At 56.3% G+C, this 55979-nt stretch carries 58 protein-coding genes, 1 other RNA gene and 1 pseudogene (2 of these 60 running past the window's edge); 37 read left to right on the forward strand and 23 right to left on the reverse strand.

The annotated features are described in order from the left end of the window. Positions 1-1970 carry the final stretch of an NAD-glutamate dehydrogenase gene (locus tag K3169_RS10005; protein WP_263271280.1) on the forward strand. It extends 2887 nt beyond the left edge of the window, so 1970 of the gene's 4857 nt are visible here — the last part of the coding sequence; its start codon lies beyond the left edge, outside the window; its stop codon occupies positions 1968-1970. A 493-nt stretch (positions 1971-2463) separates the two neighbouring features. Here the strand turns inward: K3169_RS10005 and acnB are convergent, their stop codons facing one another. Further along, positions 2464-5073: a bifunctional aconitate hydratase 2/2-methylisocitrate dehydratase gene (gene acnB, locus K3169_RS10010; RefSeq protein WP_099269685.1), complete on the reverse strand. Its 2610-nt coding sequence runs from the start codon at positions 5071-5073 to the stop codon at positions 2464-2466. Positions 5074-5468: 395 nt separating this feature from the next. Between acnB and K3169_RS10015 the strand changes: the two genes are divergently transcribed. From K3169_RS10015 to pdxB, 3 genes are all read left to right on the forward strand, one after another. Beyond that, on the forward strand, positions 5469-5939 hold the full coding sequence (locus K3169_RS10015) for a DUF1289 domain-containing protein (protein ID WP_027898616.1): 471 nt from the start codon (positions 5469-5471) through the stop codon (positions 5937-5939). A gap of 49 nt (positions 5940-5988) precedes the next feature. Next, a complete protein-coding gene (tusA, locus tag K3169_RS10020) occupies positions 5989-6243 on the forward strand; it encodes a sulfurtransferase TusA (RefSeq protein WP_263271282.1) in 255 nt (84 codons plus the stop codon). A 178-nt stretch (positions 6244-6421) separates the two neighbouring features. Beyond that, entirely contained in the window at positions 6422-7570 is a 1149-nt protein-coding gene (gene pdxB / locus K3169_RS10025; protein ID WP_263271284.1) for a 4-phosphoerythronate dehydrogenase PdxB, read from the forward strand. Between the two features lies 1 nt (position 7571). Here the strand turns inward: pdxB and K3169_RS10030 are convergent, their stop codons facing one another. Both K3169_RS10030 and K3169_RS10035 read right to left on the reverse strand, forming a co-directional pair. Then, positions 7572-8552 (reverse strand): zeta toxin family protein, encoded by a 981-nt coding sequence (locus K3169_RS10030; protein ID WP_263271286.1) that lies wholly within the window; start codon positions 8550-8552, stop codon positions 7572-7574. 164 nt (positions 8553-8716) lie between these two features. Continuing rightward, on the reverse strand, positions 8717-8893 hold the full coding sequence (locus tag K3169_RS10035; RefSeq protein WP_049826756.1) for a PA1571 family protein: 177 nt from the start codon (positions 8891-8893) through the stop codon (positions 8717-8719). Between the two features lie 286 nt (positions 8894-9179). Between K3169_RS10035 and K3169_RS10040 the strand changes: the two genes are divergently transcribed. Beyond that, positions 9180-10958: an ABC transporter transmembrane domain-containing protein gene (locus tag K3169_RS10040; RefSeq protein ID WP_263271287.1), complete on the forward strand. Its 1779-nt coding sequence runs from the start codon at positions 9180-9182 to the stop codon at positions 10956-10958. 122 nt (positions 10959-11080) lie between these two features. Here K3169_RS10040 and K3169_RS10045 read toward each other — a convergent pair whose 3' ends face one another. Beyond that, the gene (locus K3169_RS10045) at positions 11081-11362 is read right to left on the reverse strand and encodes a pyrimidine/purine nucleoside phosphorylase (protein ID WP_027900167.1); all 282 of its coding nucleotides are present in this window, start codon (positions 11360-11362) and stop codon (positions 11081-11083) included. Positions 11363-11451: 89 nt separating this feature from the next. Then, positions 11452-11994 carry an exonuclease domain-containing protein gene (locus tag K3169_RS10050; RefSeq protein ID WP_095093612.1) on the reverse strand — a complete coding sequence of 181 codons (543 nt, stop codon included), beginning with the start codon at positions 11992-11994 and terminating at the stop codon, positions 11452-11454. A 442-nt stretch (positions 11995-12436) separates the two neighbouring features. Here K3169_RS10050 and K3169_RS10055 point away from each other — a divergent pair, with 442 nt between their 5' ends. Continuing rightward, on the forward strand, positions 12437-13228 hold the full coding sequence (locus K3169_RS10055) for a substrate-binding periplasmic protein (RefSeq protein ID WP_263271290.1): 792 nt from the start codon (positions 12437-12439) through the stop codon (positions 13226-13228). 36 nt (positions 13229-13264) lie between these two features. Here the strand turns inward: K3169_RS10055 and K3169_RS10060 are convergent, their stop codons facing one another. Both K3169_RS10060 and eat read right to left on the reverse strand, forming a co-directional pair. Beyond that, positions 13265-13432 (reverse strand): DUF2897 family protein, encoded by a 168-nt coding sequence (locus K3169_RS10060; protein WP_049826916.1) that lies wholly within the window; start codon positions 13430-13432, stop codon positions 13265-13267. A gap of 86 nt (positions 13433-13518) precedes the next feature. Then, positions 13519-14883, reverse strand: coding sequence for an ethanolamine permease (gene eat / locus K3169_RS10065; RefSeq protein ID WP_263271292.1), 1365 nt, complete (start codon positions 14881-14883; stop codon positions 13519-13521). A 281-nt stretch (positions 14884-15164) separates the two neighbouring features. Here eat and pyrF point away from each other — a divergent pair, with 281 nt between their 5' ends. Then, positions 15165-15866: an orotidine-5'-phosphate decarboxylase gene (pyrF, locus tag K3169_RS10070; protein WP_164705987.1), complete on the forward strand. Its 702-nt coding sequence runs from the start codon at positions 15165-15167 to the stop codon at positions 15864-15866. 137 nt (positions 15867-16003) lie between these two features. Here pyrF and K3169_RS10075 read toward each other — a convergent pair whose 3' ends face one another. Together K3169_RS10075 and K3169_RS10080 are read right to left on the reverse strand one after the other, a co-directional pair. After that, positions 16004-16489 carry a GNAT family N-acetyltransferase gene (locus tag K3169_RS10075; RefSeq protein ID WP_263271294.1) on the reverse strand — a complete coding sequence of 162 codons (486 nt, stop codon included), beginning with the start codon at positions 16487-16489 and terminating at the stop codon, positions 16004-16006. A 52-nt stretch (positions 16490-16541) separates the two neighbouring features. Continuing rightward, positions 16542-16817 carry a hypothetical protein gene (locus K3169_RS10080; RefSeq protein ID WP_231677666.1) on the reverse strand — a complete coding sequence of 92 codons (276 nt, stop codon included), beginning with the start codon at positions 16815-16817 and terminating at the stop codon, positions 16542-16544. Positions 16818-17271: 454 nt separating this feature from the next. Here K3169_RS10080 and ffs point away from each other — a divergent pair. Further along, positions 17272-17368: signal recognition particle sRNA small type (gene ffs, locus K3169_RS10085), an RNA gene on the forward strand. A gap of 593 nt (positions 17369-17961) precedes the next feature. Continuing rightward, positions 17962-18357: a hypothetical protein gene (locus K3169_RS10090; protein ID WP_122707175.1), complete on the forward strand. Its 396-nt coding sequence runs from the start codon at positions 17962-17964 to the stop codon at positions 18355-18357. Between the two features lie 300 nt (positions 18358-18657). Here the strand turns inward: K3169_RS10090 and K3169_RS10095 are convergent, their stop codons facing one another. Continuing rightward, positions 18658-19449 (reverse strand): N-acetylmuramoyl-L-alanine amidase, encoded by a 792-nt coding sequence (locus K3169_RS10095; protein WP_263271297.1) that lies wholly within the window; start codon positions 19447-19449, stop codon positions 18658-18660. 366 nt (positions 19450-19815) lie between these two features. On the opposite strand from K3169_RS10095, the gene K3169_RS10100 reads away from it, so the two are divergent. Beyond that, positions 19816-20352 carry a GNAT family N-acetyltransferase gene (locus tag K3169_RS10100; RefSeq protein ID WP_263271299.1) on the forward strand — a complete coding sequence of 179 codons (537 nt, stop codon included), beginning with the start codon at positions 19816-19818 and terminating at the stop codon, positions 20350-20352. A gap of 341 nt (positions 20353-20693) precedes the next feature. Here the strand turns inward: K3169_RS10100 and K3169_RS10105 are convergent, their stop codons facing one another. Continuing rightward, a complete protein-coding gene (locus K3169_RS10105) occupies positions 20694-21596 on the reverse strand; it encodes a LysR substrate-binding domain-containing protein (RefSeq protein WP_263271301.1) in 903 nt (300 codons plus the stop codon). Positions 21597-21901: 305 nt separating this feature from the next. Here K3169_RS10105 and K3169_RS10110 point away from each other — a divergent pair, with 305 nt between their 5' ends. The 11 genes from K3169_RS10110 (at position 21902) to K3169_RS10165 (ending at position 32748) form a co-directional block, all read left to right on the forward strand. After that, on the forward strand, positions 21902-22786 hold the full coding sequence (locus tag K3169_RS10110) for an alpha/beta fold hydrolase (RefSeq protein WP_263272253.1): 885 nt from the start codon (positions 21902-21904) through the stop codon (positions 22784-22786). Between the two features lie 418 nt (positions 22787-23204). Beyond that, positions 23205-23678 (forward strand): response regulator, encoded by a 474-nt coding sequence (locus tag K3169_RS10115; RefSeq protein ID WP_122707169.1) that lies wholly within the window; start codon positions 23205-23207, stop codon positions 23676-23678. 53 nt (positions 23679-23731) lie between these two features. Next, positions 23732-24649, forward strand: coding sequence for a LysR family transcriptional regulator (locus tag K3169_RS10120; RefSeq protein WP_099269699.1), 918 nt, complete (start codon positions 23732-23734; stop codon positions 24647-24649). 529 nt (positions 24650-25178) lie between these two features. Continuing rightward, on the forward strand, positions 25179-26153 hold the full coding sequence (locus K3169_RS10125) for a hydroxyacid dehydrogenase (protein ID WP_027898036.1): 975 nt from the start codon (positions 25179-25181) through the stop codon (positions 26151-26153). Positions 26154-26166: 13 nt separating this feature from the next. Then, the gene (locus K3169_RS10130; protein ID WP_122395411.1) at positions 26167-26865 is read left to right on the forward strand and encodes an RraA family protein; all 699 of its coding nucleotides are present in this window, start codon (positions 26167-26169) and stop codon (positions 26863-26865) included. A gap of 112 nt (positions 26866-26977) precedes the next feature. Then, a complete protein-coding gene (locus K3169_RS10135) occupies positions 26978-28264 on the forward strand; it encodes a CitMHS family transporter (protein WP_231677662.1) in 1287 nt (428 codons plus the stop codon). Between the two features lie 50 nt (positions 28265-28314). Next, positions 28315-29256 carry a hydroxymethylglutaryl-CoA lyase gene (locus tag K3169_RS10140; RefSeq protein WP_263271304.1) on the forward strand — a complete coding sequence of 314 codons (942 nt, stop codon included), beginning with the start codon at positions 28315-28317 and terminating at the stop codon, positions 29254-29256. A gap of 2 nt (positions 29257-29258) precedes the next feature. Further along, positions 29259-30455 (forward strand): CaiB/BaiF CoA transferase family protein, encoded by a 1197-nt coding sequence (locus K3169_RS10145; RefSeq protein ID WP_263272254.1) that lies wholly within the window; start codon positions 29259-29261, stop codon positions 30453-30455. 201 nt (positions 30456-30656) lie between these two features. Next, positions 30657-31301: a hypothetical protein gene (locus K3169_RS10150; RefSeq protein ID WP_263271306.1), complete on the forward strand. Its 645-nt coding sequence runs from the start codon at positions 30657-30659 to the stop codon at positions 31299-31301. A gap of 115 nt (positions 31302-31416) precedes the next feature. Further along, a complete protein-coding gene (locus K3169_RS10155) occupies positions 31417-31962 on the forward strand; it encodes a hypothetical protein (protein ID WP_263271308.1) in 546 nt (181 codons plus the stop codon). 315 nt (positions 31963-32277) lie between these two features. Beyond that, entirely contained in the window at positions 32278-32748 is a 471-nt protein-coding gene (locus K3169_RS10165; protein ID WP_411567031.1) for an N-acetyltransferase family protein, read from the forward strand. Positions 32749-32776: 28 nt separating this feature from the next. Here K3169_RS10165 and K3169_RS10170 read toward each other — a convergent pair. The 4 genes and pseudogenes from K3169_RS10170 to K3169_RS10185 all read right to left on the reverse strand — a co-directional run bounded on the left by K3169_RS10170 (position 32777) and on the right by K3169_RS10185 (position 34925). After that, a pseudogene (locus K3169_RS10170) lies at positions 32777-33536 on the reverse strand (carbon-nitrogen hydrolase family protein). Positions 33537-33589: 53 nt separating this feature from the next. Further along, the gene (locus K3169_RS10175; RefSeq protein WP_263271310.1) at positions 33590-34024 is read right to left on the reverse strand and encodes a GFA family protein; all 435 of its coding nucleotides are present in this window, start codon (positions 34022-34024) and stop codon (positions 33590-33592) included. Between the two features lie 30 nt (positions 34025-34054). Then, on the reverse strand, positions 34055-34582 hold the full coding sequence (locus tag K3169_RS10180; protein WP_231667160.1) for an AAA family ATPase: 528 nt from the start codon (positions 34580-34582) through the stop codon (positions 34055-34057). A 37-nt stretch (positions 34583-34619) separates the two neighbouring features. Next, positions 34620-34925 carry an NIPSNAP family protein gene (locus tag K3169_RS10185; protein WP_099269707.1) on the reverse strand — a complete coding sequence of 102 codons (306 nt, stop codon included), beginning with the start codon at positions 34923-34925 and terminating at the stop codon, positions 34620-34622. Positions 34926-35144: 219 nt separating this feature from the next. On the opposite strand from K3169_RS10185, the gene K3169_RS10190 reads away from it, so the two are divergent. Further along, on the forward strand, positions 35145-35780 hold the full coding sequence (locus K3169_RS10190; protein WP_263271313.1) for a LysE family translocator: 636 nt from the start codon (positions 35145-35147) through the stop codon (positions 35778-35780). Positions 35781-36071: 291 nt separating this feature from the next. Here the strand turns inward: K3169_RS10190 and K3169_RS10195 are convergent, their stop codons facing one another. Beyond that, positions 36072-36335 (reverse strand): DUF2798 domain-containing protein, encoded by a 264-nt coding sequence (locus K3169_RS10195; RefSeq protein WP_255876799.1) that lies wholly within the window; start codon positions 36333-36335, stop codon positions 36072-36074. Between the two features lie 127 nt (positions 36336-36462). Here K3169_RS10195 and K3169_RS10200 point away from each other — a divergent pair, with 127 nt between their 5' ends. From K3169_RS10200 to K3169_RS10210, 3 genes are all read left to right on the forward strand, one after another. Continuing rightward, complete coding sequence (locus K3169_RS10200; protein ID WP_263271315.1) at positions 36463-37389, forward strand: LysR family transcriptional regulator; 927 nt, start codon at positions 36463-36465, stop codon at positions 37387-37389. A gap of 250 nt (positions 37390-37639) precedes the next feature. Beyond that, on the forward strand, positions 37640-38566 hold the full coding sequence (locus K3169_RS10205; protein ID WP_263272256.1) for an alpha/beta hydrolase: 927 nt from the start codon (positions 37640-37642) through the stop codon (positions 38564-38566). A 235-nt stretch (positions 38567-38801) separates the two neighbouring features. Continuing rightward, positions 38802-39305: a hypothetical protein gene (locus tag K3169_RS10210; RefSeq protein WP_263271317.1), complete on the forward strand. Its 504-nt coding sequence runs from the start codon at positions 38802-38804 to the stop codon at positions 39303-39305. 53 nt (positions 39306-39358) lie between these two features. On the opposite strand, the gene K3169_RS10215 is transcribed toward K3169_RS10210, so the two are convergent. Continuing rightward, positions 39359-40228, reverse strand: coding sequence for an aldo/keto reductase family oxidoreductase (locus tag K3169_RS10215; RefSeq protein ID WP_263271319.1), 870 nt, complete (start codon positions 40226-40228; stop codon positions 39359-39361). A 72-nt stretch (positions 40229-40300) separates the two neighbouring features. Here K3169_RS10215 and K3169_RS10220 point away from each other — a divergent pair, with 72 nt between their 5' ends. Next, positions 40301-40939, forward strand: a complete 639-nt coding sequence (locus tag K3169_RS10220) for a TetR/AcrR family transcriptional regulator (RefSeq protein ID WP_122707145.1) — start codon at positions 40301-40303, stop codon at positions 40937-40939. Continuing rightward, positions 40936-41427 carry a GNAT family N-acetyltransferase gene (locus K3169_RS10225; protein WP_263271320.1) on the forward strand — a complete coding sequence of 164 codons (492 nt, stop codon included), beginning with the start codon at positions 40936-40938 and terminating at the stop codon, positions 41425-41427. Before K3169_RS10220 ends, K3169_RS10225 begins: the two co-directional genes overlap by 4 nt. A gap of 160 nt (positions 41428-41587) precedes the next feature. On the opposite strand, the gene K3169_RS10230 is transcribed toward K3169_RS10225, so the two are convergent. Both K3169_RS10230 and K3169_RS10235 read right to left on the reverse strand, forming a co-directional pair. Beyond that, positions 41588-41962: a tautomerase family protein gene (locus K3169_RS10230; RefSeq protein WP_027901931.1), complete on the reverse strand. Its 375-nt coding sequence runs from the start codon at positions 41960-41962 to the stop codon at positions 41588-41590. A gap of 6 nt (positions 41963-41968) precedes the next feature. Further along, complete coding sequence (locus tag K3169_RS10235) at positions 41969-42304, reverse strand: carboxymuconolactone decarboxylase family protein (protein WP_231667156.1); 336 nt, start codon at positions 42302-42304, stop codon at positions 41969-41971. A gap of 107 nt (positions 42305-42411) precedes the next feature. Between K3169_RS10235 and K3169_RS10240 the strand changes: the two genes are divergently transcribed. Beyond that, on the forward strand, positions 42412-43299 hold the full coding sequence (locus K3169_RS10240; RefSeq protein WP_231667155.1) for a LysR substrate-binding domain-containing protein: 888 nt from the start codon (positions 42412-42414) through the stop codon (positions 43297-43299). Positions 43300-43344: 45 nt separating this feature from the next. On the opposite strand, the gene K3169_RS10245 is transcribed toward K3169_RS10240, so the two are convergent. Both K3169_RS10245 and K3169_RS10250 read right to left on the reverse strand, forming a co-directional pair. Beyond that, positions 43345-43644 (reverse strand): DUF3144 domain-containing protein, encoded by a 300-nt coding sequence (locus tag K3169_RS10245; protein ID WP_099269716.1) that lies wholly within the window; start codon positions 43642-43644, stop codon positions 43345-43347. Positions 43645-43886: 242 nt separating this feature from the next. Beyond that, a complete protein-coding gene (locus tag K3169_RS10250; protein WP_231677670.1) occupies positions 43887-44447 on the reverse strand; it encodes an ATP phosphoribosyltransferase regulatory subunit in 561 nt (186 codons plus the stop codon). Between the two features lie 425 nt (positions 44448-44872). On the opposite strand from K3169_RS10250, the gene K3169_RS10255 reads away from it, so the two are divergent. The 8 genes from K3169_RS10255 (at position 44873) to K3169_RS10290 (ending at position 53163) form a co-directional block, all read left to right on the forward strand. Beyond that, positions 44873-45244, forward strand: coding sequence for a hypothetical protein (locus K3169_RS10255; RefSeq protein ID WP_231677649.1), 372 nt, complete (start codon positions 44873-44875; stop codon positions 45242-45244). A gap of 64 nt (positions 45245-45308) precedes the next feature. Then, the gene (locus tag K3169_RS10260; protein ID WP_122708523.1) at positions 45309-45605 is read left to right on the forward strand and encodes a hypothetical protein; all 297 of its coding nucleotides are present in this window, start codon (positions 45309-45311) and stop codon (positions 45603-45605) included. Positions 45606-46308: 703 nt separating this feature from the next. Next, positions 46309-46797, forward strand: a complete 489-nt coding sequence (locus K3169_RS10265; protein ID WP_263271324.1) for a hypothetical protein — start codon at positions 46309-46311, stop codon at positions 46795-46797. A 16-nt stretch (positions 46798-46813) separates the two neighbouring features. Beyond that, entirely contained in the window at positions 46814-47056 is a 243-nt protein-coding gene (locus K3169_RS10270) for a hypothetical protein (protein ID WP_231678003.1), read from the forward strand. Between the two features lie 117 nt (positions 47057-47173). Continuing rightward, on the forward strand, positions 47174-47788 hold the full coding sequence (locus K3169_RS10275; RefSeq protein WP_263271326.1) for a TetR/AcrR family transcriptional regulator: 615 nt from the start codon (positions 47174-47176) through the stop codon (positions 47786-47788). 75 nt (positions 47789-47863) lie between these two features. Beyond that, complete coding sequence (locus K3169_RS10280; protein WP_263271327.1) at positions 47864-48973, forward strand: efflux RND transporter periplasmic adaptor subunit; 1110 nt, start codon at positions 47864-47866, stop codon at positions 48971-48973. Next, positions 48970-52041, forward strand: coding sequence for an efflux RND transporter permease subunit (locus tag K3169_RS10285; protein WP_263271328.1), 3072 nt, complete (start codon positions 48970-48972; stop codon positions 52039-52041). The genes K3169_RS10280 and K3169_RS10285 overlap by 4 nt, the downstream gene beginning before the upstream one ends. A gap of 195 nt (positions 52042-52236) precedes the next feature. Next, a complete protein-coding gene (locus K3169_RS10290; protein ID WP_263271329.1) occupies positions 52237-53163 on the forward strand; it encodes a Gfo/Idh/MocA family protein in 927 nt (308 codons plus the stop codon). Positions 53164-53543: 380 nt separating this feature from the next. Here K3169_RS10290 and K3169_RS10295 read toward each other — a convergent pair whose 3' ends face one another. After that, complete coding sequence (locus K3169_RS10295) at positions 53544-54932, reverse strand: surface-adhesin E family protein (RefSeq protein ID WP_263271331.1); 1389 nt, start codon at positions 54930-54932, stop codon at positions 53544-53546. A gap of 59 nt (positions 54933-54991) precedes the next feature. After that, positions 54992-55282: a DUF3630 family protein gene (locus K3169_RS10300; protein ID WP_122395794.1), complete on the reverse strand. Its 291-nt coding sequence runs from the start codon at positions 55280-55282 to the stop codon at positions 54992-54994. A gap of 113 nt (positions 55283-55395) precedes the next feature. Here K3169_RS10300 and K3169_RS10305 point away from each other — a divergent pair, with 113 nt between their 5' ends. Continuing rightward, positions 55396-55979: the 5' portion of a hypothetical protein gene (locus K3169_RS10305; protein WP_231677999.1), read on the forward strand. The gene runs 34 nt beyond the window's last position; the window shows 584 of its 618 coding nt (coding positions 1-584); its start codon is at positions 55396-55398; its stop codon lies beyond the right edge, outside the window.

Raw genomic sequence — 55979 nt, forward strand, 5'->3', positions numbered from 1 at the left:
TCGGTGTGCAGCGTCACTTCCGTGAGCGCAACATCAACGTGCAGCAGGACAGCATCAGCGTCATCGGTATCGGTGACATGGCCGGTGACGTGTTCGGCAACGGCTTGCTGATGTCCGACAAGCTGCAACTGGTGGCGGCGTTCAACCACCTGCATATCTTCATTGATCCAAACCCGGATCCAGCCAGCAGTTTCATCGAGCGCAAGCGTCTGTATGACCTGCCGCGTTCGGCCTGGACCGATTACGACACCAGCATCATGTCGGCAGGCGGCGGGATCTTCCCGCGCAGTGCAAAAAGCATCGCCATCACGCCACAGATGAAAGAACGCTTCGACATCAAGGCTGACAAGCTGACCCCGACCGAGCTGCTCAACGCGCTTCTCAAGGCGCCGGTTGATCTGTTGTGGAACGGCGGCATCGGGACTTACGTCAAGTCCAGCGAAGAAAGCCACGCCGATGTCGGTGACAAGGCCAACGACGCGCACCGTGTCAACGGTGACGAGCTGCGCTGCAAGGTTGTGGGCGAGGGCGGTAACCTGGGCATGACCCAACTGGGTCGTGTCGAGTTCGCGCTCAATGGTGGCAGTTCCAACACTGACTTCATCGACAACGCGGCGGGCGTGGACTGCTCCGACCACGAAGTGAACATCAAAATCCTGCTCAACGAAGTGGTGCAGGCCGGTGACATGACCGAAAAGCAGCGTAATCAGCTGCTGGAAAGCATGACCGACGAAGTCGGCAACCTGGTGTTGGGCAACAACTACAAGCAAACCCAGGCGCTGTCTCTGGCAACGCGTCGTGCTTACGAGCGGATTGCCGAGTACAAGCGCCTGATGGCGGACCTGGAAGCCCGTGGCAAGCTGGATCGCGCCATTGAGTTCCTGCCTGCTGAAGAGCAGATCAGTGAGCGCGTGGCGGCCGGTCATGGCCTGACGCGTCCAGAACTGTCGGTATTGATCTCCTACAGCAAGATCGATCTGAACGAGGCGTTACTGGAATCCCGCGTACCGGATGATGATTATCTGGCTCGCGACATGGAAACCGCGTTCCCGCCATCGCTGGGTGCCAAGTATTCCGGCGCCATGCGTCAGCACCGTCTCAAGCGCGAAATCGTCAGCACCCAGATCGCCAACGACCTGGTCAACCACATGGGCATCACTTTCGTGCAGCGACTCAAAGAGTCCACCGGCATGAGTGCGGCCAACGTGGCGGGCGCTTACGTGATCGTGCGTGACATCTTCCACCTCCCGCACTGGTTCCGTCAGATCGAGGCGCTTGACTACAAGGTGCCTGCCGAGATTCAGTTGGCATTGATGGACGAGTTGATGCGCCTGGGCCGCCGCGCGACGCGCTGGTTCCTGCGCAGCCGTCGCAACGAGCTGGACGCGGCGCGTGATGTTGCGCACTTCGGTCCGCACCTCGCTGCACTGGGTCTGAAGCTGGACGAACTGCTGGAAGGCCCGACTCGCGAAGTCTGGCAGACCCGCTATCAGGCCTATGTTGAAGCAGGCGTGCCGGAGTTGTTGGCGCGCATGGTTGCGGGCACCAGCCACTTGTACACGTTGCTGCCGATCATCGAAGCGTCTGATGTCACCGGGCAGAACGCTGCCGACGTGGCCAAGGCTTACTTCGCAGTGGGCAGCGCGCTGGACGTGACCTGGTACTTGCAACAGATCAGCAGCCTGCCGGTGGAAAACAACTGGCAAGCCCTGGCCCGCGAAGCGTTCCGTGATGACATCGACTGGCAGCAACGGGCGATCACCATCTCGGTTCTGCAGATGGCCGATGGTCCTGCTGACATCGAGGAGCGCCTGAACCTGTGGCTTGAACAGCACAGCGCCATGGTCGACCGCTGGCGCGCGATGCTAGTGGACATCCGCGCAGCAAGCGGCACTGACTACGCAATGTATGCAGTAGCCAACCGTGAGCTGCTGGACCTGGCCATGAGCGGCCAGGCTATTACCGTTTGATGGTTTAGTCCGTCTGTAATGAGAAAGCCCTGCATCGCGAGATGTGGGGCTTTTTTATGGGTTGATGCTGTCAGCGTCGCAAGGTCCTGTGGGAGCGAGGCTTGCCCGCGATACATGAGAAGTAGCTACCAGTTACACCGCGTTATCGTTTGTCGTCGGAATGCCGCCCAGACCTAGCTCAGCTCCCACAGGTGGGCGCCGATATCTGTGGGAGCTGGGCTTGCCCGCGATACATGAGAAGTAGATACCAGTCACACCACGCTATCGTTTATCGTCGGAATGCCGCTCAGACCAAGCCCGGCTCCCACAGGGGGGCGCCGATATCTGTGGGAGCGAGGCTTGCCCGCGATACATGAGAAGTAGATACCAGTCACACCGCGCTATCGTTATCGTCGGAATGCCGCCCAGACCAAGCCCGGCTCCAACAGGTAAAAGCCAGCCCAATAAAAACCCCGTCACAAGGACGGGGTTCTTTTAACGCTGTGTTTCGCTTTTACGCTTGAACAACCGGAATGTTGGCGCTCGCTGCGATGTCGCGGAACTCGGCGATCTGGTCGAAGCTCAGGTAGCGGTATACGTCCGCTGCCATGGTGTCGATCTGTTTCGCGTATTCCATGTACTCCTCGACGGTCGGCAGGCGACCCAGGATCGAAGCAACGGATGCCAGTTCGGCCGAGGCCAGGTAGACATTCGCGCCGTCGCCCAGACGGTTCGGGAAGTTACGGGTCGAAGTCGACACAACCGTCGAGTTCGGCTCTACACGTGCCTGGTTACCCATGCACAGCGAGCAGCCCGGCATTTCCATGCGCGCGCCAGCTTTGCCGTAGATGCCGTAGTAGCCTTCTTCCGTCAGTTGGTGAGCATCCATCTTGGTTGGCGGCGAGAGCCACAGACGCGTTGGCAACTGGCCTTTGACCTTGTCCAGCAACTTGCCCGCAGCGCGGAAGTGGCCGATGTTGGTCATGCACGAACCGATGAACACTTCGTCGATCTTCTCGCCAGCAACGCTGGACAGCAGACGGGCGTCGTCCGGATCGTTCGGTGCGCAGAGCACTGGCTCGTTGACGTCGTCCAGGTCGATTTCGATGATTTCAGCGTATTCCGCGTCAGCATCGGCAACCATCAACTCAGGGTTGGCAACCCAGGCTTCCATCGCTTGAGCACGACGTTCCAGAGTACGCACATCGCCGTAACCTTCGCCGATCATCCAGCGCAGCAGGGTGATGTTGGAGTTCAGGTACTCGGTGATCGACTCTTTCGACAGCTTGATGGTGCAACCGGCAGCAGAGCGCTCGGCCGAGGCGTCGGACAGTTCAAATGCCTGTTCGATGCTCAGGTCATCAAGGCCTTCGATCTCCAGAATGCGACCAGAGAATGCGTTTTTCTTGCCTTTCTTCTCAACAGTCAGCAAGCCCGACTGAATGGCGAAGTAAGGAATGGCGTGAACCAGGTCACGCAGGGTGATGCCAGGCTTCATCTTGCCTTTGAAACGCACCAGAATCGATTCCGGCATGTCCAGTGGCATCACGCCGGTGGCCGCAGCAAACGCAACCAGACCAGAACCGGCCGGGAACGAAATGCCCATCGGGAAACGGGTGTGGGAGTCACCACCGGTACCAACGGTGTCCGGCAGCAGCATGCGGTTCAGCCAGCTGTGGATGATGCCGTCGCCCGGACGCAGGGATACGCCGCCACGGGTCATGATGAAGTCAGGCAGCGTGTGGTGCGTGGTGACGTCGATCGGCTTTGGATAAGCAGCAGTGTGGCAGAAGGACTGCATGACCAGATCAGCGGAGAAGCCCAGGCATGCCAGGTCTTTCAGCTCGTCACGGGTCATCGGGCCAGTGGTGTCCTGGGAGCCGACGGTGGTCATCTTCGGTTCGCAGTACGTGCCTGGACGAACGCCTTGGCCTTCCGGCAGGCCGCACGCCTTGCCAACCATCTTCTGTGCCAGGGTGTAGCCCTTGCCAGTGTCGACCGGTGCTTCCGGCAGTTTGAACAGATCGGTAGGGCCCAGGCCCAGCTCGGCACGAGCCTTGTCGGTCAGGCCACGGCCGATGATCAACGGGATACGGCCGCCAGCACGGACTTCGTCCAACAGAACCGGTGTCTTCATTTCGAAGGTGGTCAGGACTTCGTCAGTGCCGTGTTTGCAGACTTTGCCAGCATGCGGATACAGGTCGATCACGTCGCCCATGTTCATGTTGCTGACGTCGAATTCGATTGGCAGTGCGCCGGCATCTTCCATGGTGTTGTAGAAGATCGGAGCGATTTTGCTGCCGAAGCAGAAACCGCCAGCGCGCTTGTTCGGCACGTAAGGAACGTCGTCGCCGAAGAACCACAGCACCGAGTTGGTGGCGGATTTACGCGAAGAACCGGTACCCACCACGTCGCCTACGTAGGCAATCGGGAAGCCCTGGCCGCGCATTTCTTCGATCTGCTTCATCGGACCGATGGAGCCTTGTACGTCCGGAACGATCCCTTCACGGGCCATTTTCAGCATGGCCAGGGCGTGCAGAGGGATGTCAGGGCGCGACCATGCGTCAGGCGCAGGAGAGAGGTCGTCGGTGTTGGTTTCGCCGGTCACCTTGAAGACGCGAAGGCTGATCTTGTCGGCCAGGGTAGGGCGCTTCTTGAACCATTCGCCGTCAGCCCAGGACTGCATGACAGCCTTGGCGTGGGCGTTGCCGCTCTTGGCTTTTTCTGCCACGTCGTGGAACGCATCGAACATCAGCAGCGTGTGCTTCAGTTGTTCGGCGGCGACCGGGGCCAGCGTTGCGTCATCCAGCAGGTCAACCATGGTGACGATGTTGTAACCGCCCTGCATGGTGCCCAGCAGTTCAACGGCGCGCTTCTTGTCGATCAGGGGAGAAGTGGCTTCGCCCTTGGCCAGGGCAGACAGGAAACCGGCTTTGACGTAGGCAGCTTCGTCAACGCCAGGTGGAATGCGATTGGTGATCAGGTCAACGAGAAAATCTTCTTCGCCGGCCGGGGGATTCTTCAGCAGTTCGATCAAGCCGGCAGTTTGTTCGGCGTTAAGCGGCTGGGGCACGATACCCTGGGCGGCACGCTCTTCGATGTGTTTACGGTAGGCTTCAAGCACAGTATTACCCTCATCAGTGGTCCCAAATGGGTGTCCGGGACGCTCATCCAGGAATTGCCCGAAAAACCTGCACGACGAAACTTTTCGAGTTCCTTGGCCAGGGTTTTCGGCAATTCCTTACAGAAGCTGTTTTCAAAGTTTTACGCCTGCAGGACGGCTGATGAGTGTTGACGAGGGCTTGAATCCTGCGTCAACACCGGACTGCTGGGTTACTTTGACTGTGCTCGTGACGCTTTGAAAACAGCTTCCAACGGACATTGGCGCCTTAAAAGGCTCGCTGATTCTACGGCAAATCTTCCATAAAGGTAAGTTAGCCCTACACGTTCGGGGGTGATCGTTGTTAGACAAAGGGCTAATATGCGAGCTCGTTCTCGCCTGTCGTTGCCCTGCCTGCCATGCCCAATCAAATCATTAAAACGCCCTGCGTCGGCCTTTGTTCCACTGTTTACGGGGACCTGGTGTGCCGTGGCTGCAAGCGTTTCCACCATGAAGTGATCCACTGGAACGGTTACGACGAAGAGCAGAAGCGGGCGGTTTGGCTAAGGCTCGAACAACTGCTGGTTCAGGTGATGACTGCCAAGCTGGAAGTATTCGACGCGGGCAAACTGCGTGCGCAACTGGAACTGCGAAAAATCCGCTTCGTGCCTGCCCAGTCGGAATATTGCTGGGCTTATCAACTGATTGCGCGGGGCGCGCGGGTCATCACCAATATTGAAGCCTACGGCATGGTGCTGATGCCGGAGTTCCGCGACTGGGCCTTGCCTGACTTGCGCGATGCCATTGATCGGGAATTTTTCCTGCTGTCCGAAGCTCACTACGAACGCTACATCGCACCGGGCTTCCTCAAGGATGCGTTTGGCAGCTAGCGACATGCCCGCATACGCGGGATAATGCCCGCCAGTTTCTGGAGTGCTTATGTCTGAATCCATCCAAAGTCAGCCCGTCGACGCCATTCTCGATGCCACCGGCCTCAACTGCCCCGAACCGGTGATGATGCTGCATCAGAAAGTCCGCGACCTGCCGGCTGGCGGCCTGCTCAAAGTCATCGCCACTGACCCGTCCACACGCCGTGACATTCCCAAGTTCTGTGTTTTTCTGGGCCATGATCTGGTCGATCAAGAGGCTGACGACGGGACGTTTCTGTACTGGATTCGCAAGAAGCTGGACTGAGCCTGCAAGTTCGCCGGTAGCGCAGTTTCTGTAGGAGCCAACTTGTTGGCGAGGCGGCATACCTGACACATCGCCTCGCCAACAAGTTGGCTCCTACAGAAAGCGCTTGTTCGGAGTTCGCGCCTTCCTATCCGAATCGATCAATGCCTAAACTGCCGCCGCCTCCAGGGAGTACACCATGCGAATTGTTGCTGACGAAAATATTCCGTTGCTCGACGCGTTCTTTGCCGGTTTCGGCGAGATTCAGCGCTTGCCCGGCCGTTCCATTGACCGGGCTGCCGTAGCAGATGCGGACATTCTGTTGGTGCGCTCGGTAACGCCGGTCACCCGCGAATTGCTCGAAGGCAGCCCGGTACGCTTTGTCGGCACTTGCACCATCGGCACTGATCATCTGGACCTGGATTATTTTCAGGAGGCGGGTATTCAGTGGTCCAGTGCGCCGGGCTGTAATGCCCGTGGTGTAGTGGATTATGTCCTGGGCAGTTTGCTGACCCTCGCGGAAATCGAGGGCGTGGATCTGACGCAGCGTACTTATGGCGTAGTCGGCGCGGGGCAGGTGGGCGGTCGGTTAATCAAGGTGCTGAAGGCGCTGGGCTGGAATGTGCTGGTCTGCGATCCGCCCCGGCAAGCCGTTGAAGGCGGCGACTTCGTCAGCCTTGAGGAAATCCTCCAGCGCTGTGATGTGATCAGTCTGCACACCCCGCTGGACAAGGGGGGCGCGAATCCTACCTGGCATTTGCTCGATCAAACGAGGTTGCAGCAACTCAAGCACGGCAGCTGGCTGATCAATGCCAGCCGTGGCGCTGTGGTCGATAACGCAGCCTTGCATGACACGCTGCTGGCGCGCGAAGACCTGCAAGCCGTGCTCGACGTCTGGGAAGGCGAGCCCAGCGTGAATACCGACCTCGCCGACCTTTGCGTGATCGGCACACCGCATATTGCGGGTTACAGCCTTGACGGAAGGCAGCGGGGCACCGCGCAGATTTATCAGGCTTTGTGTGGGTTCCTTGGACAGGAAGTACACATCAGTCTTTCCGATCTGCTGCCCAAGCCCTGGCTGGCAGAAGTCACCCTGGATGGCCATACCCACCCGGTCTGGGCCATGAACACGCTGTGCCGTGGCGTCTACGACCCGCGCCGTGATGATGCCGACTTCCGACGTAGCCTGGTGGGTGACTCGACCCAACAGCGGCTGGCCTTCGATGCCCTGCGTAAAAACTATCCGCCGCGCCGGGAAATCGAAGGCCTGCGAGTCAGAATTCACGGTCCGTCAGAGCCTTTGAGCAGGGTCGTTCGGGCATTGGGCGCGGTGCTTGTTGACGGCTGAATCACTCGGTGTACTTCTTGATGTAGCCCCACAGCGTTTCGGCAAGACGCGTCGGGATCTGTTTCCAGAACGGACGCATGCGTGACAGGGCGCTATAGGCTTCCTGCCAGGCCTGTGTTCGTTCCAGCGCGCCACTAACCGGGGCTTCAACCAATGCAATGAAACTGGCGAAGCTGCAGGGCAGAGGCAACTGTTCGCTGCGTTCGATACGATGAGTCTGCTCCTTCACAGTTCTGGTCGTGCCGTCTTCGTCGGTGAATGCGTAAGGCGTCAGCGTGTCGATGCGCTCACAACGGCTGCTGCAAAGTTTTCGGCGGTTTTTTAGCGCGCCAAAACCCCTTTCGTACATAGTGATGGTCGAACCGCTGACTCGCATGCAGGCAGTTTCGAACGCGTTAAGGATCACCTCGGCGTTTTCGATACTGGTCTCGATGGTAGCGATGTCGACGAACCGCTCAAGCGTCCCGTTCTCCAATGCGCCCAGTGTGCGATGGATCGTCGACAAGTGAACGAAATCCTTCTTGCAACCGATCAGGTGCACATCGAACTGATAAGTCGAAAGCTCCGGACCTGAAATGACACTGGCGAACGCCTTGGAGTCGAGTGCCGTCTCCATGATGATGTTGAACCTGTTTTCATGGGCATGCTTGAAGATGCGATTGCACAGTTCCCAGATAAAGCCTTCAGTGTGCTTGTAGCGGCTGATCACATCCTGCCCGGCGAATTCCTCGTAACGAGGGTGTAGCTCACGAAAGCTCTCCTGATACAGCTGCACGTAGTTGCCGTAGTGGCCACCTTTGAGCAGGGTATTGTTCAGCATGTAGGTCTTGCCGGAACCTTGCACCCCGGCGACCACGAGGATCTTCGGTGCAGGATTGCCGTCATCGCCAATGTCCCTTCTGACCGCGAACAGGGTTTTCTCCAGCCCGGTGTAAACCTCTTCCAGTTCCTTTGGGGTATAGGTGTAGTGTGTTGCGGACATGCTGGTCTTCCTTGAATTGAGTCATTTTGACTGTTGAAGACCAGGGACGTAATCGCAAGCTCAGCGTCCTCGCAATGGGATAAAGCCGACGTTCATTGCGGGAATTTTCTTGGCGTGCATAAAAAAACCCGGCACTCAGGCCGGGTTTCAAGGGAATCTGCTTATCAATCTTGTTTTTCAGGTGTAACCCAGTTCTTGTCGCATTCCTGACAAGCGGCCTGAACCATCTCCTCAGTGATCACGACTTCGCGCCCGTCCTTGTCCAGGATTGCGCCGCCTACGGGCAGCTGCGGGTTGGCTCGTACGACTGGCACTTCATTGCTGTCTGCTTGCAAGCTCATGGCCTGTCTCCTTCATCAGGTGTTGTGCTTAGACTAACCGCGTTCAATGACTCTGCCGTGACATCCCTTGGCACATCAAACGCGCGTCAAGTCCACCAGAAACTGCACATAACCGCCAGCGTTCGCTTAGATCAATCCTGTCTAGCGCAAGGTCATGACGGTCATAACCATGCGACTAAGGCCAATCGCCATAGTTCATCAATACCTGCCGGGTGGTAATAGCAGAGAAATGCCCGTCGGACCGGTGTAGGCTCTGGCTTCAGCCTTTTATGCGGGTCCAGCTTTCATGGCTTCATTGCTTTCCAGTCGTCAGCGCCAGGCCATTCGTCTGGCGGCGCAGTTCATGGCTCCTTATCGCTGGCAAACGGTTGGCGCGCTGATCGCGCTCATCGTTACAGCCGGGATTACCCTGTCGATCGGGCAGGGGATCAAAATGCTGGTGGACCAGGGTTTCGTCACCCGCTCACCGCACCTGCTCAATCAGTCCATCGGTGTGTTTATGCTGCTGGTCATGGGCCTGGCGGCTGGCACCTTCGTGCGTTTCTATCTGGTGTCGTGGATTGGCGAGCGAGTGGTGGCGGATTTACGCAAGAAGGTGTTCGATCACCTGATCAACCTGCATCCGGGCTTCTACGAAAATAATCGAAGCTCCGAGATACAGTCGCGGCTGACTGCCGATACCACGTTGCTGCAATCGGTGATCGGTTCGTCGCTGTCGATGTTCCTGCGTAATGCCTTGATGGTAATTGGCGGGATTATTCTGTTGTTCATTACCAACCCGAAACTCACCAGCATTGTCGTTGTAGCGCTGCCGCTAGTGGTGGCGCCGATCCTGATCTTTGGCCGTCGCGTGCGCAGCCTGTCCCGGGAAAGTCAAGATCGTGTCGCAGATGTCGGCAGTTACGTGTCCGAAGCGTTGGGGCAGATCAAGACGGTTCAGGCCTACAACCATCAGCAGCAGGACAAGGCGCGCTTCGCGAAGACGGCCGAAGATGCGTTCCAGACCGCTCGCAAGCGCATTCTGCAACGCTCATGGCTGATCACACTGGTGATCGTGCTGGTATTGGGTGCGGTGGCGGTCATGCTGTGGGTCGGTGGCATGGATGTCATCGAGGGTACGATCTCCAGCGGTGAACTGGCTGCGTTCGTGTTTTACGCGCTGATCGTAGGGAGCGCCTTCGGCACCCTGAGCGAAGTGATTGGTGAACTGCAACGGGCGGCGGGTGCGGCCGAACGTATTTCGGAACTGCTGCGGGCCAAAAGCGAAATCACGCCACCGGCCAGCGGTCTATTGCAATTGCCGGAGCGGATCAGCGGTCGTCTGGCATTGGATTCCGTGAGCTTCAGCTATCCATCACGCCCCGAACACAAGGCGGTGGATAACCTGACCCTGACCATTGAACCGGGGGAAACCCTGGCGCTGGTCGGTCCCTCCGGTGCGGGTAAATCGACACTGTTTGATTTGCTGCTGCGTTTCTACGATCCACAGGCGGGGCAAATTCTCATCGAAGGCTTGCCGATTGCGCAGCTGGATCCGCAGGATTTGCGTCGTCACTTTGCGCTGGTTTCGCAGACCCCCGCGCTGTTTTTCGGCAGTGTTGAAGACAATATTCGTTACGGGAATGCCAGCGCCAGCACTGAACAGGTTGAAGCCGCTGCGCGCATTGCCCATGCCCACGAATTCATCCTGCAAATGGCTAACGGATATCAGACGCATCTGGGAGATGGCGGGCTCGGCTTGTCCGGTGGGCAGCGTCAACGCCTGGCCATTGCCAGGGCGTTGTTAGTGGATGCACCGATTCTGCTGCTGGACGAAGCAACCAGTGCGCTGGATGCCCAGAGTGAACACCTGATTCAGGAAGCCTTACCGGGCTTGATGAAAGGCCGTACTACATTGGTCATAGCCCATCGACTGGCCACGGTGCAAAACGCCGACCGGATTGCCGTTATCGATCAAGGGAAACTGGTCGCCGTCGGGACGCATCAGCAATTGATTGTCAGCAATCCGCTGTATGCCAGGCTCGCGGCATTGCAGTTCAATGCGCGGGGGGATGAGGTGGTTTGAGTCGTGCCGGGATTTAAACCGAGTCGACCTTATCGCGGGCAAGCCCTGCTCCCACAAGGGGATGCAATCTCATGTGGGAGCTGGGCTTGCCCGCGATAGGGGATACAAAAAGTCGATATGTCTCAGCGATACTCACACAGATAAGCAGTATCCACCGCCACTTTCAGCTGGAACTTGCTATTGGCAGGAACGTTGAACTGGCTGCCGGTTTCGAAGGTTTCCCAATCGGTGCTGTCTGGCAGTTTCACGCTCAGGCTGCCGGAAATGACGTGCATGATTTCCCGCTGTGCAGTACCGAACTCGTATTCACCCGCGGCCATCACACCAATCGTGGCTTGCCCTTCAGCTTGAGCGAAGGCGATGGATTTAACGGTGCCGTCGAAGTACTCGTTGACTTTGAACATGGCGATTCCTCGATAAGGGCTGGAAATTTGGGCGGCCAGTATGCCCAAGCCTGCTCAAACCGTCACCCGCTTTAGAACGCGAGTGCCAATCAGTTAGGAAGAATCAGAGGCAACAGCCGAGCGGTGTTCCGGGCGTCAACCAGGGCCCGGTGTTGCTGACCGTTGAATTGCATGCCCGCCAGTTGCAGGGCACCGTTCAGTCCCATGGGCCGCTGCAATTGACGCTCCTTGGCGAAGCGTTGCTTGAGGTTCACGTGGGGCACAGTGCTCAGAAAACTCGTCAGGTTGTGCTGCCGCCATTCCTGCTCCAGTTGCTGACGATCATAGTCCCCCCAACTCGCCCAGCCCACGACTCGCGCCTGATGGTGGCTGATCCAGCGCTCGAACGCGGGCCATACAGTGGTCAGCGGCGCGGCGCTGTCGATGTTGCTTTGGCTGATGTGGGTCAGCTCCCTGCAGAAGTTCGTCAGCAAGGGCCGACGCACCGGGCGCACAAAACGCTCGAAATGATCCAGTTCGCGCCCGTCCTGATTGACCAGCGTCGCCCCGATTTCGATGATCTCCATTTCTGCTACCGGCCAGCCGCCTTCTTCGGTCGTGGCTTCCAGATCAATCACCAACCAGTGCGGCATCTGAAGCTCCTGTCCAAAGTCGTTGATCCATTTCAGACCAAGCGTAGCCACATTCAACTGCATACGTCTATCGACGTGACTTCCAGCAACATTAGCCATTAGTCGTTGAGCGTGGCTGACGTAACTCATAGATCGACAACCGATCCGCCAATCCGTGCGATGACCTTTCGCCAGCGGCTAATACGCAGTGCTTTCGGGACGGTATTTATTTCTTGGCCGAGCGCTTGCCTGGTTGCGCGGGCGAGCATAGATTGCTGTGCGTGTGGCAACACTGGGATCAGTTAGCCGATGAAGCTTTAATGATGGCACTTAGCGATAATTAACAGCGTGTTGGACCATTTGCTCATTGTCTTAACAATAAAAAAGACCTAGGGTTGATCAATTTCAGGGGTGCGCAGTCTTGGAGTTTTTGTCTGTGCGATTAGCGTCGCGAGCCTTGCTAATGGCCGCGGCAACAATGCTGGCTATGCCGGTGAGTGCTGCGCAAGTCGTAAAAATTGGTGCAGCGCATTTCCCGCCCTACACCATCCGGCCGGAAAAGGGCGCGGACACCGGTTTATTACCTGAGCTCGTGGCCGCCCTGAACGCAGTCCAGCATGACTATGAGTTTGTGCTGGTGCCGACTTCAATTCCGCGTCGTTTTCGTGATTTCGAGCAGGGCCGCGTCGATATGGCGATTTTTGAAAATCCTGAATGGGATTGGCAAAACATCCCCCACGAAGCCGTCGACATGAAACTCGAAGACGCTGAAATCTTCGTCAGCCGTAAGGTGACAGGTCGTGATCAAAGCTATTTCGATGATTTGCATGGCAAGCGTCTGGCCCTGTTCAGCGGCTATCACTATGCGTTTGCGCAGTTCAACGCCGATCCGAAATACCTCAACGAACACTTCAACACCACGCTGACCTATTCCCACGACAGCAACCTGCTGATGGTAATGCGCGATCGCGCTGATATTGCCTTGGTGACGCGTTCGTATCTGAGTGACTTCATGGCGCGCAACCGGGCGGAAGCTTCGCAGTTGCTGGTGTCGGAGCGGGTTGATCAGACGTACAAGCATTTCGCTTTGCTGCGCCCCAAGGCGCCCATCAGCGGCGCGCAATTCGAGCAGCTATTGCAAGCGCTGCGGGACAACGGGCAGATGTTGAAGATTTTCCAACCGTATCGAATTGCCGTCCTCCCGATGATCAGCCACCGGGCGGTGGCGGATGAGCGGGATCATGCAGCACGCTAAATAAAAAGACGGTGCTTGAAGCACCGTATTTGGTCGTTAGCGATCCTTGGCCTCTTTGGCATCCATCTCGGCGTTGCGCTCGTGGACACGTTTGAGCTGCTCGTCGGTCAGTGGCAGCTTTTGCGCAGACTGGCGCAAGACCATCAAGCCGCCCACCACCGAACCAATTGCTACCAGCAGAATTAACCAGGCATACCAGGGCATAGGGCTCTCCTTTTTATGTAACCGTTTGAGCAGCAGCGCTGCTCAATGGTTCAAGTCTAGTCCCGTGCCCGGTTATGTGCCGCTATTTAAAGCCCGGTCAGCATCGCATCGGCTGGCGCGTCGGCACGTGATTGCGCCGTCAGGCTGAAGTAGATGAAGCCCACCACCATGAAACCGAGGAAGATCAGGCCGATCAGCGCGTTGAACCATGCCATCGCAATCAGGCACACCACCGCCAGTGCCAAAGCGATGCCCGGCACGATCGGGTAGCCCGGCGCGCGGAAGGTGCGCTCCAGCGATGGTTCGGTTTTACGCAGTTTGAACAGGCTGAGCATGCTCATGATGTACATCACGATGGCACCGAAAACCGCCATGGTGATCATCGCCGCCGTCAGGCTCATGCCGCCGAGGTTGATCAGGCCGTCGCTGTAGATCGCGGCAATACCGATGATGCCACCGGCGATGATGGCGCGGTGTGGAGTCTGGAAGCGCGACAGTTTGGCCAGCGAGGAGGGCAGGTAACCGGCGCGAGCCAGGGCGAAGAACTGGCGCGAGTAACCCATGATGATGCCGTGGAAGCTCGCCACCAGACCAAACAGGCCGATCCAGACCAGCATGTGCAACCAGCTGGAGTTTTCGCCGACCACGGTTTTCATTGCCTGTGGCAGCGGGTCGTTGATGTTTGACAGGGTGCGCCAGTCGCCCACGCCGCCCGCGAACAGCATCACGCCCATGGCCAGAAACACCAGGGTCAGAATGCCGCTGACATACGCTTTTGGAATGGTGCGTTTCGGATCTTTGGCTTCTTCAGCCGCCATGGCCGCGCCTTCGATGGCCAGGAAGAACCAGATCGCGAACGGAATGGCCGCAAACATACCGGCGATGGCCGGAGCGCCAAAGGTGTCGGAGCCGGCCCAGCCATTAAGGGCGAAATTGCTGAAGCTGAATGCCGGAGCAACCACGCCCATGAACACCAGCAGCTCAGCCACGGCCAGGATGCAGACCACCAACTCAAAGGTTGCCGCCAGCTTGACGCCGAGAATATTCAGGGTCATGAACACGATATAAGCGCCCACTGCCGCGAGCTTGGGATCAAGCCCCGGAAACTGCACGTTCAGGTAAGCACCAATGGCCATCGCAATCGCCGGTGGCGCAAACACGAATTCGATCAAGGTGGCCAGACCTGCAACCAGTCCGCCTTTTTCCCCGAATGCCCGACGGCTGTAGGCAAATGGTCCGCCCGCGTGCGGGATGGCAGTGGTCAGCTCGGTAAAGCTGAAGATGAAGCAGGTGTACATCAGTGCAACCATCAGCGAAGTGACCAGGAAGCCTAAGGTCCCGGCAACGCCCCAGCCATAACTCCAGCCGAAGTACTCGCCGGAGATCACCAGCCCTACAGCGATCCCCCATAAATGGAGTGTGCCCAGCGTGGGCTTGAGTTGAGTGTTCATGCGTAGCTCCCTGAAGTCTGTGGAATCATCGAAACATCCTGTTGCAGTCGCCATGCCACTCGTCGAACCATAGTCGTATTGGTCCCAAACGCGTCGTTTGCAGAACGGTTCCTGTTTGCGCGCGCCAAGAGGGTGCAGCTTTGGTGCGGTTGGTGCAGGGTGATGTCCGCTTTTGGGCGTATTCATTGGGGAGAATCGATTCAGTTCAGCGGTTCGATTACCGTCTGCGGTAAGGTTCGGATACAATGCGCGCCGATTTCGACCTACCAGAGAACCCGCTCATGTCCGTCTGCCAGACTCCTGTCATCGTCGCCCTGGATTTCCCGACCCGTGACGCCGCTTTGAAACTGGCTGACCAGCTGGACCCCAAGCTGTGCCGCGTCAAGGTCGGCAAAGAGCTGTTTACCAGCTGTGCTTCGGACATCGTCGAAACCTTGCGCGACAAGGGTTTTGAAGTATTCCTGGACCTGAAATTCCACGACATCCCCAACACCACCGCCATGGCTGTCAAAGCCGCGGCCGAGATGGGCGTGTGGATGGTCAACGTGCATTGCTCCGGCGGCTTGCGCATGATGGCGGCCTGCCGCGAAGTGCTCGACCAGCGCACCGGCCCGCAGCCGCTGCTGATCGGCGTGACCGTGCTGACCAGCATGGAGCGCGAAGACCTGGCCGGCATCGGCCTGGACGTCGACCCGCAAGTGCAAGTGCTGCGCCTGGCTGCACTGGCTGAAAAGGCTGGCATGGATGGTCTGGTGTGTTCCGCGCTGGAAGCTCAGGCGCTGAAATCTGCGCATCCTGCTTTGCAGCTGGTCACTCCAGGCATTCGTCCAAGCGGCAGCGCTCTGGACGATCAACGCCGCATCCTGACCCCGCGTCAGGCGCTGGACGCAGGCTCCGACTACCTCGTCATCGGCCGCCCGATCAGCCAGGCCGCAGACCCGGCCAAGGCGCTGGAAGCGGTTGTGGCAGAGTTGGGGCTTTAACAGCTATTCGCTAAAACCGAGGCGACCTTATCGCTGGCAAGCCATGCTCCCACAGGGGGAATGCGACTTTCTGTGGGAGCATGGCTTGCCAGCGATGCAGGCGCCTCGGTCTTATCTGACTCACCTAAGCGCTCAATCTACAAACCCAACACCAACCGCCGCTCATACCCGATCCGGCCCTTGTAGGCCTCGCCGGTATCCACCCAACCCTGGCCGACATACAAATTCAGCGCCGCCAGATTATCCGCATCCACCGACAACATCAGCTGCCCGATATCCGGCCACGTCGTGCGCGCCACCTCCGGCAACCCCTGCAAAAACACCTTGCCCAGGCCTTTACCCTGAACCCGGCGATCAATCTGCAGCGCATGCAACGTCGCTGAACCTTCCACTGCCCAGTGCGGTAAAAACTCCCCACGTTTGAGCAGTAAAAACCCCACCGGCTTGTCATCCATCAACAGCGCCACACCTTGAATATTCGGGCTCGGCCGGACCAGCAACGTGTTCAGCGCACAATAAATATCCCCGGAAAACGGCAGTTGCTCCGGCAGAATCTCCAGAGCATCCAGCTGCTGGCGCTGTGTTTCGTTGAGGGTTTCGTAGCTCACAACTTGCGTATTCATCACTGCTAAATCGCACCGTCTGACAAGAAAAGTAGGCGGTGCGCAGTATGGCTCAGTGTCTGACAGAATTGCATGGCGAGGGCGGGCTAAATATCTGCTTCTCAACGACGGTTAACGCGTCACAGCCATCGCTCAGCAACATCAGCGCGGCATTGGCGATGCAACGCACATCGCAGTCATCGGCACCGTCCAGCGTCTCCAGCAGATAGCGCGCCATACGGATACGCCGGTCGGCACTGGCAAACAGAAAATCCAGAGGCGCCTGGCTGTCGATGTGCATCACCGGGCTGTCGGTGTTGTTGCTCTTGAGAGGGATGAAGCGATTCACGCTGCACCTCCGCGGACGGATGGGGCAGGGGGATTTGGAGTGATCTTGAACATGTTTGAAGCTCCTATGCGAATGGGAGCCGCCAAATACTCACTTCCACATGAGTGGGTGGCAGCTGTGCGCGGGTGTGGAAGACCGGTCATAGGAACCCGGCGCACCCGAAAGTGCCCCAGCGCACAGCCGCCATAACACAACAGTCGCAGACATTACTGTCTCCGATTGCTGGTATGAGCTTTGCGTTCCTATAACCAATCCGGGCTTCCACACCCGATCGCTGATGTGCAGCGACGGCGCGACTATAAGCCCCGATCCCGAGCGCTGCAACCCACCCAACCCCCGTCACACAAGTGCTTGAGCCCTATCGAATTTTTATCCGGCCTTACGGGTTGTAACTTCGCTCAAGACCGGTACAATGGCGCGGCTCGCCGACAGGTGAGTGTCGTTATGGTGACCCCATCGGTCCCCCCGCAACGATTACCCGTGAACCTGGTCAGATCCGGAAGGAAGCAGCCACAGCGGGAACATTGTGTGCCGGGGTGTGGCTGATGGGGTTACCACCTATCTTTCAGTCCTTGAGCCTTCAAGGATTCGCAGCAAAAATCCTCTAAGTGTGGCAGCGTTCCGGTACAGCTGAGTGGTGCACGTTCTGGGGGCATAGCATCGCCAAGCTAATAGTTTCCAGTCGATAAGGATCAAGAAAGACTTATCGCGCTGTGGCCGGGTGATACGTTTTCTTTTTGAGAACCTATCTAAGCAGTGGCATCCCGGTTTTGAGATTGCCTCCGAAATTGTGGGTCAACACAATGTTGGTGATATGTGCTTGCCGAAGTCACTTTGAGCTGTTCAAACAGGTATCCACTGATGCTTTAGCAGGTCCCCTCTGCCTCTGCTCAAGCGAGAAGTGCGTCGACAAATCGCACCTCCTTAGCATCTGCGATAACGAATCTCCTCATGGGCCTGTCGACATCTGCATACCTGAGTATGTTTTTCCGCCCTAGGCAGAACCACCTTGCGACACTGCGGAGTATTCGAGAGCGCGGCTAATACAAAGGCATCAGAATTTTATCTCTCCCTCAGAAGTGTCCTGTGGACATCGCTTGGCCCTTACAGTAGGTTGGCCCACGAAAATCATGGAGGACCGCCTATGGGCTTGTTCACGGGCATTAAAAGCACGTTCAAAAAAACTGAAGCCGCCGTTGTTGTTCGGAATCTTCTGGAGCTTCAGGTACGCGTGGGTTTCTTCCACTCAGACCCAGCAAAGGTCGCTAACTCATTGGTTGCGGCAGTGTGGGACCAGAAGCCAGATATGTTTGACGGGTCGTTCGGACAGCGCCCACATAAACTGTCGGTAGCCGCAGTTGCCCTTGCGGGCGGTATAGAAAACATGGAAGAAGAAAACCCCGATCGGGCGGGTTTAGCAATCTCACTAGCGAATTTGCTCTCGGAGATTGAGGTTAACGGCCGCTTTTACCCCCTCAATGGAATTGATGAAGAGTTGCTCGGCATCGCCGTTGTAGTGTTCAATGGTTTAGGCTACTAATCGCGACCGGCGACAAGCTAAGTTCTTACTATCGTACGTAGGGGCAGCATGACGTTAATTGAAGATGGAGTATTCTCTGAGCGAAGAAGCCTATATCTCTAGCGCATTTATTCGTGAGGATAATGCGGCTTATCTCGTCTTGCTTCATGCTGTCCCGCCATATGTTTATTACTTAAGAGTCGTGGTGCCTGATGTCATTTGTCCTTGCTTCCCTCGATGAGAAACAGGGGCTTGGCTTTCGGCATTAGGATGTGCCGCCCTATCGTAAGGCAAGCACGCATCTGTTCCGGGCTCAATCTCCTAAACATAGATCTGCTTCGTCACCTTCCTCGGAAAATACCTGTCCACCAACGCATACAGCGCCGCCGCTGTTTCAGCATCCACCACGCCGTCATATTTTTGCGGGCGGAAATGCAGCTGGAATGCCCGGATCAGGTTTTTGTATCCACTGTCAGTCATCGCAGCGGTTGGGTCGTACCCGTAACGGCCTAGTTTCGCGATAATTTCGGCTTTGGCGGGCAGGGCGCTGCTGAACTGCGTTTGATAATTTTGTTTGGTTGCTTCGTCATACCACGCGCCGATGCCGGCATCGTGAAGTTCTTTCCAAGGGAAGGCGGCACCGGGATCGCTTTTACGGCCGATGGAGACGTCGCTGTGGCCGACGACGTTAACTGGCGATATGTCCGGGTAACGCTGGAGGATGTTCCTGGCCAACTCTTTGACTGCCTCTATTTGCGCGCAGTTATAGGGCGGGAAGGTGAAAACCCCTTTGTCTTCGGTAGCCACATAAACGATTTCTACTCCAATGGCTGTGTCGTTCAAGTTGTAACGCCTCGCCCATTCGCTGACGCCTGCATGCCATGCGCGTTCTTTTTCATCGACGAGGTTGAAGATGCGCATGTCGGTGAAACCTGCGTCGGTGTAGGTTTTATCGCTCGGGTCGGGGACGAGATAGTGCGAGCTGACCGAGGGACCGGTCAGTGCGGCGACTGATTGTTGGAAGTTACAGGCCGTGTAGTGCATCACCAGAAAGCGGGTGCGGTGGTTGAAGCTTTTGGTGGCTCTGTAACTGTTGTAATCGATAGCGTACATCGGTGAATCCTGCTTAGCGTGAATGAGAAATCACGCTAGCATCGGGTGTTTTGCGTATGGCTTTAGATATGTATTACATGTTGGTTTTTTGGGTGTTTAAGATATCCGCACGCTCTCTGTAGGAGCTGCCGAAGGCTGCGAATCGGTAAAGACTGACACACCGCTTTCGCAGCCTTCGGCAGCTCCTACAATTGGTTATTCTCGCCGTCAGAGCTTGTGCCACGAAGCCGACCAATTTATTTAAAGATGTAGGGGGCACTTGTGCATTTGAGTTGAAACCGTCATCTGTCTAGGAAAAAATACAACGCACCCGACGTATCCGTGTCGATCGTAATTCAGCGCTTTGGATCTATGCACAGCATCTAAATGACCAATACACATGCCACTCAAGTCACCACCCGTGCCGCCACCCCACAGGACGCTTTGTCTATCGGTGTGCTCGGCATGCAGGTTTTTCTCGATACGTATGCCACCGAAGGAATCCGGGACGCAATTGCTCAGGAAGCGCTTGATGCCTTCTTGCCGGATACGATGTCAAAGATCATTTCCCAGCCTGACACTTTGATCGTCGTGGCCGAGGTTAATCATCATCTTGTCGGCTTCGCACAGGTTGCCTTGCGAACTGATCATGAGCTGATTGGCGATTCGAGTGCTGCGGAGTTGAAGCGTCTGTACGTACAGGAAAGGTTTACCGGACGAGGCGTGGGCTACACATTGCTCCAAAGCGCCGAAGAATATGCGCGGCTTGGAGGTGCGTCACCGCTTTGGGCCACGGTCTGGATTGGCAATGAGCGAGCGCTGGGTTTTTATCCTCGGCAGGGTTATGAATGTCTGGGATCGACGTATTTTACTTTTCAAAATGAAACCCATGAAAACCGCTTGTTCGCTAAAAACATAATTTAATGAGTAGAAGATTTTCCTGTGCGAGGGGTAGCCCGTTTTCGGCGCAGCGCTGCCCCGTAGCAAACGCGTAATTTGCTGGCGCGAGTGGGCGACGATCCGACTTGCCCGCGAAGGTCGATAACGCGGTGTGCCTGATCTACCGGGTTGGCTGAATCGCGGGCAAGCCTCGCCAAACAGGAAAAGCTCGCTCCATCTGTGGGACCGAATTCATTCGGGAAGACTGATTGCCATACGCTGAATATGTATTGTCTGTACTGGCCCCTTCGCGAATGAATTCGCTCCCACGGTTATAGCGATCGTTACGCGGCAGCGCTGCTTCAGGGGCAATCAGGTTATCTACTCTACGCGTCAAACCGCAGATCCTTCCTTAACCCTTCAACACAAAAGTCCACGAACGAACGCACTTTCGAAGAGCCTCTGCGGCCTTCCAGATAAACCACATGAACCGGTTCTGGCTCGATCTCGAACCCTTGCAGCACGCATTTGAGTTTCTCGTCGCGCAGGTACTCGCGTATCTGGTAATACGGCACCTGGGTCAGCCCCCAATTCTGTAGGGCTGCGCCGATTGCAGCCTGGAACGAGGTCAGGCTGAGCCGCGAAGCGACGTCCACGCTGTAGTCGCGGCCGTCGACCCGGAAGGCCCATTGCGGTGGGCGTTCTGAGGCGGATGTCGAGATGGTTGAGTGTCGGCGTAAATCGTCCGGGTGTTGCGGGGTGCCGTGTTCGGCCAGGTAGGCAGGGGAGGCGCAGACCATACGACGCACGCTGCCGACCGGGATTGCCGTCAGCGTTGAGTCGGGCAGGGCACCGATGCGCACCGCGACATCTATGCCTTCGTCCAGCATGGACACAACCCGATCAACCAGAATCGCGCGAATCTCCACAGCCGGGTATTGGCTGAGAAAGCGGGTCAGCAGCGGTGTGACGTGCAGCGCGCCGAACATCTGAGGCGCTGTCACCGTCAGTAATCCACCAGGCAGTGTATGCAGGCCACCCGCAGCGTTTTCAGCCTCATCAAGATCGGCGAGCAAGCGGCGGCAATCGATGGCGAAGCGCTCTCCGGCTTCAGTAAGCCGCATGTTTCGAGTGTTACGCACCACCAGCAGAATCCCCAGCCGGGTCTCCAGGCTGGCCACGGCCCGAGTGACTGTCGCGGTGGATAAACCAAAGTGCCGGGCAACTCCGGCGAAACTGGTTTGCTCGGCCAGTGCGGCGAAAATCGTCATTTCCTGAATTCGATCCATGTTCCACTCGCAGCGTGAGGTGACTGCCTCGAATGCTATCAGTATTGCAGTAATTGAAATGGTGAATTGAGTTGGCTGGTAATTCTCTGCAGAGGAAGCAACGAATAGCATGGATCTCTGTTCTTTCACCTCAGGTTTTTATCATGACCAAGTTCGATCCATCAGCCGAAGCCAGCGATGCAAATGGCGTCAGTCGGCGCAAGGTTTTACAGGCATCTGCTGTGGGCGCCGCCGCTGCGCTGGGCGCTTCATTCGTGAGCGCTGCCCCTTCATCCTCCAGCTCAACTGCAAGCAGGAAAACCGTTATGGCACTCGACGATGCGTCTCGCGTTACGTTTCACACTCAGAAGGTCGGCGAGGTAGAAGTTTTCTATCGCGAAGTCGGCCGAAAGGACGCCCCGGTACTTCTGCTGTTGCACGGCTTCCCGAGCGCCAGCCACATGTTCCGTGACCTGATGCCATTGCTGGCCAGCCAGTACCGCCTCATCGCACCGGATTTACCGGGTTTCGGTAACACCAAAGCACCGCCGCGAGGGCAATTCGATTACAGCTTCGAAAACCTCTACAAGGTGATCGAGGGTTTTACCGAAGCCTTGGGTCTGAAGAAGTACGCGTTGTACATATTCGATTACGGCGCGCCAACCGGCTTGCGTCTTGCTGCGGCAAATCCGGAAAAGGTGACCGCAATCATCACCCAGAACGGCAATGCCTATCTGGAAGGCTTCAGTGATCAATGGGATCCGTGGCAAGCCTACTGGCGTGATCCTTCGGCTGCCAATCGCGAGGCCTGCCGTCCCTCGTTGTCGCCGGAGACTATTCGTGACTGGCAATATGGAACAGGATCTGATCCGCAGAAGCTTTCACCGGACGGCTACAATCTCGACATCCTGTATATGGCTCGGCCAGGTGCAGAGGAGATCCAGCTGGACCTGATTCTCGACTACCGCACCAACGTGGCGGCTTACCCGGCGTTTCAGGCGTACTTGCGCAAATACCAGCCGCCGTTGCTGGCCGTTTGGGGCAAGCACGATCCGGCGTTCATCCCGCCGGGCGCAGAGGCTTACCGCAAGGATATTCCGGATGCAGAAGTGCATTTGCTGGACGCGGGTCACTTCGCACTTGAAACCCATGCGCCAGAAGTGGCCGGGTATATCCGCGAATTTCTCACACGCAAGCTGAAGCAGCAGTAAAACCGGTCAGCCAATATGGCGTCCGCCTGCACATTCATTGTGACCAGACGGACGCCATCCTTAACTGTCTCTGCCATATTCGGTTGAACTCGCGATTACGCCAGGTTTCAACCCTTACCTCTGTATTCCGACAAAACTAAGTTTTTGAATGTTAGTTGCATACGAGGGTATGCATTTGGATGTTTTTGCCGTTTTAGCGTGAATAATAATTTACCCTCCGCCTTATATCCCTCCGCATTAATTCTCCAGGTCCGCTTTTGCCTGACCTACACAATGTCAGCCCATTAGAGGCTCCTGCCAACAATCCTGAGTCAGTTCGTCGATACCCTCGATAGTTAATGAAACTGTCCGGTGTCACGGGAGTCATCTAGTTAACGAGGTGTATTTCAATTCACCTGTTAACGTATTCAGGAAAACCATGCGGATTTTGATTGTCGAGGATGACCCCATACTGGCGTTGCTGAACGCTGATGCTCTTGAAGAGGAAGGTCATGAGATTATTGGGCCCGCTTATGACGAAGCCGAAGCATTGCGGCTTGCCAGGGATTTCCAGGTAGACATTGCGTTTGTTGATATCAACCTCTCCGGGAACGAAGAAGGCATCAAGGTCGCGAATGTTTTACGTGATCAGTACGGCATTTTTTCTCTCTTTGTGACGGGACAGATTGTCGCCGCCCGCGAGCGGGGAGCTGAGTCAATCGGCGTTTTAAGTAAGCCCTACAGTCTTGATGATCTGGCAAAGGCTGCATTGATTGCCGGCTTTTGGTTGGCAGGCCAGCCCGCCAACATTCCGAATCCTGGGGCTCTGAAAATTTTTAATGAGCGCTCCGGGCCTCCGAAGGCATTACCTGAACATTCCTCTCGTATCGCAACTGAACACCGGCCATCATGACGTGATGTGCAATTGCAGCAATGCAATAACCAACGTCATGTGGATGTGTAGGAATGGATTTACGCGACCTTTATTACTTCGAAACCATTGCTGATCTGGGCAATCTGGGGCGCGCAGGTGAAAAGCTGCATCGCACCCAGCCTGCGCTTTCGAAAAGCATTCAGCGACTGGAAGAGACCCTCGGTACCGCTTTGTTTTTTCGTGAAGGGCGGCGCATGCGCCTCACTCCTGCCGGTGAACTGCTGCTGATGCGTGCCCGGCTTTTGCGTCAGGGCGTGCAGGAAACCCGTCGGGAAATTCAGGACTTCGCCAAAGGCACGGTGGGAAACGTGCGCCTCGGCTGTGGACCTACAGCCGCCGAATACCTGCTGCCAAGTCTGGTGTCGTTATTGCTGGAGACGGCCCCGGACCTGACGTTGGAGCTGGTCACCGGCCAGAACGATATCCTGCTCAATTCGTTGCGGACCGGGCAACTGGATCTGCTGATCTGCCCGCTGTCAGCGGTCGATGTTTCGCAATTCGAAACGTTTGCCCTGTTGCAGGATGAAGTGGTTGTGGTCGCCAGTGCGGACCATGTGTTGTTCGAGGGGCCAATCAGCATGGCGGGGTTGTGTGACTGGCGGTGGGTGCTGGCAGCACCCACGGTGGCGACCCGGCGCTGGCTGGACAACGCTTTTTTCAACCACCAACTGGACACGCCGCAGATTCAGATACAGACCAACTCCATCAACATGATGCCGCGACTGATTGCTCACACGCCGCTGTTGAGCTTCATTTCCAGGCACAACCTCGGCGTGGGCAAAATTGGCGCTACCTTGCGTGAGGTGCAATTGCCGGAAACCACTATGAAGCGCAGCTTCGGTCTGGTCATGCGCCGCGAAGCCTATGTCTCGCCGCCCACTGCGTACGTCGTCGATCTGCTCAAGCGCGAAGGCTCGGGCCTTTTCACTGATCATTCCGATCTGACTTGACCTCAATTAAAAGCTTTTTCTGCAGGAACGACTGGGGCGGTGCTCCAACTTGCCCGCTATTGCGTCAGCACAGACGATATATCCAACGCCCGATATATAGAATCGCGGGCAAGCGCGCTCCTACAGGTCCACGTTTGCTGCTCGACAGCGCTGTGTCAGGGATGCAGGTTCGGCTTCTATCAAACAAAAATGCAACGACCTGATCTGGAATTCCTTTCTGTAGGAGCTCACGAGCACCGCGAGGCAGCGATGGCAGTCTGTCTGATGCACCGCTATCGCGGCCTCGCGGTGCTCGTGCGCTCCTACAGGGATAGTGTTTGCTGCTCGACAGCGATGTGTCAGGGACGAAGGTGTTACCCAATGCCCCAGCAAGGGCGAAATATGCGTGATTTCATCAATTAAATTCATAGTTGAATAAAAAAGCGGAAATAGATTTATACGAAGAAAAAGTTAACCATGGATGCCATAGCGGTAGGTATCGCCCGTCGATGTCTGAACCGATGCCAATAATGAAAACAAGGCGTCCTGTATGACTTACACCATTCTTGTCACCGCCGAACGCCTGGCTCCAGCTGGACTGGACATTCTTACGCAGCGCGGCTGCCGGGTGTTGTTTGTTCGCGCCGGGCAGGAGGTCGCTGACATCGAGCGGTTGATGGCCAGCGAACCGATCGATGCGGTGATCTCCCGGACCTTCGAGCTGAGCGAGCAGGCGATTGCCGCGTCTCCGACCCTGAAAGTCATCTCCAAACACGGCGTTGGCGTCAGCAATATCCACGTTGCTGCGGCCAGTGCCCGCGGCATTCCGGTTTACGTCACGCCCGGTGCCAACGCGCAGTCGGTGTGTGAAATGACCCTGGGCTTGATGTTCGCCGCGGCACGTAAAGTCAGCTGGATGGACAGCGAGATCCGCGCCGGTCGCTGGTCCCGTGCGCAGGACGGGCTGGAGTTGAGCGGGCGCACGCTGGGCCTCGTGGGTTTTGGTCAGGTGGCGCGCAAAGTCGCGACGGTGTGCCAGGCGCTCGGTATGCCGGTGCGGGTCTACGATCCGTTTCTCAAAACCGACAGCGATCTGCAGGGCGCTGTGGCCGTTGACTCGCTGGCAGCATTGCTCAGTGAAAGCCATGTCCTGAGCCTGCACGTGCCGCTCACTGCACAGACCCGAAACCTGATTGGCGCTGCCGAGTTGGCAATGCTTCCCGTAGGCGCGGTTCTGATCAATACCGCTCGCGGTGAAGTCGTAGACGAAGCCGCGCTGGTTGATGCGCTGCGCAGCGGTCAATTGTATGCAGCAGGTCTGGACACCATGGCCATCGAACCTTTGCCGTCCGACAGTCCCTTATTGCATCTGGATAACGTCGTGCTGACTCCTCATGTCGGCGGTTCAACCCCGGCTGCACTGGCTGCAATGGCACGGGACGCTGCCACCAACGTTCTGGGCTTTCTCGACGGCAAGCCTGTGCCGCGTACTTCATGCGTCAACGCTGATCTGCTTTCCCTTTGACTGGAGATTCACCATGACCGCTTCTGCTCTCAATGACTGGCCAACCGGCTACCGCATCAATCCGCGTAACGGCGACCTCAATGTTGAACTGATCGAAGCCTTCCGAAACATTCCTGTGGCGGTGGCGGGCGATTGCCTGGGGCGCGGCATTGGCGCCAGAGGCCTGCACGTTTATCACGGCGATCTGTCGCTCAAGTTGTGTGGCCCGGCGTTCACTCTGCGGGTTCGCCCCGGCGACAACCTGATGGTGCACAAGGCGCTGATGATGGTGCAGCCCGGTGATGTATTGGTTATCGACGGTGCGGGCGATATCAGCCAGGCGGTGATTGGTGGCCTGGTCCGAACCACGGCATTGCGGGTCAAGCTCGGCGGCATTGTGATCGACGGGGCGGTCCGTGATCTTGAGGAGCTGGCCGAAGGCATCCTGCCAGTGTTTGCAGCAGGGCATACCCATCGTGGCCCGAGCAAGGATGGCCCCGGCGAAATCAACGTGCCGATTGCCTGCGCCGGACTTTGCGTCATGCCCGGCGATTTGATGCTGGGCGATGCAGACGGCGTGCTGGCAGTGCCGCAGGCGGATGTCGCGGCACTGCTGCCCAAAGCCATCGCCCATCTTGAGCGAGAGGCCGCGATCCGCGAAACCAATCGCCTTGGCACTGCCGACCCGGAACGCTTCGACGCACTGCTGCGCGCCAAAGGCCTGCCGGTCTGAGCACCTTTCACTGACTCTCGTTAAACCCCTGCACGGGCGATCCATGCCTATAGCTGGCGCTTCGCATCTGTAAAAAAGTCACCCAGATAAAACTAAAAAAAAGAGGGAACCCATGCTGACGATCCTCAGCTATACGATGATCATTTGCTTCATGTACCTGGTCATGAGCCGCCGTCTTTCACCCTTGGTGGCATTGATGCTGGTGCCGGTGGTATTCGCCTGTATCGGCGGGTTCGCTGCGGGCCTTGGCCCGATGATGATCGACGGGGTGAAGATGCTTGCCCCCACCGGCATCATGCTGACCTTTGCGATCCTGTACTTTTCGATGATGACCGACGCCGGGCTATTCAACCCGCTGGTCAAACTGATCCTGAAAGTGGTGAAGGGCGACCCGCAGAAAATCGTGATCGGCAGCGCCATTCTGGGGATTTGCGTCGGCCTGGATGGCGACGGTGCGACCACTTACATCATCACCACGGCCGCGCTGTTGCCGCTTTACCGGCGCACCGGGATTCGCCTGCAAGTCATGGCGACGGTGTTGCTGCTCAGCAACGGCGTGATGAACATGCTGCCTTGGGCCGGGCCCTTTTCGCGCGCCGCCAGCGCCATGCACGTGGACGTCGCCGACCTGTTCATGGAAATGCTGCCGATGATGCTGGCGGCCGTGGCATGGGTTGTGTTTGTTGCGTTTCTGCTCGGGCGCATGGAGAAGCGTCGTTTAGGTGTGATCGAGTTACGCGAAGGCGAGGGCATGGATCACTTCAAAGAGTCCGCACCGGGCGACTGGCGCTTCGCATTCAACGCTGTGCTGACGATTGCCCTGATTACCTGCATGGTCATGAGCGTATTGCCGCTGCCGATTCTGTTCATGCTGGCCTTCGGTATAGGCGCGGTGGTCAATTTCCCGAAAATCGAAGACCAGAAAGCCCTGATCTCGCGTCATGCGGGCAACGTCATGCTGGTCTCGCTGCTGATTTTTGCAGCAGGGATATTCGTCGGCATCATGACCGGCACCGGCATGATCAAGGCCATCTCAGAAAGCCTGATCTACGTCATCCCGCAGTGGGCCGGGCAGTACATGTCGTTGATTACTGCGTTCATCAGTATGCCGGGCACCTACGTACTGACTAACGATGCGTTTTACTTCGGCATCCTGCCGATCCTCGCCGAGACCGCCAGCCATTACGGCATCGGGCCTATGGAAATGGCTGTCGCCGGGCTGATCGGCCAACCGGTGCATGTGTTGAGCCCTCTGGTGGCATCGACTTACCTGCTGTGCGGTTTGCTGGATGTCGATTATGCGAACAACCAGCGTATTTCCTTCAAATGGTCGGTGGGCACCGTGGGCGTCATGTTTGTGATGTCGCTGCTGATTGGCGCGCTTTCCATCCTGCACTAAAGCATTGGCCATCGGCCCTGTGCCGATGGCCTGCATCCGAGGTCATGTTCATGCACAACAATCACGACATCGATATTTTGGTCAGCGAGGTTGGCCCTCGTGACGGGCTGCAAAGCGTCAAGGCAAGCATGCCGACCGCGCTCAAGATCGAGTGGCTCACGGCACTCGCGGCGTCCGGGTTACGTGAAATTGAAATCGGTTCGTTCGTATCGCCCAAACTGCTGCCACAGATGGCCGACGCCGCACAGTTGGTCGCTCATGCGCGAACCTTGCCGGGATTATTCGTCACCGCTCTGGTGCCCAATCTGAAAGGCGCGCAGGCCGCGTTCGAAGCTGGGGTGCAAAAGATCACCCTGCCGATTTCGGTCAGTGAGCCTCATTCACTGGCAAACATTCGCAAGACCCATGCGCAGGTTATTGAAGAAGTCCGCACTGTCGTTGCGCTACGCGATCAGCAGTACCCGCACGTCTTGATCGAGGCGGGTCTTTCGACTGTATTTGGCTGCACCTTGCAAGGCGTGGTCCCCGCCGATGACGTCATTCGTATGGCTGTGACCATGGCCGGACTTGGGGTGGATGAGGTGGGGCTGGCCGACACGGTGGGCTATGCCAATCCGACCCAGGTTCGCCAGTTGTTCACCCGTTTGCGCAACGAGCTGGGGCCGGTCGCGGGCAGCGCCCATTTTCACAACACCCGAGGGCAGGGACTGGCCAATGTTGTGGCCGCGCTTGATGTCGGCGTGACCACGATTGACGCCTCTCAAGGCGGATTGGGCGGTTGCCCTTACGCGCCAGGCGCATCGGGGAACATCGTCACTGAAGACCTGGTTTACCTGCTCGAATCCATGGGCCTGCGCACTGGCGTCGACATCGATCGTCTGGTTGCCGCGCGCGAGTGGCTGCATAAAGGGCTGCCCGGTGAGCCGCTTTACGGGTTCATTCCTGACGCCGGTGTTGGCAAGAATTTTCGTTATGCAAGCAAGGGTCAATGAACATGCAACCGACGACTGAAAAGGCGCTGCCGCTCGCAGGTATTCGTGTGATCGAGTTCGTGCACATGGTCATGGGGCCGACCTGCGGGCTGGTCCTCGCTGACCTCGGCGCAGAGGTGATCAAGGTTGAACCTGCACCAGCGGGGGACAATACGCGGCGCTTGCGAGGCTCTGGCGCCGGTTACTGGATGACCTACAACCGCAACAAAAAAAGCTTTGCCGTCGACATGAAAACCGAAGAGGGGATGTCGGCCGTTCTTAAGCTCATCGCCAGTGCGGACGTCGTCACCGAAAACTTTCGCCCCGGTGCCATGGAAAAACTGGCGTTGGGATACGAGCAGGTCAAAGCAATCAAACCGTCGATCATCTACAGCTCAATGAAAGGTTTTTTGCCCGGACCTTACGATCAACGACCGGCACTCGATGAAGTGGTGCAGATGATGACCGGGCTTGCCTACATGACCGGGCCAGTCGGTCGTCCTTTGCGGGCTGGTGCCTCCGTGAACGATGTGATGGGCGGCATGTTCAGCGCCATTTCAATTCTGGCTGCTCTGCATCAGCGCAACTCCACCGGCCTGGGCCAGTTTGTGCAGACCGGTCTGTTCGAAAACTCAGCCTTCCTCGTCGCGCAGCACATGATGCAGAAAGTCGTCACGGGCAAGGCCGCTGCACCGATGCCCAATCGGGTCTCGGCCTGGGCGATCTACGACGTATTCACCACCGCCGACGATGAACAGGTTTTTCTCGGCGTCGTCAGCGACGGCCAATGGCAAAGCTTCTGCAAGGCCTTCGATTTCGAAGTATGGGCCGTGGATCCGACGCTGGCTCTGAACAACCAGCGGGTACAAGCGCGTGACGACATCCTGCCGCCTGTACGCGAGTGTCTGGGCGGCATGAGCAAGCTCGAAGTCATGGCGCGCTGCGAAGCGGCGGGTTTGCCGTTCTCGCCCATTCAGCGCCCGGAGGACCTGTTTGAAGATCATCACCTGAATGCATCGGGCGGCATGGCGGCGTTGACGACCCCGGATGGCGCTGACGTGAAAGTACCGATGTTACCGTTCGAAATGGATGGCCAACGTTTCGGTACACGCCTCAACGTGCCCGAGCTTGGCAGTCATTCCGCTGAACTGCTTGGCGAGTTAGGGTATTGCGATGAGGACATACAGGCGTTGCAGGCTGCTGGTGTAGTTCAAGGTTAGGGGTGGTGACCGTGCCTTGTGTCCACGACATACCGCTGTCGCGAAGCAAACGGGGCTCTGTAGGAGCGCGCTTGCCCGCGATGCGGTGTGTCAGCAAAAAACGTGTTGCCTGACCAGATGCAATCGCGGGCAAGCGCGCTCCGCTCCGATGATGGCTACAATCCCAACGACCCTATAACTTTTTAATTGCCGGAATCGAATGTGCGTAACAGTATTCCGTTCGCCCCCGTATTACTTCCTGACATCGCAACTGTTCGACTAAAGGCTAAAGCACTGGCGATGCTTGAAGCTATCGTCTCACCCGATTGGGAGTACAGGTATTACAGCTTCGATGCGCATTGGGGTAGTGGTGAGGGGATGGCGTCCATGCGCAACGGATCGGGCGAAGATTGGTTTCTGCTCTTCGGAGCGTTCGGTGCCGCGATAAAAGGGTTTGCTCACGAAGCATCAGATGCTTGCAATAACGACCTTGCAGCCGCCGCGAGGATTCAATTTCCTCAGCCTTTTGAATCATTTCTGAATGAGCCCGCGTTCAGCATGGATAGCGTGAGCTACTGCTACTGGAGGCGCCCGGAGGACTCAAGCTGGCATAAAGTGGCGTGTGCAAATTCGCTGTCGGATGTGGTTGATGACGGCTCGTCAAAATTCGCACTCTTGTGCGAACCCGCAGCTTCTTATGTCGTTTTCGCCAAAGAGTATTATGAAGTTGAGTTACCACTTTTGCCGGTGCAACGCATTTACGAGCACGGCCTGTTGACCGAGGAGTTGGTGAAGGCCCTCAATCCGGATCTGGATTTTGCCGAGGCCCGGGAGTTCGCTGCAGAGATTGGCTATCCCTGTGGTTGAGCCTTGGTCAGGGCTGCGACTGTTTTATCTGGATAAAGCGAGCGCTGGTTTGACCACGTCAGAATGATCGAACAGACTTCCAATCCATTTGCGGACGTTGGTCAAGGAGTTGTAAATGGCAAATCGAGTTTACTTGATGAATCACAGCCAATCCGAACCCGCCCTGGCTGCAGAACTGGAGGACGCCTGTTTGCTGGCCGCCAGTTATCAGTTACCGATTTTGTGGTTGGCGTTGTTCGATTCGGATGACTTGGTCAACGTTCTTGTACATTGCGAAAACGATGCGGGTGAGCTGGATAGCGAGCTGATTTTGACTTGCTTTGCGTCCACCGAGAAAGCACTGAAGACTTACAGCTCAAGAAGGCAGAGCCTTCAGGCGGCATTAGGTGCTGACAGCGCGACCAGTGTGGCTGAGTGGGAGGCGTTCATTGCCAGCCAGTTGCAAGGCCCAGTGGTTCAGATCGATCTGACTGAACTCTGGATGATGTACGGCGATGCGGATGCGCTGGATGCCCAGGTCAGCGAATGGCTGGCGGGGCTCGATGAAACCACGAGTGAGGCATGGATATCTTTCTGTCATCAGGCAAACCTTGATGACGTTGATACACGGCGCTACGGTGTTCGTGGCTATCAGTGGAATGCGAAGCCGGGATGGCAGTGAGGCGGAGTTTGATAATCAACCCACACATCGCCATCGCAGGTTGATTAAGTCATTCAAGGCGCGTCGATGATGATGGAAATATTGGCTGAGGTCTTTTTTCGTACCATTTGCTTTCCTGTGGGCTGGCCAGTGGTAAAGATTTTCACACTGGGAAAGTACCCTGTTAAAGGGTCCTGGTTTACCCAAACCCTTCAGTCTGAATGGACGTCTGCGATTGGGCTTGCTGTGTTGGTGATTGCAATGATGGCTGCGCTGAAGCAGTTCGTGATTACGTAGAAAATCTTACATAACTCCCGCCATGAAAGAGGCGTGCAAATGATGCTCGCTACAACTGACCACCGTCCCAACGTAACTTTGGCCCCCGCCCAACAAACCGACCTTGATGATCTCGTCGCCATTCGGATCGAAGCCATGCGCGAAAGTCTTGAGCGGGTAGGGCGCTTTGATCCAGTGCGTGCTCGCGAGCGTTTTGCCAGCGCTTTTGATGCACGGGATACGCGCTATATCGAAGTGGCTGGAGAGCGCGTGGGTTTTGTCGTGGTCAAGCGGCACGATGATGAACTGGTGCTTGATCACCTGTACCTGAAGCTGGCCGCGCAAGGTTTGGGCTTAGGCTCTGCGGTTCTGTCGCTGATATTCGAAGAGGCGGATGCTTTGGGGCTGCCGATTAAAGTCGGGGCGCTGAAAGAGAGCGCCTCGAACCGGTTTTACATGCGCCACGGGTTTCAGTTTTTAGAAAGCGGCGAGTTTGATCATTACTATATTCGTCGGGGTGTTACAGGCTGAAAATGTGCCGTCAAAGGTGCGCAGAGACTCAATCAGAACACTCGACCGCAGTTTCGAAGCCCTGCCAGCCATGCAGTTGCCTGGAAACGACCAGCAGGCGATTTCCCACGCCAGACGTCGAAGCAACGCAGACACCTTTTTCATCCCAGAACGCGCTTCGTCCAGCCGCTGCCCAGCCACCTGTCGGCCCGCCATGATTGGCCATGAGTACGGCCATTTCGTGGAGCCGGGAGTAACTTTGCAGCAGCGAACTGTCTCGTGGATAACCTGCTTCACCGATCAGCACGCTTGAGGCATAAACCTGCGCGCCTTGTCTGGCTGCTGCCGACGGATGTTCTGGATGGCTGAAATCAGCGCACACCGACAGCGCGATGGGCGAGCCCGCGATGTTTATCAAATCGCCGCCGTTACCGGCACTGAAATACTGTTCTTCGCCAGGGTGTAAATGCTGTTTGGTATAGACCGTGACCGAACCGTCGCCATGGAGTATGAAGGCTGCGATCAATGGCTTTTCATGGCCTGGCATGCGCAGCGGTAAACCGACGACAGTGGTCATGGAGTTTTCCCGCGCGAGTTGACGCAAGGGGAGCAGAACCGGACTGTCCACATCTTGCGTCAGCGCTTCGGCCAGAGTGGGTTCATAACCCGTGAGCGACAGCTCGGGAAACACCAGAAGATTTTACTCCGTGCTCACTGGCGCACTGCATAAACTCGATGTGCAGATTCACGTTTGCGTCAATATCGCCTGCTTGAATGGCGCATTGGGCTGCAGCTAAAACAGGTGACATGAAAGCTCTCCAATAAAGGTTCTCCGATAAAAGCTATCCATTGAAGGACATTATTAATATCCAACACGCAGAGCAGAAAGCAGCGACTCCAAGGATTCTGGAGATTCATCAAACGTGCTTTCCGACTTCAAAGTATCCCATTGCATGGCATCACCCAGGCAGTAGTCGCCGATACACTTCATGGCGTGGACTTGCGAGTCCAGAAGACCCAAGGGTATCCACATGTATGGTTTGCCACGCAAGGCATTGGGAACGGTCGAGCCACAGTGTTTGCAGAAATCATTCCGGTAGCCGCTGGGTTTGAGCCATGTGTTGATTTCAGACTGTCCTGCCTCCCACTGGAAGCCGGATTCAGGAACGATCGTCGCGCAGTTATAACCGGTGCCTGTTTGTTTGCGGCAAAGGGAGCAGTGGCATCGGTAGAAATACAGCGGCTCTGTCTTGAGGGAAAAAACCACGGTCTCGCACAGACATTGTCCTGTCAGCATTTATAAATTCCTTATTGAAGTGCCTGTTGATTAGCTGTTGTCCGGCTCATTGCTCAGGCCTGATAAAAATCTTCCGGTGATGATTGCGATTGCCTCCACTGGGGACATCAATGCCGTGTCTACAGTAAACGGCGCTTTATTCCACGCTTCGTATTCATGACTGAGCACAGACGTCCAGGTGGGCGGGGTCAGCCCCGGTACATCACTTTTTCTGCTCTCAACCCGACGCTGGTGCTCTCGTTTGTCCGAGCAAACCACCTGAATGTCGACTAACTGGACGCCAGCCCGTGCGGCAATTTCGTTCCAGGCTTTACGGCTTTCCATGACCGGGTTAACGCAATCAACAATAACCGAACTGCCCAGTTGCAGGTTGCTCAGCGCGAGTTCGTTCGCAGCCATATACCCGCACCGACCGACATCCTGAGCAAGTTCGCCGGAGTTTCGGATCGCTTGTTCAATCGTATCTATTCGCAGGTAAACCGCACGCATGTGGCGGGTGAGTTCGCGGGCGATGGTTGTTTTACCGGTACCGGGAAGACCGCTGAAGACAATGAGCATTCGGTGTCCTTAGGCTGTATTGCCCGTCTTGTTGGGGTCAATCAAGCACGGGACGCATGAAACTACGTTCGTAGCTGACAATGAATTTTTTCTCTGTCGCCAGTGCCACCGCTTCAATGCATTCAGCATCGGTTTCGGCTTCTTTGCGATAGCGCTCGTAGTCCGAGAGACTTGGGAAACTGAACAGGCAACAGGCGATATTGTTGGCACCTTCTGCCGGCAGGAAGTAGCCATGGTGCAAGCCGCCCAAGCGCGTTACCAACCGTATCCATAAGCGGGAATAGATTTCAAAGGCAGGGATTTGGTACGGATCAATCTGGTACTTCACGTGGCAGGTGATCACACGAGCTTTCCTTGTTCGCAATGGTTCGTTAACAGGGCGCAAAGGTTATCAATAATTCAGCCCTGATCTGAATACTTCTGCTTGAAATAACGTCGTCGCTGCCGACTTCCCGGATACATGTGACGGGTCTGTGTATGCCGTTTTGTTCTTGAATCTGTGTCTAACATCTTTGCTTTTCGCGGCTTAATCTTGCTCCGAACATTCTCAAGGAGCGACACCATGCCCGAACTGTCCACCGTGGTTGCCTATGGCTTGATCTCACTTGGCATGGTGTTGACCCCCGGCCCGAATATGATTTACCTGATTTCGCGTTCGATCTGCCAGGGCCGGGTGGCCGGGTTGATTTCTCTGGGCGGCGTAGCATTGGGCTTTGTCGTTTATATGGTTCTCGCTGCGCTGGGTATCACCGCGTTGGTGATGGCCGTTCCTTATGCTTACGACGCCCTGCGAATCGGCGGGGCGTTGTATCTGCTGTATCTGGCCTGGCAGGCAGTCCGGCCCGGTGGGCGCTCTCCCTTTCAGGTCAAGGACCTGCCCATGGACGGCCCACGCAAGCTGTTCATGATGGGCTTCATCACTAACCTCCTGAATCCTAAAGTGGCGGTGATGTATCTGTCGTTGTTGCCGCAGTTCATTGATCCTGCCGACCACGGCAGCGTACTGATGCAATCGCTGGTGCTGGGCTTTACGCAGATTTTTATCAGCGTGACCGTCAACGCGGCGATTGCCATTATGGCTGGCTCAATTGCCGCGTTTTTTGTGGGCAGGCCTTTCTGGCAGGTCGTACAGCGCTGGCTGATGGGCACAGTACTCGCGGGGCTGGCGATGCGGATGTTGATAGAGGGGCGTCGGTAAATGGTCGGGTTTGTAGCATTTCGTGGCGCTTGAGCCCATCGGATTCCCTTTGTACCTTGCGGTTATGAAGCGAAACAGGCTCCGTGAGAGATTCTATGTTGGCCTGCAAATAACATTTCCGTGGGAGCGAATTCATTCGCGAAGGGGCCAGTACATTCGCCGCTTTCGTATCGTCTGATATGCCGCTTTCCCGAATGAATTCGGTCCCACAAGGACATCGCAAGCCGGATCGCCGCCTGCGCGATCCTACATGGAATCTCTCACAGGTATCGATGTAATCCTGCAACCTCATCAATGCCCATGAACAGTCCACGCCACCAGCCGGGCAACCATTGGCCTGACCACGAGCACGCAAATGAATGCGGATGGCATCGCCACCCGATACGCATTCATCACATTCTTCATGTAGTGTTCATCGAAGCCGAACTCCGCCAGGGTGATCACCAGGCACATCAGAAACGCCATGATGGTCGCCATGTAGAGCGCAAAGATGTAAGGCGTCGCTCGTTTGGGAAAGCGCAGGCGTAGGGTATTTTGGTTGGATCCAGCAGGCATCGGCTAACCTCGTCAATGTTGTTTGTCAAAAGAGCCGCCAAGCTAGCAAGCCGTCGAGGATGCCGGTAGCGGCGTAATGCTTGAATCACTGTTAAGTAAAATCAACGAATAAGGCATCGGGAACGCGATGGATATTCTGGGGCTGATCAACACCTTTATCCGCGTGGTAGAAGCGGGCAGCATTGCTGCGGCCGCCCGTGCTCAGGGCATGAGTGCGGCGGCGGTAAGTCAGAGCATCACTCGGCTGGAAAAGCACCTCGGCACACGGCTGCTTTCGCGTACCACGCGCAGGATGGCGCTGACTGAAAGCGGTACGCGCTATTACGAAAAGGTGAGACACATCCCGCGCGATATCGAACTTGCCTCGCAAGCCGCTGCTGTCGCCACTGATCCTCAAGGCCCGCTGCGCATCGCGACCACAGCGGCGTTCGGGCGTCATGTGTTGGCACCGCTCATGCCTGCTTTCAAGGCGGCTTACCCGCGCATTGACGTCGAGTTGATCAGTGCAGACCGGCGTGTTGATCATCGGCTGGAGGGTGTGGACGTCAGCATCCGTATCGAGGCCCAACTGAGCGATCAGTTGGTAGCGCGGCGTATTGCATCGCTTCCATTCGTGTTCTGCGCTTCGCCTGCTTATCTCGACCGTGAAGGCGTGCCCACCAGGCCAGAGGACTTGAAAGACCATGCCTGCCTGGTATTTCGTTACCCCACAGACGGGCGTTTTCTGCCGTGGAATTTCATACTCGACGGCAAGCGCTTCGAGGCCAAGGTTAATCCCGGTTTTGTCTGCGATGACATCGACATGCTCACGCAGATCGCCCTGAACGGCGGCGGCATTGCCCGGCTGGCCAGCTTTATCGCGCAACCGCTTATCGACAGCGGCCGTTTGCTGCCCTTGTTCGACTCAGGCAACCGCGGCGCTGCGGCTGCGGAGTCTGAGCCGATGGATATTTATGCGTGTGTCACAGAACGGTCGGCATTGAATGCGAAGGTACGTGCGTTTATCGCGTTTCTGGAAGGTGCGTTGCAGGGGGGGTCGACTGAGCATAAATGAATGTTGGGCGATCAGAACTCGCACCCCACCTGACGTTCTACTGAAAGCTACTGTGCAGCAAACACGGGACCTGTAGGAGCCAACTTGTTGGCGAGACGTCGGCCCTGCAAAGTCATTTGTTCCGCCTCGCCAACAAGTTGGCTCCTACAGAAGTATGCGTTTCAACCCTAAGGCTATGCGTTGTTTGCCAGGAGACCACCTATTGAATCACGACGAGCTTCAGTCCTTTAGCGAACATGAAGTCGCAGAAATGCAGCGCTTCAACAAAAAGCTCGGCTGGCTACCGCGTTTTCGAATCCGCAATCGCTTCACGCCTCAGGTGATTCAGACGCTGCTTAAAGCGGGTCAAATCGCTGGCGCGGGCAAGCTGGCCAAGCAGGGACAGCAGGCAGAAAAGCGTTCCGTCGGTGTCGATGGCATTTCGGTCCCTGTGCGGATATTGAGGCCCAAAGGCAAAGCAAAAGGCGTGGTGCTTGATATCCACGGCGGTGGCTGGGTCATAGGCAATGCGCAAATGAACGACGACCTTAACCTTGCTTTAGTGAAAGCATGCGAAGTCGCCGTGGTCTCGGTGGACTATCGCCTCGCGGTATCGACGCCGGTTGAAGGTCTCATGGATGACTGTCTTTCGGCTGCGCGCTGGCTGCTGGGTAGCGAGTGTGAAGAGTTTGCCGGTTTACCCGTGATCGTTATCGGGGAATCGGCCGGCGGCCATCTGGCGGCGGCGACACTTCTAGGGCTCAAAGCCTGGCCGGATCTGTTTCGGCGGGTGAGCGGGACGGTCCTGTATTACGGCGTTTACGATCTGACCGGAACGCCAAGCGTCCGCGCTGCCGGTCCTGAAACCCTGGTGCTGCATGGCCCGGGCATGGTCGATGCGTTGCGTCTGCTGACGCCGGACGCAACTGATGAAGAGCGTCGTCAACCGCCGTTATCGCCCTTGTACGGCGATCTTACGGCCATGCCGCCTGCGCTGATGTTTGCCGGTGAGCTGGACCCGCTGCTGGACGACACCGTGCAGATGGCTGAACGATGGGCGAAGTCGTCGGAAGTGGAAGTACACGTGACGCCGGTTTGTGCGCACGGCTTCATTCACTTCCCTACGGCGATGACGGGACGGGTGCTTGCGCGCAGCCATCGGTGGATTTCGGACCGTATCAGCGCAGTGACACGTTGAACTGACTGGCTGTTTCCATCTGCTCCGGTTATTCATTACCGGAGGCGGAAGTCTATTGCCTGGCGTTTGCCGCTAAAAAAACGGGCTGACTGTCTACGGGCCAGACAACTCGGCGTTATTGGATAGCGATAAGAAGTGGCACACGGGTTGCTATATCGATAAGGCTTGAACTGTAGCGGTGCGAATAGCGAGCACTGCACCACCACTCATTTATGGACAGCCGACTGGAGACAGCATGAAGATTGATAATGGACTGAACACGTTATTGACGAACGGCGTACAGACGCAAAAAGTTGACAATAATTTGCAAGGCAGCAAGTCTTCTGCCTTCGCCGACGTACTGGCATCAGCCTCTGTAACGAAAACCGCGACCAGTGCCAACGTAGCCACTGCGGCGCCGCAAGCGAGTGATTACAGAAGCGTGCTGGTCAGTTCTGCAAAGCAAGATGATGCCCATGCCGAGAAATTGCTGGGGGACGTTACCAGCGGCAGCTACGACCAGTTGATCAACGTTTCGGAATGGCCAACCATCCGTTATTCAGTGTCGGGTGAATTACAAACTCCCGAGTCCAAAGCGTACTTTGAATCCACCAGCGCCTCGGCACTTATTGATCGTACCGAGCTCTTGAACGCTGAAAGGGCGAAAGGGACTTCCGCTGCTGAAATCCTCGATAAAGTGCTGGCCTTCAACACCTCACTGCCTTCGCGTTTCAAAGACATGGCCGGCATCACCAGCTGATGCATTCATCCAGGGCTGCCGATCCGCCGGGAAAGGCAGCTTCCTGTCATGGCTCAATCTGCGATTGAGTTCAGCTCTGCCATGATTTCATCCGACAGCACCAGCTCGCTCACGGCAAGGTTTTCGCGCAAGTGAGTCACCGAGGATGTACCGGGGATCAGCAGGATGTTGGGGGAACGACGCAGCAGCCATGCCAGTGCCAGCTGCTTTGGCGTGACGTTGAGTCGCTGCGCAACGGTCGATAATGCGGACGACTGCAGCGGCGTGAACCCGCCCAACGGAAAGAACGGCACATAGGCAATACCGTCACGCGCCAGTTGGTCGATCACCGCGTTATCGTCCTGATGAGCGATGTTGTAGAGGTTTTGTACGCAGACGACATTGACGAGTTTGCGCGCCTCAGCGATTTGCGTGGGCGTGACATTGCTGATGCCGATATGGCGAACGAGTCCTTGCTGCTGCAATTCTGCAACGGCGCTCAATTGTTCTTCTATCGAACCTTCGGCCGTTCCCATTGCGCTGAACATGGTGCGCACGTTCACCACATCCAGCACGTCCAGGCCCAGATTACGCAGGTTGTCGTGCACAGCCTGGGTCAGGTCTTTTTTCGACGTGGCTGGAATCCAGGAGCCGTCTTCGCCGCGAATGGCGCCCACCTTGGTAACTATCGTCAGGTCATCTCGATAGGGATGCAGTGCTTCGCGAATAATCTGGTTGGTGACATGCGGCCCGTAAAAGTCGCTGGTGTCGATGTGGTTCACGCCCGACTCGACGGCTGCACGCAGCACGTCCACCGCGGCTTGACGATCTTTCGGCGGGCCAAATACGGCAGGACCTGCGAGCTGCATTGCGCCGTAACCGATTCGGTTCACCTGGCGGTCGCCAAGATTGAACGTGCCGCTTTTGTTTAAAGCATTCGTCATGTCTATCGCTCTTGCTTCGCTTGAGGGAAAACTATGATATGAAGGAACCTTCAGGTTTTGAATTCGCATTCCATGAGCACTGTCAAAGCATCGTTAAAGCCAAGAAAATCAGCGGTTCAGGCCCGATCCGTCGCGACGGTTGAGGCGCTTCACACCGCGACCCTTCAGGTTTTGACCCAGTACGGGCTGACCCGCTGCACTACCACGCGTGTCGCTGAGCGGGCCGGCATGTCGGTTGGCAGCGTCTATCAGTACTACCCGAATCGCGATGCGTTGCTGGCGGCGGTGCTCGAAAAGCATCTGCAGGAAGTTGTCGATACCGTTGAGTTGGCCTGCGGTCGATGTCACGGAAAAACAGTCGCTGAAATGGCATCGGGTTTTATCGTGGCGTTTCTGGCTGTCAAACTGCGTGATCCGGTGGTATCGAAAGCGCTCTACGCCATCGCAGCAGAGCGGGGCGGAGCTGAACTGGTCGCCCGCATAAACGCCCGCATGCTAGTCGCGATGACGAACATGCTGACCACGGCGTCTGACGCACATTTTGACAATCCCGCCCTGATTGCCTCGATCTCGCATACCGCAGTGGTCGGACCTGTGCGTGCCTTGCTTGAAGGGCATGGCAATCCTGACTTCGAGACCTGCCTCGAAGAGCAATTGACCTTGATGTTGACGGCCTATCTCCAAGCTCATCAGAGCGTTAACCGCCCATGAAGCCTTTTAGAATTCGTGAGTTAACTTCAGCCGACACTGAAGCGTTGCTGGCGTTTGAAGTGCGTAACCGTGAGTGGTTTGAATCGCACATTGATGCCCGCGAGCCTGACTTCTATTCGTTGCAAGGTGTCGCGGAGCATATCGACTGCTATCTCGCCGACTTTGCCCTTGGCGTCTGGCATCCATTTGTCATCGAAGATTCCAGTGGGCGAATAGTCGGGCGGGCAAATCTGAAAGGCATGAGTTCGTCAGGCCAGACTGGTGAAGTCGGGTATCGAATCGATCAGCACGCGTGCGGGCAGGGGCTGGCCACGTTGGCGTTGAGGCATATGATCGAGCAGGCAAAGGAGCGTTGGGGGCTTGTGCAACTGGTCGCTTATGTCTTCGAGGAAAACCTTGGTTCGAGGAAGGTGCTTGAGCGCTGTGGGTTCCGGCTAGAGCAGCCCTCGGGTGATGATGCAGAGTGTCGGTTTGTTCTTTCGGTTTAGAGAGGTCTGCATTCCGATACGCCGTTTTGTCTGGATGGCACGCCGCTGTCCGGTAGGAGCTAACTTGTTGGCGAGGCATTGGATCTTCTCAAGAAGATAATCCGCTTCGCCAACAAGTTGGCTCCTACCGGGACGGCGTTTCAATTCAATTTGATCAGCGTTAATGACCCCGACCACCTCCAAATGACCAGTCTTCACTTGCGGTTGTGGTGATGACCACCATCACATCCTCGGGGTTGAACCCTGGCGAACGTCCCAGTTTTTCCACCAGATCCCGATAAAAGCGCTGCCTGGTTTCAACGCTGCGAGGACGTCCTGCTGTAATCGCAATCAACACAAAGTCCTGGCTGCGCGGCCCGCCAAGATAGTTGCGGTCAAATATCAGCTCGCCCACTTCATGCTGGTGAATGACCTGGAAACGATCCGCCTCGGGCACCTCGAAACTGTCGACCAACGCTTCGTGCAAACTCTGAGACAGTGCCTGTAAATAGTCAGCGGATTTTCCTCGGTGCAGCGAAATACGTGCGAATGGCATGAATGATTACTCCTGGCCGCTGAAAGGGTGGGCTTCTAGTTCCCTGAGCAGATTCAATGCCGAAGCTGCCGTTGGCCAGCCTGAATAGAACGCCAGATGGGTGATGGCCTCATTTAACTCATCGACACTCAAACCGTTATCCCGCGCGCGTTGTAAATGAAACGGCAGTTGCTCGAGCCGGTACATCGCTACCAGCGCAGCCACTGTCGTCAGGCTGCGTTCGCGGGGCGTCAGTTGAGTGCGTTTCCACATGTCGCCAAACAGCACGCGCTCCGTCAGTTCTGCAAACTTTTGCGGATAATGCCCTTGTTGCTCAAGCCCTTGAGCGATGGATGAACTCATGATGCTTTCTCTTGATTCGCCAATGAGCCAGGAAAACTATCAAGTCGTAATCATTCCGAATATCAGATTAAATGGTGACCATGATCCCAAATAAGTGGACTGTTTCCATGCGTCGCCCCACCTTTGATCTTGATGTGTTGCGTACTTTCGTCACCGGCGTTGAATTCAACAGTTTCGCTAAAGCGGCAGATCGTCTCGGGCGATCAACGTCTGCGGTCAGTGCTCAATTAAAAAAGCTGGAAGAACAGGTTGGCACGCCTGTGTTGGCCAAATCGGGACGCGGGCTGGTCCTGACGCCCGTCGGGGAATCTCTGCTGAGTCATGCCCGTCGATTACTGGAACTGAACGACGGCATTTTTCAAACTTTGCACGAGAGCCAGACGGCCGGAACCATTCGTCTTGGTCTTCAGGAGGACTTTGGGGAGCACTTTCTCAGCGAGATCCTTCGGCGTTTTGTGCAGACGTATCCAATGGTGAGTCTCGAAGTCCGGATCGCACGCAACGCCGAATTGCTCGCTCTGATTGAAACCGCGGGGCTGGACCTGGCCCTGACCTGGGACACCGGGCACACCTCGCCTTATGCCGAGCATTTAGGCGAAACCCAAATGCACTGGATCGGGATTCGCGATACCCCGTTGCTGAGCCGTCTTGTGGATTCGCCCCTGCCGTTGATCCTGTTCGACGCCCCGTGCGTATTGCGCAGCGCCGCCACTCAGGCCTTGGATGCTGCGCAAATTCCGTGGCGCATAGCGCTGACCAGCCCCAGCGTAGGAGGAATCTGGGCCGCCGTCGCAGCCGGATTGGGCGTGACGCTGCGAACACGCATCGGCCTGCCGGATAACCTGACTTTTCTGGACGGTTTACCCTCGGTGCCGAGCCTTGGGTATGTGCTTCATGGCGCAGGAGAAGATCCAACGCCTGCGACGAGGCATCTGGCTGAGTTGATAAGGATGAGTTTGCAGGAGCAGACGGTCAATTTTGTTGGCGCGCAATAGGGCGTTAAGCAACGCCCTGACGAAACCGTTGCTCTGTTATCCCTATCAATCAGGTTTTTTAACCATCATGTACTGGCTGAAATTATTGATGTGATCGTCCAGATTATCTTCAAGCATTAGCCGGTACTGATCACAAAAATACTTCAGCATCGCCTCACGCGCCTGAGCCATTTCCTCGCCGGACTTGAAGCTGCGCGCGCTGACCCAGGCATTGAATCTTGTGGTGCCAAACATCATGGATGCATTGACCTGTCCGAGGTTTTCGAACGCTTTAAGCTGCTCGTTGGACAGTTCGATGTGCGCGTCGGCGCGGTCATAGAATGCTTGGTCGGTGGTATCTGACATTGCGGATTATCCTGGTCATTTTTTTTGGCTGGGTGCATTAAAGCATCTGCGTCGTCTGCATCCATAATTGCAATCGTTTGCAGGAGCTCAACGCCTGTCACCACGAGGTCTTGCGGCAAACAATGGGCCTGTAGGAGGGAACCTGTTCGCGAGCTGCCTGACGCGGTGTGTCAAACCAATCGCCTCGCCAACAAGTTGGCTCCTACAGATCACCCGTCTACCGGGCAACTCCACGGTTCAAATCATATCGATCCGTTCAACGCAGAGGCCAGGACCAGCCGCTCAAGCCCGATGCCGAACCCGGCACCTTCTCGATAGGCTCCGCCACCGACAACTTGTTGCTGTGCGCCTAAAGCAGGGCATCGCACTTCGAAGCCATTGCCTTCCAGGTAGTAACTCAGCCCGCGTTTCACGGCCAGATTGAGTTCGTAGTCGAGGCCCAACGAGTCGAGGAAACCCGTGCAAATGGCCTGGCTACGCTGCAAAGCCTCCACCGGGTCGGCACTCAGGATTTCGAGTCCCAGTTGGGTGAACTCGCGGTACCGACCGGCTTGCGGACGCTCATATCGATAGCATCGCGCAACGTAGAAAAACATCGCCTCTTCCCGTGATCCGAGCAGTACATCGTTGCGCTCCTGAAAAAGCGCGGTGGCCTCCGGGATGAGGCAACAGGGACGTCCGGCCTTGTCATTGAAAGCCCACATTTGCCCGATTATTTCACTTCCGCCGGCCTTCTCGATAAAAGTGTCCTGACCCCATAACGCTGGAACGATGGCTTCCTCAGCTCCAGCTTCGATGAAGATAACTCCGGAAACGGCCTTCTATTTCACGCATGATTGCTGCTTCTTTCCCGGTTACTATTCGTGTTCCACGTAGCATTGTCATTTTTGTGATCTCCAATTTACAGGCAATAAAAAAGGCGCCATTGGCGCCTTGGTTTTGTTCATTGAGTCGTCAGAACAAGTGGTTTGAGTTCTGATGGATCGATGAGCATGAGCAACCGCGGCACCTTGAGCGAGGTCCGTGATGGTGATGTCGGTTGCATTGAATAAATTTGGTCATGGCCAATCCTTGCACAGAACCGGGAGCGCCGACAAGGCACCCCATTTACGGCAACTGCATACGAGAACAATAGACAGCAGTGACGCGCATGAATGAGTGGGATATTTTCGAAACGGAACACTGGCGAGTCAGCCATCGACGCGATGCACGCTACGGCGGTTACCTGATGGTCAGCTCAGTCGCAGCCGCTTCGGATTTCATGGACCTCGGCGATTCAGCACTGGCTTCGCTCGGAGACGCCCTGCGGCAAACCGAGCAGCTTCTTTTTCAGGTCTTTGAGCCTGTGAAGGTCATCGTCTACAAGCTGGGTTTTTCGGCGGGTTTCAATCTGCACTTTCATGTGGTTCCAGTGACGCATTCACTGTTGGCAGAAATAGAAAAACATCCGGATTACGCTAGCGAACCTGACGGGAATGACACCATTCTTTTCTTGAGCCGCGAGTACTGCGAGCGGCCATTGAATGCCGAGGAGAGTGAAGCTCAGCACACGACAGTGATGAATCTTCGGAAGCTTTACTGCGCAAATAGCCTGATCTAAATACTTGTGCGCACCTCAAGGCCGCCGATAATCATTGCCTGCTTAACGAGTAAGTGGAGTTTCTGTGATACCGGGATATCGCGTACGCATTTATTGCTTTTTAGGGGCTGTTTTCTGCCTGGGCTGTGCCTGGCTAGCGGGGGAACGTCTGCATGACGCCTTCACCCTTTGGCAATTCGATGCGCTCACCGGGCCACGTCGGCAATCGGTGAAAGAGCATCTGATATTCGATGACCAGCCAGGGCGTTTCCTTTGGTATCTATTGGAAACCATCGCGACCTTCATCTTCTTCAGCGGCGCAGGACTTGCCATGACATGGGGCGCGCTGCGAGGTCGTCGGGCATTCAAGCGTTGGCATTAGAAGTTTTAGTCAGCTCTTGTGCTCAGTCGGCCGAGGGGACCAGAAACTCAACATCATCTTTCTTCGCTGCCTGGCTGCTATCAGAAAATATAATCCTGTGACCTGGAGTGCATTATCTCTAGGAGCACCCCGATGTCCCTGACAACTCGCTGTCGCGAAGCAAACGGGTGACCCTGGTAGGAGCCAACTTGTTGGCGAGACGTCGGACCTGCATTGTGAGAAATTCCGCTTCGCCAACAAGTTGGCTCCTACCGTGTCCGCGTTTCCAATCCATTATTGAAGTGATGTTTGATGAAAGTGCGCCTTGTGTCCCTGACACACCGCAGTCGCGAAGCAAACGGCTGACCCCGGTAGGAGCCAACTTGTTGGCGAGACGTCGGACCTGCATTGTGAGAAATTCCGCTTCGCCAACAAGTTGGCTCCTACCGTGTCCGCGTTTCCAATCCATTATTGAAGTGATGTTTGATGAAAGTGCGCGTTGTGTCCCTGACACACCGCAGTCGCGAAGCAAACGGCTGACCCCGGTAGGAGCCAACTTGTTGGCGAGACGTCGGACCTGCATCGTGAGAAATTCCGCTTCGCCAACAAGTTGGCTCCTACCAGGTCTGTGTTTCAAATCCATTATTAAGTGATGTTTTATGAGCGCTGCCGATGTTTGACGCTGCCCCTTGGTCGTTCCAACAGAGGAGAATCCTCGCTCCCAATGATCCGCTTTAGCCGGAACTTACCTCGCTACGTTAGTATTGGTTTTTGTGAACAGGAGGCCGATATGCAGCGTCTGGCGAAACCAACGGATTACGTGTTGACCGATGTTCTTGGAAAACAGATGTACACGATTCCATGGGAGACCCGACTGTGCCCAGGTAATCCTGCTGATGATCCGCAAGATGGCGCGTCGCTCTATAACGAGTTTGTGCTGGCTCAAGCCAATGGCGAGCAATCGCGAACGCCTGAGCAACAGGTCGACGATATTATTGAGTGGACCCTCGCGACACCCGGTGAGGCGGCGCGCAGTCTGGCGGTTGATCTGGCAGCGGCGTATCAGGGCACGTATCAGTTTCGGATAGAAGATCTTGAACACTGGGACCCGCAAACCAAAGCGTTTCGTGCGCATCTGATTTTCCACAATCAGGATCTTCGTAGTCTTCGCGCCTCACAGGTGATGGCTTTACGAAACAGATCAACGACGTAAAACAGCGAGGTAATTGATGTCTGCAGATCCGCTATGCCTTGTGTTTGTGCCTGCTCTTGTCGCGGTCCTGAGCGCCGCTGAGAACAGCAAAGGTTCGCCACTCACGGAAGCCGAGGTGGTTGATATTCGAGACCGCGCCACCTGTATCGCTCTGTCGTTCAGCACTGCGCTTGAGATGGAACAGGCGCGTGGATATCCCGATATCGTGGCTGAGGATTGCTGGAACCAATGGCAAACGGTGCGACTGCAATTGGCTTGAGGCTTACCTGATTCCTGATTTAGATCAAAGCCGCTTCTTTATCGAGCTGATTATTGTGACCAGGGTTCAATTAGGTCACTGGTTGCCAATCCATGCTCACAGAGCTAAGTTAGAAGCATGACCAACCAAAACGATACGCCGCCATCGCGCGGTCCCTCAGATCACAGCGTTCGCGATCAGGTCGTGGACGCTGCTACAAAGCATTTCGGCCACTATGGGTATGAGAAGACCACGGTGTCCGATCTCGCCAAGGCCATTGGTTTTTCCAAGGCCTATATCTATAAATTCTTTGACTCCAAACAGGCCATCGGCGAGGTCATTTGCTCTAACCGACTGGCGATGATCATGGCCATCGTGAACGCCGCGATCAAGGATGCGCCAACAGCTTCCGAGAAGCTGCGCCGCCTGTTCCGGTCGCTGGTCGAGGCTGGCAGTGATCTGTTTTTCCATGATCGCAAGCTCTACGACATTGCGTCCGTGGCAGCGCGGGATCAGTGGCCGTCCGCGATGGCCCATGACGAACGCTTGCGCCAGCTCATTCAGCAGATTGTGCTTGAGGGCCGGGAGTCTGGCGAGTTCGAGCGCAAGACGCCGCTGGACGAAGCTGTGCAAGCCATTCATCTGATTATGCGCCCTTACATCAGCCCGGTGCAGTTGCAATACAACCTGGAAATCGCGTCCACAGCGCCTGTACTCCTGTCGGCATTGATACTGCGTAGCTTGGCACCATGATGTTGTGACCATTGACTAATTTGGTCACTATCTAGAGAATTGGATTCCCGCTCACTTATTGAAGTAAGGGATCCTATGCTCTGGTCCAGACCTGCCACTATCGCCGTGTGTGTGCTGCCATTCCTGCTGGCTGCCTGTGGCGAGTCCTCGAACGTACGTGATCCGCGCAATCAGCCTCCACTGGTGAGGACTGCTGCCGTCGCGAACGCCGTCGATTCATCTCGATCGTTCACGGGCGTTGTTGTTGCTCGCGTTCAGAGCGATTTAGGGTTTCGCGTCTCCGGCAAGGTCCTGGAGCGTCTGGTGGATACGGGGCAGACAGTCAAGCGTGGTCAGCCGCTGATGCGTCTGGACCCTATAGATCTTGATTTGCAGTCCAGGGCCCAGCAACAGGCCGTTGCCGCTGCAGAGGCGCGCGCGCGGCAGACGACATCAGATGAGGTACGTAATCGAAATCTGATCGCTTCAGGTGCCATTTCTGCGTCGAGCTATGACCGGATCAAGTCGTTGGCCGACACTGCAAAAGCCGAACTGAATGCCGCGCAAGCCCAGGCCAGCGTTGCCCGCAATGCGACGGGATACGCGGCGTTGCTGGCTGATGCCGACGGGGTGGTTGTCGAAACCCTGGCAGAACCCGGACAGGTCGTAAGCGCAGGTCAGCCGGTGGTGAGGCTGGCAAAAGCGGGGCAGCGAGAGGCCATCATCCATTTGCCCGAAACACTGCGTCCGGCTGTGGGCGCTCCCGCTCAGGCGAGGTTGTACGGTAATAACTCAAGCGTTATCCCTGCGACGCTGCGACTCCTTTCAGACGCTGCAGATCCGCTTACCCGTACCTTCGAGGCCCGTTATGTGCTGGACGGCGCCTATGCCAGTGCACCGCTCGGTTCCACGGTCACGCTCAGCATCGCTGACCCCAAAGAGGCTGAATCTGCATTTACAGTGCCCGTCGCGGCAATCCATGACCCCGGCAACGGGCCGGGCGTTTGGGTTATTTCAGGTACACCTGCGAAAGTGTCATGGCGTGCCATCGAACTGCTCGGTGTCAGCGACGACTCGGCAAGGGTGAGCGGCAGCCTCAGGCTCGATGAGCAAATCGTGGCGTTAGGGGCGCATCTGCTTCATGAGGGCCAGGAAGTGCTGGTTCTGCGTCCGGGCGCCAATGGCGTCGCAGGAGTGAGGCCATGAGTGGCGGGCGCTTCAATCTTTCGGCCCTTGCGGTTCGCGAGCGGTCCATCACGTTGTTCCTGATTTTCCTGATCGGGGTGGCCGGAACGCTTTCTTTTTTTAAATTGGGTCGCGCAGAAGATCCTCCATTTACCGTCAAACAGATGACCGTTATTTCTGCCTGGCCGGGCGCCACTGCGCAAGAGATGCAAGATCAGGTGGCCGAGCCGCTTGAAAAGCGCATGCAGGAACTCAAATGGTATGACCGAAGCGAGACCTACACCCGTCCAGGCCTGGCGTTCACCATGGTTTCACTTCAGGATAAAACGCCGCCTTCCCAGGTGCAGGAGGAGTTTTATCAAGCCCGCAAAAAACTGAGCGATGCCGCGCGATCCTTGCCTGCCGGGGTTATCGGTCCGATGGTCAATGATGAGTTCTCGGACGTGACCTTTGCGCTCTTTGCGTTAAAAGCAAAAGGTGAACCCCAGCGTTTGTTGGTGCGCGACGCTGAATCCCTGCGGCAGCGCTTGTTGCATGTGCCCGGCGTAAAGAAGATCAATATCATCGGAGAGCAGGCCGAGCGCATCTTTGTGTCGTTCTCTCATGAGCGGTTGGCGACGCTGGGCATCTCGCCTCAGGACATTTTTTCAGCACTGAACAACCAGAACGTGCTGACGCCTGCCGGTTCGATAGACACCAGCGGGCCCCAGGTGTTTTTGCGTCTGGATGGCGCCTTAGACACGCTTGAGAAGATCCGCAACACGCCCATCGTGGTTCAGGCCAAAACGCTCAAGCTGGCGGATGTCGCGACGGTTGAACGGGGTTACGAAGACCCGGCGACGTTTATGGTGCGCAATCAGGGCGAGCCCGCGCTTTTGCTGGGCATCGTGATGCGCGAGGGCTGGAACGGTCTGGATCTTGGGAAGGCGCTGGATGCCGAGACGTTGAAAATCAACACCGCTATGCCACTGGGCATGACGTTGTCGAAGGTCACTGATCAGTCCGTCAACATCAGCTCGGCCGTTGATGAGTTCATGATCAAGTTCTTTGTCGCGCTGCTGGTGGTGATGCTGGTCTGCTTTCTCAGCATGGGCTGGCGAGTGGGCGTGGTGGTCGCAGCAGCTGTGCCTCTTACGCTGGCGATCGTCTTCGTGGTGATGGAAGCTTCGGGCAAGAATTTTGACCGTATTACTTTGGGGTCATTGATTCTCGCCCTGGGGCTGCTGGTGGACGACGCCATTATCGCCATCGAAATGATGGTGGTGAAAATGGAGGAGGGCTATGACCGCATCAAGGCGTCCGCCTACGCCTGGAGTCATACGGCTGCACCCATGCTGGCGGGCACGCTGGTCACCGCGGTTGGTTTCATGCCTAACGGTTTTGCTCAGTCAACGGCGGGTGAATACACCAGCAACATGTTCTGGATCGTGGGTATTGCGCTGATTGCTTCGTGGGTGGTGGCAGTGGTTTTCACGCCGTATCTGGGCGTGAAAATGTTGCCCGACATCAAGCCGGTCGAAGGCGGGCATGCGGCCATTTACGACACCCCTCATTACAACCGCTTTCGACGAGTGCTCACCCGCGTTATCGCCCGAAAATGGTGGGTAGCAGGTGCGGTCATCACTGCTTTTGCCGTGGCGATTGTCGGCATGGGGCTGGTTAAAAAACAATTCTTCCCGACGTCAGATCGTCCGGAAGTGTTGATCGAAGTGCAGATGCCGTATGGCACCTCGATTGAGCAAACCAGCGCCACGACAGCCAGGATCGAAGCGTGGCTGAAAGAGCAGGAGGCGGCAAAAATTGTCACGTCTTACATCGGACAGGGTTCGCCGCGTTTTTACCTGGCAATGGCGCCGGAGCTGCCGGACCCTTCGTTCGCAAAGATCGTTGTGCTGACCGAGAGTCAGGAAGCACGGGAGTCCCTCAAGCACACCATTCGCGAGGCAGTTGCTCAGGGCCTGGCACCTGAAGCTCGGGTGCGAGTCACACAACTGGTATTCGGTCCGTATTCACCCTTTCCAGTCGCCTACCGCGTGATGGGGCCCAACCCTGACACACTGCGTGAAATCGCCGGGCAGGTAGAAAAGGTGCTGCTGTCGAGTCCGATGATGCGAACCGTCAACAGTGACTGGGGGCCACGCGTACCGACGCTGCATTTTTCGCTGGATCAGGACCGCTTGCAGGCAGTTGGACTGACGTCCAGCGCAGTCGCCCAGCAATTGCAGTTCCTGCTCTCAGGCGTGCCGATTACGTCTGTACGCGAAGACATTCGCTCGGTCGAGGTGATGGGGCGGGCGGCAGGAGATATCCGTCTGGACCCAGCGCGCATCGAGGGCTTTACTCTTGTGGGCTCTGCCGGTCAGCGCGTTCCGCTGTCGCAGATCGGAGAAGTGGGTGTGCGCATGGAGGACCCCATTCTGCGACGCCGTGACCGCGTACCGACAATTACGGTGCGGGGCGATATAGCAGAAAACCTGCAACCCCCGGACGTGTCCGCGAAGATCATGAAAGATCTGCAACCCATCATTGCCAGCCTTCCTGATGGATATCGCATCGAACAGGCCGGATCGATAGAGGAGTCAGCCAAAGCCACGGTGGCCCTGGCGCCTCTGTTTCCGATCATGATTGCGATTACTTTGCTGATCATCATCCTGCAAGTGCGATCAATGTCGGCGATGGTCATGGTGTTTCTGACCGCGCCGCTTGGGTTGATCGGCGTGGTGCCGACCTTGCTCTTGTTCGGTCAGCCGTTCGGAATCAACGCCCTGGTGGGGCTTATTGCGCTGTCCGGCATCCTGATGCGCAATACGTTGATTCTGATCGGGCAGATCGACCACAACGAAAAGGAGGGGCTCGATCCGTTTCATGCGGTGGTTGAAGCGACCGTACAGCGGGCACGTCCGGTGCTGCTCACGGCTCTGGCGGCGATTCTGGCGTTTATCCCGCTGACCCACTCGGTGTTCTGGGGCACCCTGGCTTACACCCTGATTGGCGGTACGTTGGGAGGCACCGTCATGACGCTGGTTTTCCTGCCGGCGATGTATTCCATCTGGTTCAAAATTCGTCCTGACAATGGCAAGGCCGTGTAACGCCAGGCAGTGCTCACTTGATCGTTTCAGGGGCACGTCGAACTGCTTTTTGATTCCTGGCCGGGCGGGCGAATGAGCCGAGCGCGTGAAGTGGTTCATGCACAAGAGGCTTGCCACAGTGATGACTTCCCCGCCGTACAAACGTAGTCTTGGTGGATCGTTTTCCAGATAACTACAAAAACTCAGGAGTCATCGATGCAACCGATCCGTCTCGGTCTGGTGGGCTACGGCAAGATTGCCCAGGATCAGCACGTTCCCGCTATAACCGCCAACCCCGCGTTTCAGCTGGTGGCCGTCGCAACGCAAGGTAAGCCTTGTGCCGGTGTAGAGAACTTTCAGTCCTTGAGCGAGTTGCTCGAAAAAGGCCCGCAAGTTGATGCGATTGCCTTCTGCACACCGCCGCAAGGGCGATTCGCGCTGGTGCAGGAAGCGTTGGCGGCGGGTAAACATGTGTTGGTCGAGAAGCCGCCGTGCGCCACGTTGGGTGAAGCGATGGCGTTGGCGAGTCAGGCTGCGGAGCAGGGCGTCAGCGGGTTGTTCGCTTGGCATTCGCGTTATGCACCCGGGATCGAAGCTGCTCGCGACTGGCTGGCCACTCGCACTCTGCATAGCGTGCAGATCGACTGGAAAGAAGACGTGCGCAAGTGGCACCCCGGTCAGGCATGGATCTGGCAGCCGGGTGGTCTGGGGGTTTTCGATCCGGGCATCAATGCCTTGTCGATTGCCACCCATCTTCTGCCGCTGCCGCTGTTCGTGGAGTCCGCCGAACTGCGAGTCCCGAGTAACTGTCAGTCGCCGATTGCCGCGTCCATCAAGATGTCCGATTCGCGTCAACTGGATGTTCGCGCGGAGTTCGATTTTGACCATGGTCATGATGAACTCTGGAGCATCGAGATTCGCTGTGCCGAAGGTCTCCTGCGACTGGACAACGGTGGTGCGCTGTTGAGCATCGACGGCGTACGTCAGGCCGTTTCGGAGGAGGGCGAGTACGCCGCTGTATATCGAAACTTTCAGCAGTTGATTGGTGACAAAGCCAGTGATCTGGATTTGCAGCCGTTACGACTGGTCGCGGACAGTTTTTTTGTCGGCAGCCGGACGTTGGTGGCGCCGTTTTACGATTAGGTCTGAAGAAACCCGATTTGTAGGAGATCGCCCGGTGCCCCTGACACCGCGCTGTCTCGCTGCAAACACAGTTCCATGTGTGTTGCTTGGTCTGGGCGGCATTCCGACGATAAGGACACCGCGGTGAATCCTTCAGGCTGCGTCGCCTTCATCGCGGGCAAGCACCGCTCCCACAGGTTATGCGCGATCTCGTAGGACCGGCTTTAGCCGGGAGGGCGTCGGGACAATCACCCAACCTTCTTGGGAATACTGCCTTCCCGGTTAAAGCCGGTCCTACAGGGCTGTGTTTGCTGCGCGACAGCGCGGTGTCACAGAGACCAGAACAGGGGCGCTCCTACAGGGCTTGTGTTTTTCCTGTTGGAGCAAGCAAACGCGGTGCTTTACCGCGCATTTACCACCTGCATATTCATTGACGTGTAATCTTTTTCGTCAGTGCGGGCATGATAGAAAAAGCCGTAATCCACAAGGTAGTAGTAATGCTCTGTCTGGGGGAGCGTAAAGCCACCCATGCTGGTGCGGCAGATAAGTGCTTTCGCGTTGCCCTGCAGATTGGCGTGCAGTTTTTTCGCGGGTTGCTCGCTGTCCACTGAACACTCTACGGTTTCGGGGTCTTCGCCCAGTTTCCCAAGCACATTACTGGACAGGCTTCGAGTGAAGGTGTAACCCACTTTGCTGCCCACGTTCAGGTGTTGCCAGTCGCCCTGGAAGGTCAGACTTTTCATTACCAGAGTGTCATGGGAAAGTTTGGCTTGTTCTCTGCCGGACAGCTCCAGCAGTCCGCGCCAATTAATCTGACGCCCGACGTGATTTTCGTTTTTATGGGCAATCGCGAGCTGCCCGGTAGTCGGGTCTGTGGACAGAGTAAGCGCTTTGCCGTCTTTCCATTCAATCTTGCCATTGCTGCGTGTCCCGGCGAACTCGATGTAATTGAGCTGTCGGGGCGGCGCTGGCATGCGCAGTTGTTCGATGTTTTTCAAGACTGACGGATTGACGTCGGGCAGGGCATCGGCTGCCACCGTTGCCTTGCTGCGCTGCTTGTGTGCAGGCAGGGAGGCCAGCGAGTCGGGTGCCTTGCACACATGCTCGAACAGTCTGGACAGGTCCTCGTCCGCGGTATTTACGGTCTTTGATACGGGAAGTCTCTCAATTTGCCCGTCGGTAACTTCATTTTTGGCGTTGAGGTAATAAAGCCCCAGCAGAGTTGCGTTACGCGCGCTGCAGTCCATGACGTAGTGTTCGCGTGTCTGGGTGAAAGGCGCGGTGTTGGACGGGCTGATACTGGTTTTCGGCTCATCATGGGCCGACCAGAACTGCACCTTGTCGCCCTTTTTCTGCAGGCTCGTGATGTCGAGCAGGAGCTGTTGTTTGTCGTCAGATCCGGCCACCTGACGCCAGTCCGGCATGGGCAGGTTTTTACATGCGCGAGTGAAGTCCCGATTGTCCATCAGCACGGTATGGTATTGCGCTGGCAGTGGCGTTGCAGGGGTGTAGAACCCGTAATTGCCGGGGTAGAAGCGCCTGTACTTGAATGAATAAACCGCATTCACCTGCGGCTGGGAGCAAGCAGCCGAAAACTGTGAAGAACTCCAGAATGGCGGGCCTGAATCGGTCGGGTCAGCGACCTGAAAGTTAATCACGTCACCTTCACGCATCACGCTGTTGGGTGTGAAAGGCTGTTCAAGCAACGCAGTCTGTTTGTCTGCTGGCACCTGATGGCTGGAGCAGGCTGCAAGGCTCATGAAGGCAAGAGGAAGAATCGTGCGTCGCACCGGTGTCTCCAGTCAGTCCGTTTGATGGGGGATAATTACATAAGTGGTTAGATACGAAATCAGGATTTTGACAGGGCAGGCTCAAACGCCACCTGGAAATCCGCTGCCAACAAACGATGAGCCCTTTCAAGCAGGTCTGTTGATTGATCCCGCTGCGTATTGAACAAGCTGATACCCAAATGATGTTCAAGGTGCAGCGTGAGCGTTTGATCGCCTACCTGCAGGTCCCAGTAACGCTGATCAAGGCCGTCGATTTTTTGCGTCCAGACGCCTTGAAAACTGTGCTCAAGCTTTCGGGCGATCACTTCAAATAAATGCCAGTCGGCTGCTTCGGATATTCTCAGTTCCACTGGGTTACCTCTACTCGCAAGTTGTTGCCTTGCTTAACCGGGGATGACCTGCCGACCGGTTACGGGTTATATAACACTCCGCAACTGACCACACGACCCAAGAGCGCCAGACAATGTTATCTGAACAACAGGCCCGCGCCATCGTGCTTGCTCTCCATGACGGTTATCTCAGGGACGGAAAGCCGGAGCGTTTTGTTGTTTATTTTTGTGAGCTTTCTGCCAATGGCGATTACTGGGTAGTTCGCTCCAATTCTGAGGATTACGTTGTGCATGGCAAGACGGAGTATTGCTATGTTGGCGTTAATGCTCACCTTGTCGACGTCTTGACTGGAGCGGTCGAGACAGTTTGCAGTGCCATAAGTGTTGAAGAGTACCTGCAAGACAAGTACGACCTGCGTACGGCTGGGGAAAATCTTTACGTGCTCACTCCAACGTTTAGCCGTGAAAACAAACCCGAACTGATTAACCTTCGTCAAAAACTCGAGTGCTCTTACCCGCAAGCCTTGATGTTGATAAATGAGCATCGCCAGTGGTTGACGGGCACACGTCGGCATCTCGAATGTACGCAGCAGTTGCTTGCGGATCAGGGCGTCTCCACCCGGATCGAGCTGCACCCTGACTCGGGCCAGGCGATTATTATTGACGTCGAATGCTGGCATATCGGCGCTGCGTTGAAGGCACTTCGTTCCAGGATTGC

Origin of the sequence: Pseudomonas phytophila (assembly GCF_025643095.1) — a bacterium.
GTDB lineage: Bacteria > Pseudomonadota > Gammaproteobacteria > Pseudomonadales > Pseudomonadaceae > Aquipseudomonas > Aquipseudomonas quasicaspiana.

Coding starts and splice junctions, on each gene's coding strand:
- K3169_RS10015 (WP_027898616.1), top strand. CDS start 5,469: ATGCCCAATCAAATCATTAAAACGCCCTGCGTCGGCCTTTGTTCCACT.
- tusA (WP_263271282.1), top strand. CDS start 5,989: ATGTCTGAATCCATCCAAAGTCAGCCCGTCGACGCCATTCTCGATGCC.
- pdxB (WP_263271284.1), top strand. CDS start 6,422: ATGCGAATTGTTGCTGACGAAAATATTCCGTTGCTCGACGCGTTCTTT.
- K3169_RS10030 (WP_263271286.1), bottom strand. CDS start 8,552: ATGTCCGCAACACACTACACCTATACCCCAAAGGAACTGGAAGAGGTT.
- K3169_RS10035 (WP_049826756.1), bottom strand. CDS start 8,893: ATGAGCTTGCAAGCAGACAGCAATGAAGTGCCAGTCGTACGAGCCAAC.
- K3169_RS10040 (WP_263271287.1), top strand. CDS start 9,180: ATGGCTTCATTGCTTTCCAGTCGTCAGCGCCAGGCCATTCGTCTGGCG.
- K3169_RS10045 (WP_027900167.1), bottom strand. CDS start 11,362: ATGTTCAAAGTCAACGAGTACTTCGACGGCACCGTTAAATCCATCGCC.
- K3169_RS10050 (WP_095093612.1), bottom strand. CDS start 11,994: ATGCCGCACTGGTTGGTGATTGATCTGGAAGCCACGACCGAAGAAGGC.
- K3169_RS10055 (WP_263271290.1), top strand. CDS start 12,437: ATGGCCGCGGCAACAATGCTGGCTATGCCGGTGAGTGCTGCGCAAGTC.
- K3169_RS10060 (WP_049826916.1), bottom strand. CDS start 13,432: ATGCCCTGGTATGCCTGGTTAATTCTGCTGGTAGCAATTGGTTCGGTG.
- eat (WP_263271292.1), bottom strand. CDS start 14,883: ATGAACACTCAACTCAAGCCCACGCTGGGCACACTCCATTTATGGGGG.
- pyrF (WP_164705987.1), top strand. CDS start 15,165: ATGTCCGTCTGCCAGACTCCTGTCATCGTCGCCCTGGATTTCCCGACC.
- K3169_RS10075 (WP_263271294.1), bottom strand. CDS start 16,489: ATGAATACGCAAGTTGTGAGCTACGAAACCCTCAACGAAACACAGCGC.
- K3169_RS10090 (WP_122707175.1), top strand. CDS start 17,962: ATGGGCTTGTTCACGGGCATTAAAAGCACGTTCAAAAAAACTGAAGCC.
- K3169_RS10095 (WP_263271297.1), bottom strand. CDS start 19,449: ATGTACGCTATCGATTACAACAGTTACAGAGCCACCAAAAGCTTCAAC.
- K3169_RS10100 (WP_263271299.1), top strand. CDS start 19,816: ATGACCAATACACATGCCACTCAAGTCACCACCCGTGCCGCCACCCCA.
- K3169_RS10105 (WP_263271301.1), bottom strand. CDS start 21,596: ATGGATCGAATTCAGGAAATGACGATTTTCGCCGCACTGGCCGAGCAA.
- K3169_RS10110 (WP_263272253.1), top strand. CDS start 21,902: ATGGCACTCGACGATGCGTCTCGCGTTACGTTTCACACTCAGAAGGTC.
- K3169_RS10115 (WP_122707169.1), top strand. CDS start 23,205: ATGCGGATTTTGATTGTCGAGGATGACCCCATACTGGCGTTGCTGAAC.
- K3169_RS10120 (WP_099269699.1), top strand. CDS start 23,732: ATGGATTTACGCGACCTTTATTACTTCGAAACCATTGCTGATCTGGGC.
- K3169_RS10125 (WP_027898036.1), top strand. CDS start 25,179: ATGACTTACACCATTCTTGTCACCGCCGAACGCCTGGCTCCAGCTGGA.
- K3169_RS10130 (WP_122395411.1), top strand. CDS start 26,167: ATGACCGCTTCTGCTCTCAATGACTGGCCAACCGGCTACCGCATCAAT.
- K3169_RS10135 (WP_231677662.1), top strand. CDS start 26,978: ATGCTGACGATCCTCAGCTATACGATGATCATTTGCTTCATGTACCTG.
- K3169_RS10140 (WP_263271304.1), top strand. CDS start 28,315: ATGCACAACAATCACGACATCGATATTTTGGTCAGCGAGGTTGGCCCT.
- K3169_RS10145 (WP_263272254.1), top strand. CDS start 29,259: ATGCAACCGACGACTGAAAAGGCGCTGCCGCTCGCAGGTATTCGTGTG.
- K3169_RS10155 (WP_263271308.1), top strand. CDS start 31,417: ATGGCAAATCGAGTTTACTTGATGAATCACAGCCAATCCGAACCCGCC.
- K3169_RS10165 (WP_411567031.1), top strand. CDS start 32,278: ATGATGCTCGCTACAACTGACCACCGTCCCAACGTAACTTTGGCCCCC.
- K3169_RS10175 (WP_263271310.1), bottom strand. CDS start 34,024: ATGCTGACAGGACAATGTCTGTGCGAGACCGTGGTTTTTTCCCTCAAG.
- K3169_RS10180 (WP_231667160.1), bottom strand. CDS start 34,582: ATGCTCATTGTCTTCAGCGGTCTTCCCGGTACCGGTAAAACAACCATC.
- K3169_RS10190 (WP_263271313.1), top strand. CDS start 35,145: ATGCCCGAACTGTCCACCGTGGTTGCCTATGGCTTGATCTCACTTGGC.
- K3169_RS10195 (WP_255876799.1), bottom strand. CDS start 36,335: ATGCCTGCTGGATCCAACCAAAATACCCTACGCCTGCGCTTTCCCAAA.
- K3169_RS10200 (WP_263271315.1), top strand. CDS start 36,463: ATGGATATTCTGGGGCTGATCAACACCTTTATCCGCGTGGTAGAAGCG.
- K3169_RS10205 (WP_263272256.1), top strand. CDS start 37,640: ATGCAGCGCTTCAACAAAAAGCTCGGCTGGCTACCGCGTTTTCGAATC.
- K3169_RS10210 (WP_263271317.1), top strand. CDS start 38,802: ATGAAGATTGATAATGGACTGAACACGTTATTGACGAACGGCGTACAG.
- K3169_RS10215 (WP_263271319.1), bottom strand. CDS start 40,228: ATGACGAATGCTTTAAACAAAAGCGGCACGTTCAATCTTGGCGACCGC.
- K3169_RS10220 (WP_122707145.1), top strand. CDS start 40,301: ATGAGCACTGTCAAAGCATCGTTAAAGCCAAGAAAATCAGCGGTTCAG.
- K3169_RS10225 (WP_263271320.1), top strand. CDS start 40,936: ATGAAGCCTTTTAGAATTCGTGAGTTAACTTCAGCCGACACTGAAGCG.
- K3169_RS10230 (WP_027901931.1), bottom strand. CDS start 41,962: ATGCCATTCGCACGTATTTCGCTGCACCGAGGAAAATCCGCTGACTAT.
- K3169_RS10235 (WP_231667156.1), bottom strand. CDS start 42,304: ATGAGTTCATCCATCGCTCAAGGGCTTGAGCAACAAGGGCATTATCCG.
- K3169_RS10240 (WP_231667155.1), top strand. CDS start 42,412: ATGCGTCGCCCCACCTTTGATCTTGATGTGTTGCGTACTTTCGTCACC.
- K3169_RS10245 (WP_099269716.1), bottom strand. CDS start 43,644: ATGTCAGATACCACCGACCAAGCATTCTATGACCGCGCCGACGCGCAC.
- K3169_RS10255 (WP_231677649.1), top strand. CDS start 44,873: ATGGTCAGCTCAGTCGCAGCCGCTTCGGATTTCATGGACCTCGGCGAT.
- K3169_RS10265 (WP_263271324.1), top strand. CDS start 46,309: ATGATCCGCTTTAGCCGGAACTTACCTCGCTACGTTAGTATTGGTTTT.
- K3169_RS10270 (WP_231678003.1), top strand. CDS start 46,814: ATGTCTGCAGATCCGCTATGCCTTGTGTTTGTGCCTGCTCTTGTCGCG.
- K3169_RS10275 (WP_263271326.1), top strand. CDS start 47,174: ATGACCAACCAAAACGATACGCCGCCATCGCGCGGTCCCTCAGATCAC.
- K3169_RS10280 (WP_263271327.1), top strand. CDS start 47,864: ATGCTCTGGTCCAGACCTGCCACTATCGCCGTGTGTGTGCTGCCATTC.
- K3169_RS10285 (WP_263271328.1), top strand. CDS start 48,970: ATGAGTGGCGGGCGCTTCAATCTTTCGGCCCTTGCGGTTCGCGAGCGG.
- K3169_RS10290 (WP_263271329.1), top strand. CDS start 52,237: ATGCAACCGATCCGTCTCGGTCTGGTGGGCTACGGCAAGATTGCCCAG.